At 31.1% G+C, this 57,671-nt stretch carries 55 protein-coding genes (1 of these 55 running past the window's edge); 30 read left to right on the top strand and 25 right to left on the bottom strand.

Features of this window, described 5'->3' with window-relative positions; all coding sequences use genetic code 11:
- The 3 genes from ACIQ06_RS00275 to ACIQ06_RS00265 form a co-directional block, all read left to right on the top strand.
- Nucleotides 1-313: the 3' portion of a GNAT family N-acetyltransferase gene (locus ACIQ06_RS00275; RefSeq protein WP_396142806.1), read on the top strand. It extends 137 nt beyond the left edge of the window; only the last 313 of its 450 coding nucleotides appear in the window; its start codon lies off the left edge, out of view; it ends in the stop codon at nucleotides 311-313.
- A gap of 30 nt (nucleotides 314-343) precedes the next feature.
- Nucleotides 344-1,687: a deoxyguanosinetriphosphate triphosphohydrolase gene (locus ACIQ06_RS00270; RefSeq protein WP_396143142.1), complete on the top strand. Its 1,344-nt coding sequence runs from the start codon at nucleotides 344-346 to the stop codon at nucleotides 1,685-1,687.
- A gap of 268 nt (nucleotides 1,688-1,955) precedes the next feature.
- Complete coding sequence (locus ACIQ06_RS00265; protein ID WP_396142803.1) at nucleotides 1,956-4,628, top strand: T9SS-dependent M36 family metallopeptidase; 2,673 nt, start codon at nucleotides 1,956-1,958, stop codon at nucleotides 4,626-4,628.
- 53 nt (nucleotides 4,629-4,681) lie between these two features.
- On the opposite strand, the gene ACIQ06_RS00260 is transcribed toward ACIQ06_RS00265, so the two are convergent.
- Complete coding sequence (locus ACIQ06_RS00260; RefSeq protein WP_396142801.1) at nucleotides 4,682-5,632, bottom strand: DUF3078 domain-containing protein; 951 nt, start codon at nucleotides 5,630-5,632, stop codon at nucleotides 4,682-4,684.
- Between the two features lie 38 nt (nucleotides 5,633-5,670).
- Nucleotides 5,671-7,452, bottom strand: a complete 1,782-nt coding sequence (locus tag ACIQ06_RS00255) for a 1-deoxy-D-xylulose-5-phosphate synthase (protein WP_396142799.1) — start codon at nucleotides 7,450-7,452, stop codon at nucleotides 5,671-5,673.
- A 37-nt stretch (nucleotides 7,453-7,489) separates the two neighbouring features.
- Between ACIQ06_RS00255 and ACIQ06_RS00250 the strand changes: the two genes are divergently transcribed.
- The 3 genes from ACIQ06_RS00250 to pbpC all read left to right on the top strand — a co-directional run bounded on the left by ACIQ06_RS00250 (nucleotide 7,490) and on the right by pbpC (nucleotide 16,275).
- Entirely contained in the window at nucleotides 7,490-7,933 is a 444-nt protein-coding gene (locus ACIQ06_RS00250) for a nucleoside deaminase (RefSeq protein ID WP_290833905.1), read from the top strand.
- Between the two features lie 153 nt (nucleotides 7,934-8,086).
- The gene (locus tag ACIQ06_RS00245) at nucleotides 8,087-13,780 is read left to right on the top strand and encodes an alpha-2-macroglobulin family protein (RefSeq protein ID WP_396142795.1); all 5,694 of its coding nucleotides are present in this window, start codon (nucleotides 8,087-8,089) and stop codon (nucleotides 13,778-13,780) included.
- A 119-nt stretch (nucleotides 13,781-13,899) separates the two neighbouring features.
- Complete coding sequence (pbpC, locus tag ACIQ06_RS00240) at nucleotides 13,900-16,275, top strand: penicillin-binding protein 1C (protein WP_396142792.1); 2,376 nt, start codon at nucleotides 13,900-13,902, stop codon at nucleotides 16,273-16,275.
- 165 nt (nucleotides 16,276-16,440) lie between these two features.
- Here pbpC and ACIQ06_RS00235 read toward each other — a convergent pair whose 3' ends face one another.
- Together ACIQ06_RS00235 and ACIQ06_RS00230 are read right to left on the bottom strand one after the other, a co-directional pair.
- Nucleotides 16,441-17,985: a ribonuclease E/G gene (locus ACIQ06_RS00235; protein WP_298118363.1), complete on the bottom strand. Its 1,545-nt coding sequence runs from the start codon at nucleotides 17,983-17,985 to the stop codon at nucleotides 16,441-16,443.
- 391 nt (nucleotides 17,986-18,376) lie between these two features.
- A complete protein-coding gene (locus ACIQ06_RS00230) occupies nucleotides 18,377-18,670 on the bottom strand; it encodes an HU family DNA-binding protein (protein ID WP_035127849.1) in 294 nt (97 codons plus the stop codon).
- A 134-nt stretch (nucleotides 18,671-18,804) separates the two neighbouring features.
- On the opposite strand from ACIQ06_RS00230, the gene mutY reads away from it, so the two are divergent.
- The 5 genes from mutY (at nucleotide 18,805) to ACIQ06_RS00205 (ending at nucleotide 22,906) form a co-directional block, all read left to right on the top strand.
- Nucleotides 18,805-19,842 (top strand): A/G-specific adenine glycosylase, encoded by a 1,038-nt coding sequence (gene mutY, locus ACIQ06_RS00225; RefSeq protein WP_396142787.1) that lies wholly within the window; start codon nucleotides 18,805-18,807, stop codon nucleotides 19,840-19,842.
- Between the two features lie 33 nt (nucleotides 19,843-19,875).
- Nucleotides 19,876-20,310: a single-stranded DNA-binding protein gene (locus tag ACIQ06_RS00220; protein WP_298304305.1), complete on the top strand. Its 435-nt coding sequence runs from the start codon at nucleotides 19,876-19,878 to the stop codon at nucleotides 20,308-20,310.
- 25 nt (nucleotides 20,311-20,335) lie between these two features.
- Complete coding sequence (locus tag ACIQ06_RS00215; RefSeq protein WP_396142784.1) at nucleotides 20,336-21,634, top strand: gliding motility-associated protein GldE; 1,299 nt, start codon at nucleotides 20,336-20,338, stop codon at nucleotides 21,632-21,634.
- A complete protein-coding gene (gene gldD, locus ACIQ06_RS00210) occupies nucleotides 21,627-22,196 on the top strand; it encodes a gliding motility lipoprotein GldD (RefSeq protein ID WP_396142782.1) in 570 nt (189 codons plus the stop codon). The genes ACIQ06_RS00215 and gldD overlap by 8 nt, the downstream gene beginning before the upstream one ends.
- A 119-nt stretch (nucleotides 22,197-22,315) precedes the next feature.
- Nucleotides 22,316-22,906, top strand: a complete 591-nt coding sequence (locus tag ACIQ06_RS00205; protein WP_396142779.1) for a fasciclin domain-containing protein — start codon at nucleotides 22,316-22,318, stop codon at nucleotides 22,904-22,906.
- Between the two features lie 73 nt (nucleotides 22,907-22,979).
- On the opposite strand, the gene ACIQ06_RS00200 is transcribed toward ACIQ06_RS00205, so the two are convergent.
- Nucleotides 22,980-23,360, bottom strand: a complete 381-nt coding sequence (locus ACIQ06_RS00200; RefSeq protein WP_396142776.1) for a heavy-metal-associated domain-containing protein — start codon at nucleotides 23,358-23,360, stop codon at nucleotides 22,980-22,982.
- Between the two features lie 109 nt (nucleotides 23,361-23,469).
- Between ACIQ06_RS00200 and ACIQ06_RS00195 the strand changes: the two genes are divergently transcribed.
- The gene (locus tag ACIQ06_RS00195; protein WP_396142773.1) at nucleotides 23,470-24,336 is read left to right on the top strand and encodes a DMT family transporter; all 867 of its coding nucleotides are present in this window, start codon (nucleotides 23,470-23,472) and stop codon (nucleotides 24,334-24,336) included.
- Between the two features lie 76 nt (nucleotides 24,337-24,412).
- On the opposite strand, the gene ACIQ06_RS00190 is transcribed toward ACIQ06_RS00195, so the two are convergent.
- A complete protein-coding gene (locus ACIQ06_RS00190) occupies nucleotides 24,413-26,467 on the bottom strand; it encodes an insulinase family protein (protein WP_396142770.1) in 2,055 nt (684 codons plus the stop codon).
- A 12-nt stretch (nucleotides 26,468-26,479) separates the two neighbouring features.
- Entirely contained in the window at nucleotides 26,480-27,808 is a 1,329-nt protein-coding gene (locus ACIQ06_RS00185) for a M16 family metallopeptidase (protein WP_396142767.1), read from the bottom strand.
- 225 nt (nucleotides 27,809-28,033) lie between these two features.
- Between ACIQ06_RS00185 and rplU the strand changes: the two genes are divergently transcribed.
- Together rplU and rpmA are read left to right on the top strand one after the other, a co-directional pair.
- Nucleotides 28,034-28,729, top strand: a complete 696-nt coding sequence (rplU, locus tag ACIQ06_RS00180) for a 50S ribosomal protein L21 (RefSeq protein ID WP_344815649.1) — start codon at nucleotides 28,034-28,036, stop codon at nucleotides 28,727-28,729.
- 32 nt (nucleotides 28,730-28,761) lie between these two features.
- Nucleotides 28,762-29,022 (top strand): 50S ribosomal protein L27, encoded by a 261-nt coding sequence (rpmA, locus tag ACIQ06_RS00175; RefSeq protein ID WP_345095202.1) that lies wholly within the window; start codon nucleotides 28,762-28,764, stop codon nucleotides 29,020-29,022.
- A 128-nt stretch (nucleotides 29,023-29,150) separates the two neighbouring features.
- Here the strand turns inward: rpmA and accC are convergent, their stop codons facing one another.
- From accC to pdxA, 6 genes are all read right to left on the bottom strand, one after another.
- Nucleotides 29,151-30,497 (bottom strand): acetyl-CoA carboxylase biotin carboxylase subunit, encoded by a 1,347-nt coding sequence (accC, locus tag ACIQ06_RS00170; RefSeq protein ID WP_396142763.1) that lies wholly within the window; start codon nucleotides 30,495-30,497, stop codon nucleotides 29,151-29,153.
- A gap of 98 nt (nucleotides 30,498-30,595) precedes the next feature.
- Complete coding sequence (gene accB, locus ACIQ06_RS00165; protein ID WP_396142761.1) at nucleotides 30,596-31,084, bottom strand: acetyl-CoA carboxylase biotin carboxyl carrier protein; 489 nt, start codon at nucleotides 31,082-31,084, stop codon at nucleotides 30,596-30,598.
- 25 nt (nucleotides 31,085-31,109) lie between these two features.
- The gene (locus ACIQ06_RS00160; RefSeq protein ID WP_396142759.1) at nucleotides 31,110-32,108 is read right to left on the bottom strand and encodes a beta-ketoacyl-ACP synthase III; all 999 of its coding nucleotides are present in this window, start codon (nucleotides 32,106-32,108) and stop codon (nucleotides 31,110-31,112) included.
- Nucleotides 32,109-32,249: 141 nt separating this feature from the next.
- Nucleotides 32,250-32,444 carry a 50S ribosomal protein L32 gene (gene rpmF, locus ACIQ06_RS00155; RefSeq protein ID WP_298305572.1) on the bottom strand — a complete coding sequence of 65 codons (195 nt, stop codon included), beginning with the start codon at nucleotides 32,442-32,444 and terminating at the stop codon, nucleotides 32,250-32,252.
- Between the two features lie 9 nt (nucleotides 32,445-32,453).
- A complete protein-coding gene (locus ACIQ06_RS00150; RefSeq protein WP_298305583.1) occupies nucleotides 32,454-32,996 on the bottom strand; it encodes a DUF177 domain-containing protein in 543 nt (180 codons plus the stop codon).
- 77 nt (nucleotides 32,997-33,073) lie between these two features.
- A complete protein-coding gene (gene pdxA, locus ACIQ06_RS00145) occupies nucleotides 33,074-34,138 on the bottom strand; it encodes a 4-hydroxythreonine-4-phosphate dehydrogenase PdxA (protein ID WP_344815650.1) in 1,065 nt (354 codons plus the stop codon).
- Nucleotides 34,139-34,199: 61 nt separating this feature from the next.
- Between pdxA and ACIQ06_RS00140 the strand changes: the two genes are divergently transcribed.
- Nucleotides 34,200-34,787, top strand: a complete 588-nt coding sequence (locus ACIQ06_RS00140; RefSeq protein WP_396142754.1) for a riboflavin synthase — start codon at nucleotides 34,200-34,202, stop codon at nucleotides 34,785-34,787.
- Between the two features lie 31 nt (nucleotides 34,788-34,818).
- On the opposite strand, the gene ACIQ06_RS00135 is transcribed toward ACIQ06_RS00140, so the two are convergent.
- Nucleotides 34,819-35,022, bottom strand: coding sequence for a hypothetical protein (locus tag ACIQ06_RS00135; protein ID WP_298305566.1), 204 nt, complete (start codon nucleotides 35,020-35,022; stop codon nucleotides 34,819-34,821).
- Nucleotides 35,023-35,446: 424 nt separating this feature from the next.
- On the opposite strand from ACIQ06_RS00135, the gene ACIQ06_RS00130 reads away from it, so the two are divergent.
- A complete protein-coding gene (locus tag ACIQ06_RS00130) occupies nucleotides 35,447-36,664 on the top strand; it encodes a phage integrase SAM-like domain-containing protein (RefSeq protein WP_396142751.1) in 1,218 nt (405 codons plus the stop codon).
- Nucleotides 36,665-36,789: 125 nt separating this feature from the next.
- Here the strand turns inward: ACIQ06_RS00130 and ACIQ06_RS00125 are convergent, their stop codons facing one another.
- Nucleotides 36,790-37,179, bottom strand: coding sequence for a hypothetical protein (locus ACIQ06_RS00125; protein ID WP_396142749.1), 390 nt, complete (start codon nucleotides 37,177-37,179; stop codon nucleotides 36,790-36,792).
- A gap of 216 nt (nucleotides 37,180-37,395) precedes the next feature.
- Between ACIQ06_RS00125 and ACIQ06_RS00120 the strand changes: the two genes are divergently transcribed.
- The 9 genes from ACIQ06_RS00120 to ACIQ06_RS00080 all read left to right on the top strand — a co-directional run bounded on the left by ACIQ06_RS00120 (nucleotide 37,396) and on the right by ACIQ06_RS00080 (nucleotide 43,189).
- Nucleotides 37,396-38,019, top strand: coding sequence for an alpha-ketoglutarate-dependent dioxygenase AlkB (locus ACIQ06_RS00120; protein ID WP_396142747.1), 624 nt, complete (start codon nucleotides 37,396-37,398; stop codon nucleotides 38,017-38,019).
- 166 nt (nucleotides 38,020-38,185) lie between these two features.
- A complete protein-coding gene (locus ACIQ06_RS00115; RefSeq protein ID WP_396142745.1) occupies nucleotides 38,186-38,962 on the top strand; it encodes a LytR/AlgR family response regulator transcription factor in 777 nt (258 codons plus the stop codon).
- Between the two features lie 131 nt (nucleotides 38,963-39,093).
- The gene (locus ACIQ06_RS00110) at nucleotides 39,094-39,585 is read left to right on the top strand and encodes a hypothetical protein (RefSeq protein ID WP_396142742.1); all 492 of its coding nucleotides are present in this window, start codon (nucleotides 39,094-39,096) and stop codon (nucleotides 39,583-39,585) included.
- Nucleotides 39,586-39,595: 10 nt separating this feature from the next.
- The gene (locus tag ACIQ06_RS00105; RefSeq protein ID WP_396142740.1) at nucleotides 39,596-40,291 is read left to right on the top strand and encodes a tetratricopeptide repeat protein; all 696 of its coding nucleotides are present in this window, start codon (nucleotides 39,596-39,598) and stop codon (nucleotides 40,289-40,291) included.
- 2 nt (nucleotides 40,292-40,293) lie between these two features.
- A complete protein-coding gene (locus tag ACIQ06_RS00100) occupies nucleotides 40,294-40,725 on the top strand; it encodes a hypothetical protein (RefSeq protein WP_396142737.1) in 432 nt (143 codons plus the stop codon).
- Between the two features lie 5 nt (nucleotides 40,726-40,730).
- Nucleotides 40,731-41,120: a hypothetical protein gene (locus ACIQ06_RS00095; protein WP_396142735.1), complete on the top strand. Its 390-nt coding sequence runs from the start codon at nucleotides 40,731-40,733 to the stop codon at nucleotides 41,118-41,120.
- A 17-nt stretch (nucleotides 41,121-41,137) separates the two neighbouring features.
- Nucleotides 41,138-41,560 (top strand): hypothetical protein, encoded by a 423-nt coding sequence (locus tag ACIQ06_RS00090; RefSeq protein WP_396142733.1) that lies wholly within the window; start codon nucleotides 41,138-41,140, stop codon nucleotides 41,558-41,560.
- Between the two features lie 9 nt (nucleotides 41,561-41,569).
- A complete protein-coding gene (locus ACIQ06_RS00085; protein ID WP_396142730.1) occupies nucleotides 41,570-42,346 on the top strand; it encodes a WG repeat-containing protein in 777 nt (258 codons plus the stop codon).
- A 24-nt stretch (nucleotides 42,347-42,370) separates the two neighbouring features.
- Nucleotides 42,371-43,189: a hypothetical protein gene (locus tag ACIQ06_RS00080; protein ID WP_396142727.1), complete on the top strand. Its 819-nt coding sequence runs from the start codon at nucleotides 42,371-42,373 to the stop codon at nucleotides 43,187-43,189.
- Between the two features lie 288 nt (nucleotides 43,190-43,477).
- Here ACIQ06_RS00080 and ACIQ06_RS00075 read toward each other — a convergent pair whose 3' ends face one another.
- Together ACIQ06_RS00075 and ACIQ06_RS00070 are read right to left on the bottom strand one after the other, a co-directional pair.
- The gene (locus ACIQ06_RS00075; RefSeq protein ID WP_396142724.1) at nucleotides 43,478-43,786 is read right to left on the bottom strand and encodes a hypothetical protein; all 309 of its coding nucleotides are present in this window, start codon (nucleotides 43,784-43,786) and stop codon (nucleotides 43,478-43,480) included.
- A gap of 472 nt (nucleotides 43,787-44,258) precedes the next feature.
- A complete protein-coding gene (locus tag ACIQ06_RS00070; protein WP_396142720.1) occupies nucleotides 44,259-44,378 on the bottom strand; it encodes a type II toxin-antitoxin system RelE/ParE family toxin in 120 nt (39 codons plus the stop codon).
- A 631-nt stretch (nucleotides 44,379-45,009) separates the two neighbouring features.
- On the opposite strand from ACIQ06_RS00070, the gene ACIQ06_RS00065 reads away from it, so the two are divergent.
- Nucleotides 45,010-46,191, top strand: a complete 1,182-nt coding sequence (locus ACIQ06_RS00065) for an NUMOD4 domain-containing protein (RefSeq protein ID WP_396142718.1) — start codon at nucleotides 45,010-45,012, stop codon at nucleotides 46,189-46,191.
- A 291-nt stretch (nucleotides 46,192-46,482) separates the two neighbouring features.
- On the opposite strand, the gene ACIQ06_RS00060 is transcribed toward ACIQ06_RS00065, so the two are convergent.
- The 5 genes from ACIQ06_RS00060 to ACIQ06_RS00040 form a co-directional block, all read right to left on the bottom strand.
- Nucleotides 46,483-47,187 (bottom strand): hypothetical protein, encoded by a 705-nt coding sequence (locus tag ACIQ06_RS00060; protein WP_396142715.1) that lies wholly within the window; start codon nucleotides 47,185-47,187, stop codon nucleotides 46,483-46,485.
- 23 nt (nucleotides 47,188-47,210) lie between these two features.
- Complete coding sequence (locus ACIQ06_RS00055) at nucleotides 47,211-47,654, bottom strand: hypothetical protein (protein WP_396142713.1); 444 nt, start codon at nucleotides 47,652-47,654, stop codon at nucleotides 47,211-47,213.
- The gene (locus ACIQ06_RS00050; RefSeq protein WP_396142711.1) at nucleotides 47,620-48,798 is read right to left on the bottom strand and encodes a cyclic GMP-AMP synthase DncV-like nucleotidyltransferase; all 1,179 of its coding nucleotides are present in this window, start codon (nucleotides 48,796-48,798) and stop codon (nucleotides 47,620-47,622) included. The genes ACIQ06_RS00055 and ACIQ06_RS00050 overlap by 35 nt, the downstream gene beginning before the upstream one ends.
- The gene (locus ACIQ06_RS00045; RefSeq protein ID WP_396142708.1) at nucleotides 48,798-49,553 is read right to left on the bottom strand and encodes a hypothetical protein; all 756 of its coding nucleotides are present in this window, start codon (nucleotides 49,551-49,553) and stop codon (nucleotides 48,798-48,800) included. Before ACIQ06_RS00045 ends, ACIQ06_RS00050 begins: the two co-directional genes overlap by 1 nt.
- A gap of 278 nt (nucleotides 49,554-49,831) precedes the next feature.
- The gene (locus tag ACIQ06_RS00040) at nucleotides 49,832-50,005 is read right to left on the bottom strand and encodes a hypothetical protein (protein ID WP_396142705.1); all 174 of its coding nucleotides are present in this window, start codon (nucleotides 50,003-50,005) and stop codon (nucleotides 49,832-49,834) included.
- A gap of 178 nt (nucleotides 50,006-50,183) precedes the next feature.
- On the opposite strand from ACIQ06_RS00040, the gene ACIQ06_RS00035 reads away from it, so the two are divergent.
- The 3 genes from ACIQ06_RS00035 to ACIQ06_RS00025 are packed head-to-tail and all read left to right on the top strand — an operon-like array spanning nucleotide 50,184 to nucleotide 51,988.
- Nucleotides 50,184-50,870: an RNA polymerase subunit sigma gene (locus ACIQ06_RS00035; RefSeq protein WP_396142702.1), complete on the top strand. Its 687-nt coding sequence runs from the start codon at nucleotides 50,184-50,186 to the stop codon at nucleotides 50,868-50,870.
- A complete protein-coding gene (locus ACIQ06_RS00030) occupies nucleotides 50,857-51,207 on the top strand; it encodes a hypothetical protein (protein ID WP_396142699.1) in 351 nt (116 codons plus the stop codon). The genes ACIQ06_RS00035 and ACIQ06_RS00030 overlap by 14 nt, the downstream gene beginning before the upstream one ends.
- Nucleotides 51,194-51,988: an ImmA/IrrE family metallo-endopeptidase gene (locus ACIQ06_RS00025; RefSeq protein WP_396142696.1), complete on the top strand. Its 795-nt coding sequence runs from the start codon at nucleotides 51,194-51,196 to the stop codon at nucleotides 51,986-51,988. The genes ACIQ06_RS00030 and ACIQ06_RS00025 overlap by 14 nt, the downstream gene beginning before the upstream one ends.
- Before the next feature lie 31 nt (nucleotides 51,989-52,019).
- Here ACIQ06_RS00025 and ACIQ06_RS00020 read toward each other — a convergent pair whose 3' ends face one another.
- Nucleotides 52,020-52,475: a DUF1569 domain-containing protein gene (locus tag ACIQ06_RS00020; protein ID WP_396142694.1), complete on the bottom strand. Its 456-nt coding sequence runs from the start codon at nucleotides 52,473-52,475 to the stop codon at nucleotides 52,020-52,022.
- A 171-nt stretch (nucleotides 52,476-52,646) separates the two neighbouring features.
- Here ACIQ06_RS00020 and ACIQ06_RS00015 point away from each other — a divergent pair, with 171 nt between their 5' ends.
- Complete coding sequence (locus ACIQ06_RS00015) at nucleotides 52,647-53,330, top strand: fibrobacter succinogenes major paralogous domain-containing protein (protein ID WP_396142692.1); 684 nt, start codon at nucleotides 52,647-52,649, stop codon at nucleotides 53,328-53,330.
- An 8-nt stretch (nucleotides 53,331-53,338) separates the two neighbouring features.
- Here the strand turns inward: ACIQ06_RS00015 and ACIQ06_RS00010 are convergent, their stop codons facing one another.
- Together ACIQ06_RS00010 and ACIQ06_RS00005 are read right to left on the bottom strand one after the other, a co-directional pair.
- Entirely contained in the window at nucleotides 53,339-56,800 is a 3,462-nt protein-coding gene (locus ACIQ06_RS00010) for a T9SS type B sorting domain-containing protein (RefSeq protein WP_396142690.1), read from the bottom strand.
- Nucleotides 56,801-57,443: 643 nt separating this feature from the next.
- On the bottom strand, nucleotides 57,444-57,671 hold a 228-nt coding region (locus ACIQ06_RS00005; protein WP_396142687.1), incomplete at its 5' end, for a hypothetical protein.

Genomic DNA, 57,671 nt, shown 5'->3' with positions numbered 1-57,671 from the left:
AAATGCATTGATTGTCTATGAAAATGAAATTTCAATTGCAATTGGTGCTTACAAAGAATATGATGCTGAAACTGCCGAAATGAAAAGAATGTTTACTTTACCTGAACATCGTGGAAAAGGAATTGCAACTAAAGTTTTAACAGAATTAGAATCTTGGGCAAAAGAAGAAAATTATAAAAATGCATTATTAGAAACAGGTCACATGCAAAAAGACGCTATCTATTTATATCAAAAACTTGGTTACAAAATCATTGAAAACTTCGGGCAATATCAAGGTGTTGAGACTAGCATTTGCATGAAAAAAAATATCTAATATCTAAAATCATAAATCTAATATTATATGATGAACTGGGAACAACTTTTATCTTTAAAACGTCAAGGCGACAAAGGAAAACGACTACGAATAGAACAAGACGACACACGTTTGGGCTTTGAAGTTGACTACGATAGAATTATCTTTTCATCAGCTTTTAGAAGTTTACAAGATAAAACGCAAGTCATTCCGCTATCGAAAACCGATTTTGTTCATACCCGATTGACGCACAGTTTAGAAGTTTCAGTAGTTGGACGTTCTATAGGACGATTAGTTGGGAAGAAAATCATTGAAAAATATCCTCATTTACAAGAAATTCATGGTTATCAAGCTAATGATTTTGGAGCCATTGTTGCTGCAGCTTCCCTAGCACATGATATTGGAAATCCACCTTTTGGGCATTCAGGTGAAAAAGCTATCGGTGAATATTTTTCTATAGGAAAAGGTCAAAAATTTAAAGAACAACTTACCGATAAAGAATGGCAAGATTTAATAGATTTTGAAGGAAATGCTAATGGATTTTCTGTTTTAACAAGCTCACGACCTGGAATAGAAGGAAGCATTCGATTGACTTATGCGGTTTTAGGAGCATTTATGAAATATCCTAAGGAAAGTTTACCTAAAAAACCAACTTCCAATATTGCGGATAAAAAATATGGTTTCTTTCAAACTGACAAAGAATTTTTCAAAGAAGTGGCCGATGAATTAGGATTAATTCCAAACAAATCGGGAAATGATATTGGTTATGAAAGACATCCTCTCGCCTATCTAGTGGAAGCCGCAGATGATATTTGTTATACTATAATTGATTTTGAAGACGGAATAAATCTCGGATTAGTTTCAGAAGATTATGCATTAGAATATTTAATCAAATTAGTAAAAGATACTATTGATACTAATAAATATCAAACGCTTACTACTAAGGAAGACAGAATAAGTTATTTGCGTGCTTTAGCTATTGGAAATCTAATTAATGATGCCGTTCGTATATTTATAGAAAATGAAGAAGCAATTCTGAAAGGTGAATTCCCATATGCATTAACAGATAAAAGTAAATACAAAGCACAAATTGATGATATCATTAAATTAAGTGTGAAAAACATTTATCAAAGTCGCGAAGTAATTGAGAAAGAACTATCAGGTTATCAGATGATTAATAATTTGTTAGACAAATTCATAACGGCTTACAATAATAATTATGAAGGAAAAGCTACCAATTATGATAAGCTATTATTAAAGATTTTACCCGAAAAACATCACATTGAAAAAGAAACATTATACGAACGATTATTACACATTTGCCATTTCATTTCGATGTTAACCGATGGAAATGCAGTATTATTCAATCAAATAATAGCCTCTAACAATAGTTAAAATTTTGATTTTCAATCAAAATAGTTGATTTTAGATGAAAATAAAATTAGATTTGTTTCACAAAAAACTACAAACTTTAATTATGAAATCGCCATAAACTCGAGTTTGCGAATCCAAACACCCATAAAAATAGTGATACATATGCACTAATAAAACTATTAATATTTAAATATGAAATCCCTACTAACAACAAGTTTGTTGAAAACAAACACCAATGAGTAAAAAAGGCGATACCATATGTTACCTCTAAAAAATAAAATTTAATCATATGAAAAGAATTACATCACTATTGATGATTTTGTTTACAATTTTGAGTTTTTCACAAGAAAACAGAGTGAAAATTCAAAGCTATTTAGACAGAAATAAAGCAAAATTTAATCTTACATCACAAGACATAAGTGATTGGACAATTGAAAGTATAGGTAATTCAGAATCAACCAAGATTGATACTTATTGGATTAAACAAAGACATCAAGGAATTGAAATCTTCAACTCTGTTTCAAACATTTGGATTAAGAATGATGAAGTAATCAACTCTACTGGAGTGTTTATTTCAAATGTTGTGCAAAAAGTTAACACAACTTCACCTTCATTATCTGTATTAAATGCCCTTAACAAAGCATTTGAATCAGTTAATCAATCAAATTCAAATAATCAAATCATTGAAACTATTAGCAACAATGAATTCAAAATTTATAATGGAAACTTAACAGAAGATCATATAACTGCTAAACTTGTTTATCAACCAATGGGCGAAACTTTAAGATTAGCTTGGGACTTTTCATTTTACACTCAAGATTACAAACATCTTTGGAATATGAGAATTGATGCTGTTACAGGAACTATTCTTCAGAAAAACGACTTAGTTATTTCATGTAATTTTGAAAACCACAAAGGACACAAACATGGTTCTTCTGATTTTTCATTTTACAAAAATTTATTTAAAGATGAAAGTTTAGCTAATCCTCTTCAAGTACAAGGTGGTTCTTACAGAGTTATTCCTTTCAACTTTGAAAGTCCAAACCATACTGCAAGACAATTAGTTACAAATCCAGAAAATGCAACTGCTTCTCCAAAAGGATGGCATGATACAAATACTATTACTGGAAACACGGCAAGTTTAAAATACACATACACTAGAGGTAACAATACATGGGCTAGAGCAGATTTTACAAGTGTAAACCCAACATCACACAATACAAATCCGGCAAATAGTGGTTTTGCACCTGATGGTGGTGCCGCATTAAGTTTTGATTTTCCTTATCCAGGAACAACTGTAAGCGCAGACACTTATATTAGCGCAGCAACTACCAATTTGTTTTATATGATAAATGTTTTACATGACGTTTGGTATCAATATGGATTTAATGAGCCGAATGGAAACTTCCAACAAACAAACTACATTAGTGGTGGATCTGCTTCAGATGCAGTTTGGGGTGATGCACAAGATGGCTCACAAGTAGCTACACCAGCTACAAATAATGCTAATTTTTCAACTCCTGTTGATGGCTCTAGACCAAGAATGCAAATGTTCTTATGGAACTATGGCCCAAAATCATTATTTGTTCTGTCTCCATCTTCAATTGCAGGAGATTATTATTCGGCTGATAATGGTTTCGATCCGGGAAATATTCCTGTTCCCTCAGCTCCAGACTTTATACAAACAGAGGTTGCTTTATATCTAGATGCCGATCCCTCTACATCAATAGCTTGCACTCCAGCATCGAATGCAGCAGCTCTTGATGGTAAAATAGTGATATTAAGAAGAGGAGATTGCACATTTGTATCAAAAGTGCTTAATGCTCAAAATGCCGGTGCTATTGCTGTAATTGTTATAAACAATGTTTCAAATCAACTTGTTACAATGAGTGGAGCGGATATTAACATTACAATTCCAGCTGTTTTTGTAACACAAGAAGTTGGAGAAACTATTATTGCTGAAATGCAAAATGGTCCTGTTACAATTAAATTACAAAAGCAAGCTTTCGTAAACTCTGATGGCGATTTTGATAATGGTATCATTAGTCATGAATTTGGTCATGGTATATCTAATAGGTTAGCAGGTGGTAGATTAAACTCAAGTTGTCTTCAAAATTATGACCAAATGGGAGAAGGGTGGTCAGATTGGTTTGCAATGATGATGCAAATTAAACCAGGTGATGTAGGTACTACACCAAAAGGATTAGCAACTTTCGTATTGAGTGAACCAACTACTGGTAATGGTTTAAGATCATATCCATATTCTACTGATATGTCTATAAACCCATTAACGTATGCAGATTCAAATTCTCCGATACCATCAGACCCTGCCAATACTTCATACAGATATGTAAATGGTGATTTTTGGGCAACAGTTCTTTGGGATTTAAACTGGGCTTATATTCAAAAATATGGATATGATGATAATAAATATACTGGAACAGGTGGTAATAATAAAGTAATGAGATTAGTTCTTGATGGACTTAAATTACAACCATGTAGCCCAACAGTTATTTCAGCAAGAGACGCTTTATTTGCAGCTGATCAAGCGACAACTGGAGGACAAGATTATTGCTTAATTGCCGAAGTTTTCAGAAGAAGAGGTGTTGGTTTAAATGCGTCTGCTGGAAGTAATCAAAATTGTAATGATCAAGTTGAAGATTTTACAGCTTTTGCGCCAGGCCCAAACTGTACTTTAAGCGTTGATTATTTTGAAAACAACGAATTATTCAGAATTTATCCAAATCCAACAAATGGATTACTTAATGTAAGAATCAACAACTACGTTGGAAAAGTAAACATTCAGGTTATTGATATCAATGGTAGAATAGTAAGTGAATATAAAAATGAAGATTTCAATACTGAGAAATCATTAAACTTAAACAATTTACAATCTGGAATGTACATTTTAAAAGTGAATGGTGACAATGTTAACTTCACTCAAAAAATTATTAAAAACTAAATAATAGTTATAAATAAAAAAAAGGCTTTCATTAATTTGAAAGCCTTTTTTATTTATATAAAATTATAAATTATTCCTATTCCCAACATTTGTTTTAATTGAACTTTTGGACCGACTGTAACTTGAACATTATCTATTTCTTCTTTTGCTTTGATATCATCATCATATATTAAATGCGCTCCAATATTAGCCCTAACATACTTATTTACGACTAAATCAAATTGCATTTGCCAATCCACGTCAATATTACCAAACCTGTTTATATAATCTGAATATAAATTCAATCTGTTTTCAACTATTATGTTCTTAAAAACTTCTTTTTTGTAACCGCTTGTAACTAAAAATCCTAGTTCTGTTCTAGATTTTTTGCCTTGACTAATCAAATTTCCATTTCCATCATAAATAGCTTTGTTTACTCCAAAAGCACCTTGATCGGCCAATTCTTGAGCTAAAACTAAAGTCGTTTTTTGAGTTAATGGGGAAATATATACATTAATCTTTTTTTCTTTATTGGAATACTCAGCTCCAATTCCTAGAAAAATATAAGCCGGCGCAAAAGGTTTTGAAATAGCTTTATCAGTATTAGGATAAGAATATCCATTGGTAAACTGTGTATTGAAATTAAACTTTGCAGAATGATACCAATTTGAAATAGTGTCATATCTATAACCAAAAGTAGAATTTAATTGAAAAGCATCATCTGTTTTTCTGAGTTCTACACCATCTTGTTTATTCACACCATATCTAAAAATCATCTCATTAACCCATCTAACATTGTCTGTATTGTATTTTCTAATAAAATTACCTTTCAACAAACCAGAAACCGAACTATTTCCTCCAGCATTCCAATTCATAAAAGCAATTTGACTAATATCCAAACCAACCACATTTTTCTTTTCCCAATGAGAAATAGTATCTGGTAACTTAGTTTGAATTTCCTGAGAAAAAGTGATTTGTGTAAGTAGCAAAAGTAAAACTACAGAAGATTTGAGGAAGAATCTCATGATATGAAAAAGTTAAAAGTTGTGCAAAAATCGTAAAATCAAATAGTAGAAAAAAGCTTTTCTAAACTTTTAACGTCAATTTTACAAATTTGTTGCAACTCTTCCACTGTTCCATATTCGATAAAATCATCAGGAATTCCGATCGTTTTTATGGTGTTTTTATAATTATTTTCAGATGCAAATTCGATAATTCCAGAACCAAATCCACCTTTGATTGCTCCATCTTCAATAGTTATTATGATGTCAAATGAATTGAAAATTTCATGCAACAACTTTTCGTCCAATGGTTTTACAAATCCAAAATCATAGTGAGCAATTTGATCAGAATTTGAAACTTTATCTAAAGCCAAATCCACATTATTCCCAATAAATCCTGTTGATAAAACTGCAATTTTAGTTCCGCTTTTCAGCAAATGTGCCTTCCCAATTTCAATGTTCTGAAATTTATCATCTGAAATCTGCTTTCTGAAATCTGCAAACTTCCCTCTTCCTCTCGGATAACGAATAGCAATCGGATGATTTAGACCTAATGAAGCAGTATACAATATGTTTCGCAAATCAATTTCATCTTTTGGAGCATAAATAATCATATTCGGAATACATCGCAAATATGCCAAATCAAAAACTCCGTGATGCGTTGCGCCATCTTCACCCACTAATCCTGCTCTGTCTAAACAAAATATTACAGGTAAATTCTGCAAAGCCACATCATGAATCACTTGGTCATAAGCGCGTTGCAAAAAAGTAGAATAGATATTACAAAAAACAACCATTCCTTGCGTTGCCATTCCGGCTGCAAGAGTCACAGCATGTTGTTCTGCAATTCCAACGTCAAAAGCTCTGTCAGGAAAAGCATCCATCATGAACTTTAATGAACTTCCACTTGGCATTGCAGGTGTAATTCCAATAATATTTGGATTATTTGTAGCCAATTCAACTAAAGTTAAACCAAAAACATCTTGAAATTTTGGAGGCAAATGTTCTTCCGATTTTGGATGAATTTCTCCAGTAGTTTTATCAAATTTTCCAGGTGCATGATATTTCACTTGATCTTCTTCGGCTTGTTGCAAACCTTTACCTTTGGTAGTAATTATATGCAAAAACTTTGGCCCTTTTACTTTTTTCAATCGTTCCAATTCCGAAATTAAAGCCTCAAAATCATGTCCGTCAATTGGTCCAGAATAATCAAAATTCAACGATTTAATCATATTATTCTGCTTCGGATTTTTTCCTTCTTTAACCGAAGTCAAATAGTTTTTCAAAGCACCAACGCTTGGGTCAATTCCAATAGCATTATCATTCAAAATTACTAGCAAATTTGCATCAGTAACTCCAGCATGATTTAATCCTTCAAAAGCCATTCCGCTTGCAATTGAGGCGTCACCAATCACAGCAATATGATGTTTATTTTCACCTTTCAATTGAGAAGCAATCGCCATTCCCAAAGCCGCAGAAATCGATGTTGAGGAATGTCCAACACCAAAAGTATCATAAACACTTTCGCTACGTTTTGGAAATCCAGAAATGCCACCAAGTTGACGATTGGTATGAAAAATACCTTTTCTTTCCGTTAGAATTTTATGTCCATAAGCTTGATGACCAACATCCCAAACTAGCAAATCATTTGGCGTGTCAAAAACATAATGCAAAGCAATTGTCAATTCAATCACACCAAGACTTGCGCCAAGATGACCTTCTTTTACTGAAACCACATCAATAATAAAATCACGCAATTCTCTAGCCAATTGAGGCAATTGCGGTGGTTCCAATTTTTTTAAATCGGATGGATTATTAATGTTTTGAAGTAAATTTTCTGACATGTAGCAAATGTACGAATTGAATTCCTATTTTTGTTCTATGGAAAACATTTTCACCGACGAATACTTCATGAAAAAAGCTTTGCAAGAAGCCGAAACTGCTTTTGAAAAAGGTGAAATTCCTGTTGGTGCCATAATTGTAATTGACAACAAAGTCATTGCTCGAAGTCATAATCTCACCGAATTACTAAACGATGTCACGGCTCACGCCGAAATGCAATCGATAACTGCTGCTGCCAATTTCCTTGGCGGAAAATACTTAAAAGATTGTACTTTATATGTTACACTCGAACCGTGTCAAATGTGTGCCGGTGCTTTGTATTGGAGTCAGATTTCTAAAATTGTTTTTGGCGCTCGCGATGAACAACGCGGATTTCAAACTTTAGGAACAAAATTACATCCAAAAACTCAAGTAAATCAAGGAGTTTTGGCTCAAGAATGTGGCGACTTGATGAAACGTTTTTTTGCCGAAAAAAGAAAGTAGAAAAATTACTTTTTTTACAAGAAAAATAGTCCAAAAATTTATTTTACTTTTACTACAATAATTAAAATTTATTTCTGTTATAGCATTAATTGAAAGTGTGAAAAAAGCATTTTTTCAAGACAAAAAGTTCTAACCAATAATTCCATTACTTTTATGAAAACCAGCAAGTTAATCGGTTTGTTTCTTGCAATCTTTGTATTGCATTCTTGTTCTAAAAAATCGGCTGCCGATTTTGATTCCGACTTCACTTTATACAAGGATTATATATCGAGTTTTTCTTCTGGTTTTGTATCGGTCAGTTCCGATATTCGCGTGCAATTAGCTTTTAATAAAAGTGATTGGAAACCCAACCAAGAATTAGACGAAGATTTGTTCGACATTTCTCCAAGTGTTTCAGGAAAAGTAGTAGCACTTTCTAATAATACCATTGCCTTTATTCCGAAAGACAAATTGGAACAAAATACTTTGTATCAAATTACGCTTCATCTTTCGCAAATCAATGATAAGACGCCAAAAGAATTGGAGAATTTTAATTTTTCAATAAAAACCATCAAGCAAGATTTCATTGTCAATACTTTAGACTTACAATCCTATGATAGAGACACTTATTATTTAAACGGAACTATTAAAACCGCTGATAATTTATCTTTTGAAGATGCTCAAAAATTGTTGAAATCAACTCAAAATGGTGATGATTTAAAAATAATTTTTGATAAAGCAACAAGTACTTCAACGGAATTCAAATTCACTATTGATAAAATAAAACGCTTCGATGATGACAGCGAAATAACCATTGCTTGGGATGGAGATGATGCAGATATTGAGCAAGAAGGTGAAGTAAAATATCCAATTCCAGGGAAAAATCAATTCAAAGTTTTAGATATTAAAATTGGTGACGAAAACAACCAATCTTTATTGATAAACTTCTCCGATCCATTAAAAAGAGATCAAGATTTTAAAGGATTAATCGCAATTGAAAACACTAACAATTTGAAATTTGCCACAATGGGCAACGTTTTGAAAGTGTTTTTCAGCAATGAGGCCAAAAATTCTGAAGTAGATAAAGGAAATTCAACTGAAACTATCACAGAAAGTGTAACTGCTGCTGTTGATTCGGTCGCTGTTGCTGTTGACACTGCTGCTGTTGCAGTTGATTCGGCTGTAGCTTATGTTGTACCAGTAGTTGAAGCTGTAGAAGAAGAATCTAATGTTCAATCATTTGCCGGAACAAAATTAGTCGAAGTTTTTCAAGGAATTGAAAGCGAATACGGCTACAAAATGAAGCAAAATTATTCCGAAAAATTACAATTTGAACAAATAAAACCAGCCGTTCGATTATTAAAAAGCGGAACTATTTTACCAAGTTCAAACAATTTAAAAATCAATTTTCAAGCGGCCAATTTGAATGCTGTTGATGTAAAAGTGTATAAAATTTACAAAAACAACATCATGCAATTCTTGCAAAATAACGAAATAAATGGAACACGAAATCTGAAACAAGTAGGACAATCAGTCGCCAAAAAAACCATCGAATTAAAACAAAATAATCTTTTAGATTATACCAAATGGAATACCTATGCTTTAGATATTTCTAAAATTTTAACTCCAGAACCTGGTGCGATTTATCGTGTAGAATTTTCATTCAAAAAGAAATATTCGCTTTACAAATGCGGAAATGAAACGTCAAATAACGAAGAAGAAAATCAAGATTCTGAAGAAGAAAACGAGGACGACGTAAATTATAGTGGCAACAATTACGACTATTACTACTACGAAGAAGATTATGATTATAGAGAAAGTCTTGATCCTTGCACCGACTATTATTATTACAACAACACAACCATTGGAACCAATATTTTAGCAACCGATTTAGGTGTAATTGCTAAACGTGGAACAGATAAATCAGTGACAATTGCAGTTAGTGATATCGTTTCTACTGATCCAATTTCTGGTGCAACTGTAACATTATACAATTACCAACAACAAAAAATTGCCGATTCAAGTACGGATGGTGATGGAATGGCATCGTTCCAATTAGAAAAAATTGCCTATTTCGCAATTGTAACCAAAGGCGACCAAAGTACTTACGTTAAATTGGACGACGAATTGTCTTTATCTGTAAGTGATTTTGATGTTTCAGGCGAAACTTTGCAAAAAGGTTTGAAAGGCTATTTATATGGAGAACGTGGTGTTTGGCGTCCAGGCGATACGTTGTATTTGTCGTTTATTTTAAACGATAACGCCAATAAATTACCAGAAAATCATCCGATAAAAATTAGAGTAAACGATCCAAGTGGAAAAACAGTGTATCAATCAGTTCAAAAAGGAACGGCTTTAAGTCATTATAAATTCATTGTTCCAACGCAATCAAGTGCGCCTACAGGAAATTGGGAAGCTGTTGTAAGTGTTGGCGGTGCTCGTTTTTACAAAAGTTTGAAAATTGAAACCATTAAACCTAATCGTTTAAAAATCAAAAATAGTTTCAATGATGCTGTGCTTTCTACAAGCAAAAACAATGTCAATAACATTCAAGTACTTTGGCTTCACGGTGCTGTTGCAAAAGATTTAAAAACCGAAGTTCAAGCCAAATTCTCGCAACAAGTTACAACGTTCAAAGGATTTGACAAATATGTTTTTGATGATCCAACAAGAAGTTTTTCAACCGAAGAAATCAACATTTTTTCAGGAAAAGTTGATGGAAATGGTCGTGCATCCATTCCAATAAAACCAACATTGCAAGGTCAAGCACCAGGAATGTTGAAAGCAGCATTCATAACAAAAGTTTACGAACAAGGTGGAGATGTTTCTACTGATGTCGCTTCTACAACGTATTCACCATATCAAACTTATATTGGTGTAAAAGCTCCTGAACCAAACAAATATGGTTTATTAGAAACAGGAAAAGCCAACCGATTTGATATTGTAGCTGTAAACGAAAACGGAAAACCAAAATCAGTTCAGAATTTGGATGTTCGTATTTACAAATTAGAATCGCGTTGGTGGTGGGATGCTTCTAACGATAATTTGTCGAATTATAGTTCGTCTACTTCAACAATTGCTTACAAAAACTTTAGAGTTTCAACTGATTATTCAGGAAAAGCAAGTATTTCATTTGTGGTTCCAGAAAACGATTGGGGTAATTATTTAGTTCGTGTTTCCGATCCAAATGATGGTCACGCCACAGGAACAAGAGTTTATATTGACTCTCCATATTGGTCAGCTCGTTCTAAAAACGAAGATGGAAAAGCCGCGACAATGTTACGTTTTTCAACCGATAAAGAGAAATATGCTGTTGGTGAAACTGCTAAAATATTCTTCCCATCAAGTGAAGGCGGAAGAGCATTAATTTCTGTAGAAAACGGAACTAAAGTGGTGAAAACGCTTTGGGCAAAAACCAAAAAAGGTGAAACTTCTGTCGAATTACCAATTACTGGTGAAATGGCACCAAATGTTTACATCAATGTAACGCTTTTACAGCCGCACGCATCTACCAAAAACGATTCGCCAATAAGAATGTACGGAATTGTTCCGATTGAAGTTGTTGATAAAAACACGGTTTTGGAACCACAAATTTCAATGCCAGATGTACTTCGTCCTGAGCAAACAGTGAATGTAAAAGTATCTGAAAAACAAGGAAAATCAATGACTTATACCATTGCTGTTGTTGATGAAGGTTTGTTGGATTTAACTCGTTTCAAAACTCCAAATGCTTGGGATAATTTCTACACTCGTGAAGCATTAGGCGTTAGAACTTGGGATATTTATGACGATGTAATTGGTGCTTATGGCGGAAAAGTAAATCAGGTTTTCGCCATTGGTGGTGATGCCGATTTAGGTGGCGGAAAAGCTAAAAAAGCGAATCGTTTCAAACCGGTTGTGATGTATTTCGGACCCTTTGAATTAGGAAAAGGTGATTCTAAAACGCATCAAATTAAACTTCCAAAATACATTGGTTCGGTTCGTACGATGGTTGTGGCTGCCAATAAAGAAAATAGTGCATACGGAATGGCTGAAAAAGCTACACAAGTAAAAAGTCCGTTGATGGTTTTGGCTTCGTTGCCACGAAAAATTTCTCCTTCAGAAAATGTTACGATTCCTGTGACACTTTTTGCAACAGAGAAAAATATTAAAAATGTAACACTTCAAATTAAAACAAATAATGCTGTTAGAGTTCTTGGAAAAGCAAGTCAAATTGTAAAATTCACAGAGCCAGACGAAAAAATGGCGTATTTCAATTTAAGTGTTGGAAATATTACAGGAATTGGAAAAGTGCAAATCATCGCCACATCAGGAAAAGAGAAATCTACTTATGATGTTGAAATTGATGTGATGAATCCAAATCCAATAACCACAACATACACTGATATTATTATTGAACCAAATAGTTCTAAAAAAATATCTTGGGATTTATTTGGAGTAACCGGAAGCAATAAATCTAAAATGGAAGTTTCATCGGTTCCAACGGTAGATTTTAGCCGAAGATTAGATTATTTGATTCAATATCCGCATGGTTGTGTGGAACAAACTACATCATCGGTTTTCCCACAATTGTATTTGAATGATGTAATGGATTTAGACGCAACTTACAAACAAAGAATTCAGAAAAATTTAACAGCAGGAATCCAAAAATTAGGAAATTTCCAAGTGGCGAATGGTGGATTTGCTTATTGGCCAGGAAATGCCGAAGCAGACGATTGGGGAACTTCTTATGCAGGACATTTCTTAATTGAAGCGGAGAAAAAAGGCTATGTTTTACCAATTTCTTTCAAAAATAAATGGATTTCCTATCAAAAGAAAATGGCGAAACAATGGCGTTTTGAAAAACAATATCACAATGATTTTGCTCAAGCCTATCGTCTTTACACATTAGCTATTGCAGGTTCAGCCGATTTAGCTTCGATGAACAGACTTCGTGAAACGGTTGGAATTTCTAACGAAAGTAAATTGCGTTTGGCTGCAACTTATGCTATTATCAAACAAAATTCGGCAGGATTGGCCTTATTGAGCAAATCAATGATTGACGAACAGAATGAAGACGGTTATTACTATTATTATGGTTCGAACGAAAGAAATCGTGCGATGGCTTTAGAAACTTTAGTGTTGTTAGGTCAAAAACAAAAAGCATTTGCAATGGCAACCAAATTGGCAAAAAATCTTTCTAGCAACCAATGGATGAGCACACAAACAACCGCTTACGGATTGTATGCTATGTCAAAATTTGCACAAAGTAATGGTAGCAAAGGCGTATCTGTTCAATATACGAATGGCGGAAAATCAGTTGTAATTAATACGAATAAAACAGTTGCTCAACGAAATTTATCTTTAGTTTCAGGTACTAATTCAGTTACGATTAAGAACAACAAGAATAATACAATATTTGTTCGTGTCTTAAATAGTGGAATTCTTCCTGTTGGAAAAGAAAATGTTGTTCAAAACAATTTATCTGCCAATGTGGTTTTCAAAGACCGAAAAGGAAAAGCAATTTCAGTAACCAAAATCGCTCAAGGAACAGAATTTATTGCAGAAGTTACGCTAACCAATCGTAAAAATGAAAGAGTAGAAAATATTGCGCTTTCGCAAATTCTACCTTCAGGATTCGAAATTGCAAATACAAGATACACTGAATTTGGAGAATCAACTTCCAATGTTGCAGACTATATCGACATTCGTGATGATAGAGCGAACTACTATTTCAGTCTTCGTGGTGGCGAAACAAGAACTTTCAAAATCTTATTAAACGCATCGTATTTAGGTAAATATTATTTACCAGGATTGCAATGTGAAGCTATGTATGACAATGAATTCTTGGCCCGAACTAAAGGTCAATGGGTTGAAGTGGTAAAGTAATTTTTTAAACACAAAAGACACAAAGAAAGCAAAAGAAATTTCTAACTTTCTTTGTGTCTTCTATAATTCTAAATCTGAAAAGTTAAAATCTTTTGTGCCTTTTGTGGTTTAAAACAAAAATGAAACAAAAACTCCAAGCGTTTCTTCAACGCATTTTAAAATACATTAAAGCAAACAAAAAGAAATCTGCTATTGCATTTGTTCTTCTTGTGGTTTACTATTTTTCTTTGCCGCGAACACTTTTTGAAGAACCTTATTCCACAGTAATCGAAAGTAACGATGGCGAATTATTAGCAGCCAAAATTGCTCGCGATGGACAATGGCGTTTTCCTTCAAAGGATAGTATTCCTGATAAATTTAAGAAATGTATTATTTATTTTGAAGATGAGCATTTCAATCACCATTGGGGTTTTAATCTAGTGGCGATGGTCAAAGCTATTCAACAAAATCGAAGCGCAGGAAAAGTAGTTCGTGGCGGAAGTACTTTGACGCAACAAGTCATTCGTTTGTCTCGCAAAAATAAAAAACGTACTTACTTTGAAAAAGTAGTTGAAATCATTCTTGCAACCCGATTGGAGTTTCGTCATTCTAAAGAAAAAATTTTAGAATTATACTCGGCACATGCACCTTATGGCGGAAATGTTGTTGGACTCGAAATGGCTTCTTGGCGTTATTTTGGAGTGCAATCGCATCAACTTTCTTGGGCAGAAACGGCTACTTTGGCAGTTTTACCCAATGCTCCAAGTTTAATTTATCCTGGTAAAAACCAACAAAAATTACTTAAAAAACGTAATTCACTTTTATTAAAATTATATAAAGAAAATATCATTGATAAAATGACGTATCAATTATCAATCGAAGAACCATTGCCTCAAAAACCATATAATGTTCCGCAGATTGCACCTCATTTATTACAACGAATTGCAAAATCAGACGAAGGAAAACGCATCAAAACTACAGTCGATATTTCGTTGCAAAATCGTGTGAATCAAATTGCTGCTTATTATTACAATCAATACAAGCAAAACGAAGTTCACAACTTGGCGATAATGGTCATTGATATTCAAAATCGTAACGTTATTAGTTATGTTGGAAATGCTCCAACAGACAAAGATCACGACAAAGATGTTGATATTATTTCGGCGCCACGAAGCACAGGAAGTATTTTAAAACCTTTACTTTATGCGTCGATGTTAGATTCAGGCGAACTTCTTCCTAATACTTTAGTTGCTGATATTCCAACGCAAATTTCGGGTTATGCACCACAGAATTTTAATCTGACTTTTGATGGCGCAGTTCCGGCACAACGAGCTTTGTCGCGTTCGCTGAATATTCCTGCAGTTTTGATGTTGCAAGATCACGGCGTTAATAATTTTTATGAATTACTTCAAAAATTCCAACTGAAAAACATCAATAAACGTCCAGATCATTATGGATTATCTTTAATTCTTGGCGGCGCTGAAAGTAATCTTTGGGATTTGTGTCGAACCTATGCTAATCTTTCTTCAACCGTAAATTATTTCAATAAAACAAAAGGAAAATATAGAAATAAAGAATTTGCCGAACTGAATTACGTGAACGGATTTGAGCAAGAATATGGAGATGAAACCAATCAAAAACCCATACTTGGCGCAGGTTCTATTTACTTGACTTACAATGCCATGAAAGAAGTTAATCGTCCAGAAGGCGATGAAGCTTGGCGATTCTATGATTCCTCCTTAGACATTGCCTGGAAAACAGGAACTAGTTTTGGAAATCGTGATGCTTGGGCAATTGGAACCAATTCTAGATATGTCGTTGGCGTTTGGGTTGGCAATGCTTCTGGCGAAGGACGACCACAATTGACAGGAGTTGATAGTGCAGCTCCAATATTGTTTGATGTTTTTAATTTATTACCACGAAAAGCCTTTTTCAGTCCGCCATTGAATGATTTAGAATATGCCGATGTTTGTAACAAAAGTGGTCATTTAGCCCAAGATGATTGTCCAAAAACCAATCAGCTGATTCCTAAAAACGGTAAAAAAACAAGTATTTGCCCGTATCATAAATTGGTTCATTTGGATGCTTCACTACAATATCGAGTAAACAGCAGTTGCGAAAATGTAGATAATATCGTCACCAAAAAATGGTTTGTTTTGCCACCAGTTATGGAATGGTATTACAAAAGTCAGCACATAGATTATATGCCTTTGCCACCATTTCGAGCCGATTGCCAGCAAACGCAACAAGCGTCGATGGATTTTATCTATCCAAAAACGAATAGTAAAATATACCTCACCAAAAACTTTCAAAGTAAGGTGCAACCTGTAATTTTAAAAGTGGCACATTCCAACAAGGAAGCCAAACTTTTTTGGTATGTTGACAACGTTTACAAAGGCGAAACCCAAACGTTTCACGAAATGCAAATTGAAGCCAACACTGGTTTTCATTACATCACGGTTGTAGATGAATTTGGAAATGAGATTAATAGAAAAGTGGAGTTTGTGAGAGATTAAATCCTTGTTTAAGAAATAGCCCTAGCCCAGATAGTAGTGGAAATCCTTTTACTTTGTTGCCTGAGGCTCTCGAAGGCAACAAAGTAAAAGATTGCAACGGATAGCTGGAATTAGCTTCAAAAAAAGCATAAAAAAAACCGCCAATCTCACGAAAGGCGGTTTTTCTTATTTAATTTCTTTTCCTTGATTATCAAAAAAATGATATTCTAGGTACGTGTAAGCGTCACGAGGTATGATTTTCACCCATTTTTTATGTTCAAAGAACCACTTTGAACGTATTGATGGAAAACCTTTTTTAAGGTATGCTGCCACGAAAGGATGAACATTAAGTTTTACTTTCTTGTGGTCTTTCATAATTTTTTCAAGTGAAAAAGTAATCTTGTCTATAATTTGGATTGGCGCATCGACATCGCTACTCAAATTATTAGGATTTTCTTCCCTTGTTTCAATATTTACTTCTGGTCTTACTCTTTGTCTGGTAATTTGAACTAATCCAAATTTACTTGGTGGTAAGATCTTGTGTTTGGCTTTATCATCTTCCATTTCTTCTTTCAAGAAATTGTATAGCACTTGACGGTTTTCAGGATTTTGCATATCGATAAAATCGACTACAATAATTCCACCCATGTCGCGAAGTCTTAACTGACGCGCAATTTCTGCTGCGGCAATCATGTTCACTTCTAGAGCAGTATCTTCCTGATTCGTTGCTTTGTTAGAACGGTTTCCGCTGTTTACGTCGATAACGTGAAGCGCTTCTGTATGTTCTATAATCAAATAAGCTCCTTTACTCATGGAAACTGTTCGTCCGAATGAGGTTTTTATTTGACGCTCTATATGATATTTCTCAAAAATAGGAAGATCTTTATTTTGATAAAGCTTCACCATGTTTTGTTTTGAAGGTGCTATTTCGGCTATATAGTCCTTCGTTTCTTGGTACAACTCTTCATCATCTACTTGAATACCTGTGAAAGTATCGTTGAAAATATCTCTAAGCATTGAAGAAACTTTGTTAAGTTCTCCTAACACTTTAGAAGGATGATGAGCAGTTGGTAATTTCTTACACATTGCAAGCCACCTATCGTTTAGGTTTTGCAAATCTTTTTCTAGTTCGGCTGTTTTTTTGCCTTCTGCTACTGTTCTCACAATAACACCAAATCCTTTTGGTTTGACGGCTTGTACCAATTTTTTCAATCGGTCTTTTTCGGCTTTGTCTTCTATTTTTTGTGAAACAGAAACTCGGTCAGAAAAAGGGACAAGAACTAAATATCTACCGGCAAAAGAAAGCTCAGAGCTAATTCTTGGACCTTTGGTAGAAATTGGTTCCTTAACCACTTGCACTAAAACAGATTGATTGGCGCTCAGAATATCTGAAATGGCACCATCTTTATCAATCTCTTTTTCAAACTGAAAGTTTTTTAGGGAGAAATCTTTTATTTTACCTGCGCTTACAAGTTTAATGAATTTCAAATAAGAAGCTAATTGCGGACCCAAATCGTGATAATGTAAAAAGGCATCTTTTTCGTAGCCAACATTTACAAAAGCAGCATTTAATCCAGCAACAGGTTTCCTGATTTTGGCAATAAAGATATCACCTACAGCAAAACTGTTCTTTTTTTCTTCTTCTTTGTGTAATTCAATTAGTTTTCCATCTTTTAATAAGGCAAAATCTACAGCATTGTCATCCTTGCGAATGATTAATTCTTTATTCATGTTGTAAATTTTTATCCAAACTTTTTGGTTTCGGGTTTCGGGTTTCGGGTTTCGGGTTTTTCAACTCGCAACTTTCAACTTTCAACTCGCAACTGAAATGTTAGGATGGATTAAACATTTTTTACAGGTTTTTACCCGGTGGAATTGATATTAGATTGATGATATTAAATATTAGATTTATGCAGCAACATTATATCTAATATCTAAAATTTGAAATCTAAAATTCCTTTTCAATGAACGTTTAAAAAGAAAAAAGTAGTTTAAAACTACTTTTTCTTTTTGTGTCGGTTAGCTCTCGCTCTTTTTTTACGTTTGTGCGTCGCTACCTTATGTCTTTTTCTTTTTTTACCGCTTGGCATAGGTTGATTTTTTGTGATTAATAAATAAGTTTTTAAACTGCTACTTCAGTTTTAGTTTTTACTCCTTCTACAAATACTTTTGCAGGTTTGAATGCAGGAATATTGTGAGCAGGAATTTTAATTGTAGTATTTTTTGAAATGTTTCTACCAGTTTTTTCAGCTCTAGTTTTGATGATAAAACTACCGAAACCTCTTAAATAAACGTTATCTCCATTTTCTAAAGAAGTTTTTACTTCTTCCATTAATGCTTCAACCGTTGATTGAACATCACCTTTTTCAAGTCCTAATTTTTCTGAAATTTTCGCTACGATGTCTGCTTTCGTCATTTTCTTTCGTATTTAATAATTATGTGTATTTTTTTTGAGAGTGCAAATATAGGAATTAAAAAAACAATATTTCAAGGATAATTGATTAAAATTTAATTACATAAAGTTATACTTTTGTTAATCTTAAAATTTATATGGAATTTTCTAACTCATTATTGCATTGGTATTTACAAAATAAACGCGATTTACCATGGCGAAACACCAACAACCCTTATCCTATTTGGCTGTCTGAAATTATGTTACAACAAACGCGTGTAGCACAAGGAATGCCTTATTTCTTATCGTTTATGGAAGATTTTCCTACTGTTTTTGATTTGGCGAAAGCCGATGAAGAGCAAGTTTTAAAACTTTGGCAAGGATTAGGATACTATTCAAGAGCAAGAAATATGCACAAAACGGCACAAATTATAGCTTTTGACCTCAACGGAAATTTCCCAAACAATTATAATAACTTATTAAAACTGAAAGGAATTGGTGAATATACTGCTGCTGCAATAGCATCGTTTGCCTTCAACGAAGTTGTTCCAGTAGTTGATGGAAATGTTTATAGGGTTTTAGCAAGATATTTTGATGTTGAAACCGATATTGCATCAAGTTCGGCTAGAAAAGAATTTACTGCTTTGGCAAATGAGTTGATTCCGAATGATAATCCTGCGCTGTTTAATCAAGCGATTATGGAATTTGGTGCTTTGCAATGCGTTCCAAAAAATCCGAATTGTGACGTTTGTATCTTTAATGATAGTTGTGCTGCTTTACAAAAGAAAAAAGTTGCCGAACTTCCTGTGAAATTGAAGAAAACTAAAGTTACCGATAAGTTTTTTAACTATTTGATTTTCTTAGATGATTCCGAGACGACTCTAATTAATAAAAGAACTGAAAAAGGAATTTGGCACAACTTATATGAATTTCCGATAATTGAAACCGAGAATGAAATGGATTTTGATGTTTTGTCTAAGTTAGTTCATGAAAACTATTCAGATTTAGAAATTAAAGCTATTTCAATTTATAATGAGAATCAGATTATTCACAAATTATCACATCAAAAACTGCATATTAATTTTTATAAAGTTGAAGTTTCAAATAAATTAATGAATGGAATTAGCTTGAATTCCTTAAGAAATTATCCTTTTCCGATAGTAATTTATAATTTTATTGAGAAATATTCTATTTAATTTGTAATTTTGAATTTCTCAAATTATTGAATTATGAACGGAACATTGAATAAAGTTATGCTAATTGGTCATTTAGGTGACGATATTAAGATGCATTATTTTGAAGGAGGAAACTGCATTGGGCGTTTTCCATTGGCGACTAATGAAGTTTATATCAATAAATCTACCAACGAAAAAATCACTTCTACGGAGTGGCACAATCTTGTAGTTAGAAATAAAGCTGCCGAAATTTGTGAAAAATACCTTACGAAAGGTGATAAAATATATGTTGAAGGTAGAATTAAATCGCGCCAATGGCAAGCAGAAGATGGTTCTACTAAATATACTACAGAAATTCAAGTTACAGAATTTACCTTTTTGAATGTGAAAAAAGACACTGAAGGTAACAAACAAATTTCAGGATCTGAACCTAAAAGCGGTAACTTTGACGCACCTAATTCGGCTATCGAAAATGATATGCCTTATTAATTATGTTTAACTAATTTAATTTAATTTGGACCCAGAGCCCAGTTTTACATTATTTTCTACCGTTGACACCAACATGCTTTTTGGCATCATTGGAATTATAATTTTGCTTTTTTGTTGTTCGATGGTTGCTGCATCTGAAGTAGCACTTTTTTCGCTTACACCTAAAAACATTTCCGATTTAGAACAAAAAAATCCTTCAAAAGCAATTGTTGTCAATCAAATGCTTTCGAAACCCAAAAAACTGTTGGCAACTATTTTGGTCGCTAATAATTTTCTTCACATTTCCATTGTAATTTTATTTTCCTTTTCATTAGATGAAGTTTTTTCAACTATTGCTTCACCTCTTTTGAAATTTATTGTTGAAGTGGTTTTAGTCACGTTTCTAATTTTACTTTTCGGAGAAGTTTTGCCTAAAGTTTATGCCAGTAGAAATAATATAAAATTTGCTTCGTTTATAGCTTATCCGCTTTCTCTATTAGACAAATTGCTTTCGCCAATTAGTTTGCCCATGAGAGCTTTTACTAATTTTATTCAAGAGAAATTAGGCAAACAAAAAACCAATTTTTCGGTTGATCAACTTTCGCAAGCTTTAGAATTAACTTCAACAGACGACACATCGCAAGAAGAACAAAAACTATTGGAAGGCATCGTTTCCTTTGGAAATACTGATACTAAACAAGTCATGAGTCCGAGGATTGATTTATTTGCTTTAGACATTGAAGAAACGTTTGCAGAAATATTTCCAAAGATTGTTGAAAAAGGATATTCGCGAATTCCAGTTTATAGAGACAATATTGACCACATAGAAGGCGTTTTGTTTATTAAGGATTTGATTCCTCACATTAATAAGAAAGAATTTGATTGGAAAACATTACTTCGTGAGCCGTTTTTTGTTCCTGAGAATAAAAAACTTGATGATTTATTGAAAGATTTTCAAGGCATGAAAAGTCATTTGGCCATTGTGGTTGATGAATATGGTGGAACGTCAGGAATTGTATCTTTAGAAGATGTTATCGAGGAAATTGTAGGTGATATCAGCGACGAATTTGACGATGAGAATATTAATTTTTCTCAAATTGATGATAGAAATTATCTATTTGAAGGCAAAATTAACCTTAAAGATTTCTACAGAATTATTGATGTTGATGAAAGTTTATTTGAAATAAGAAAAGGAGAAGCTGAAACTTTAGCCGGATTTATTTTAGAAATATTAGGGAATTTTCCAAAAAAAGGACAAAAAATACATTTTGAAAACTGCTTATTTACCATAGAAGTAGTTGATAAAAAAAGAGTTAAACAAATAAAAGTTACCATTGATGCGTAAACCATTTCATTATATAGTAGGATTAACATTGGTTTTTACAGGAATATTATTTACAAGTTGTAAAGACGATGTTTTGCCAAAACCCTCAAGCCAATTGCGATTAGATTATCCTGTGGCAGAATATGCTGCTTTTGAAAATCATTGTCCGTTTACGTTCAATATCAATTCGGAAGCTGTGATAAAAGAAAAAACTGATTGTGGTTTCACGATAACTTATCCGAAGATGAAAGCAACGATTTATTTAACTTATAAATCTGTAAATGGTAACATTGACAAACTGCTGCGTGATGCTCAAAAACTAACTTACGAACATGTTATTAAAGCCGACGACATCTTGGAACAACCTTTTATAAATACCGAAAAGAAAGTATATGGAATGTTTTATCGCGTTGGAGGAAATGCTGCAACTAACTCACAATTTTACCTAACCGATAGTACAAAACATTTCTTGACAGGTTCTGTTTATTTCTATGCCAAACCTAATTACGATTCGATAATGCCAGCTGCAGATTACATCAAAAACGATATGCAAAATTTGATGGAATCGTTAAAGTGGAAGTGATTTTTTAATTGTTTGGTTTTCAGTTTGTTTTCTATATTAAACTTTGTTTAATATATTGTTAAAAAGGTTGAACAAAAAAAGATTAACTTATCTTTACAACTAACATAAAAAAAACAAAAATGAACTTAGTAAAAAAAATTAGTACAATCGTAGTAATTGCTGCGATTTTTATTTCGTGTGATGGTAAGAAAAAAGAAGGAGAAACTACTGATGTTGCAACAGACACAACTGAAGTTGTAGCTGACACAACTAAAGTTGAAACTGCTTCAACAATTGTAGATGTGGCTTCAGGAAATCCTGATTTTTCAACATTGGTTGCTGCTGTTAAAGCTGCAGGTCTTGTAGAAACTTTAAGTAGTGAAGGTCCTTTTACAGTATTTGCTCCAACAAATGCCGCTTTTGATAAATTACCTGCAGGAACTGTTGATGGTTTATTGAAACCAGAGAATTTAGAAAAATTAAAAGGTTTGTTGACGTATCATGTGGTTGCAGGAAAATTTGATGCTGCTGCGGTTACAGAAGCTATAACTAAAGGAAAAGGGAAATTTACAGTTACAACAGTACAAGGCGGAAAAATTGATTTAGGTTTAAAAGATGGTAAAGTTACTTTAACAGATGCAAATGGTAAAACTTCAACAGTTGTTATTGCTGATGTTGCAGCTTCAAATGGTGTTATTCACGCTATTGATAGCGTAGTTATGCCAAAATAATTATTAATTCAGCATTAAAAAACCGCTACAACTTTAATTGTAGCGGTTTTTTTTGTGATAATGCAATTTAAATTTAAGCTTTATTCCCAAGTTTTACATCAGAAACTTTATACGTTTTTCCGTCAGCGCAAGATTCTGCTGCTTTTACTAAATCTTCTGATTTTAATTTGTCTAAATCAAAATTTACAGTAGCCGTTTTTGTTTCAAAATCTACTTTTGCGTTTTGAACACCTTCCATTTCGGCTAGTTTTTCTTCGATTGTTTTAGCACATCCAACTGCGCAAGTCATTCCTTCAATATGAAATGTTGCAGTTTCAGGTTTTGTTGCTGTAGCAATTTCCTTTTTTGCTGTAGCTTCTTCTTTAACTTCTGTTGGTTTGCTGTCTGAATTTTTACATCCTACAAAAAGCACTGATGCCAATGCTAAACCAACGATTCCTTTTGAAATTCTCATTGTATATATGTTTTTAAATTTTTGATTCTTATTAGTTTTACAAAATTACAACTTTTTTTATGCGACAATTCATAAAATTATGTCAATTTTGTGGTGCTAAAAAAATGCTATGCAAACAAATACATTGAAATGGTTGTTTTTAACTGTTCTTGCCTTGATTTGGGGAAGTTCCTTTATCTTAATCAAGAAAGGATTGGTTGGTTTATCGCCGATGCAATTGGGTTCGTTACGAATTATTTTCTCTGCTATATTCCTAATCATAATTGGATTTAAAAGCATTACAGAAATAAAACAACATCAGTGGAAGTATATTGCATTAACTTCTTTGTTTGGGACATTTATTCCTGCATTTCTTTTTGCAATTGCTCAAACGCAGATTAGTAGTTCGGTGAGTTCTATATTGAATTCATTAACACCTCTAAACACTTTAATTATTGGTGGATTAGCATTTGGTTTAAGCTTCAAACGAACACAAGTTTTTGGAGTAATCATTGGTTTAATTGGAACGCTTTTGTTGATTGTAAATGGAGCAATGAATCATCCTAATCAGAATTATTGGTACACTGTTTTGGTTCTTATCGCTTCTATTTGTTATGCAACGAATGTGAATTTGTTAAAGAAACATTTATCCGATGTTAAACCCTTAAGTATTTCTACAGGAAACTTTTTAGTGATGTTAGTTCCAGCTTTGATTGTATTATTCTCAACCGACTTTTTATCTATTGTAGAAAATGCAGAAGTTCAAAATTCGATGATTTACATCATTATTCTTGGCGTGGTTGGAACTGGAATTGCGAATATTATTTTCTTTAAATTGATTCAAATGTCATCTCCAGTTTTTGCTACTTCAGTAACTTATTTAATTCCGGTTGTGGCTTTCTTTTGGGGATTATTAGACAATGAAATGCTTACACCAATACAATTTATTGGAGCTTTTATTATTTTGATTGGAGTTTATTTGTCGAGTAAGAAGTAGATTATAGCTTTTAAAAATAAAAAGACCGTTTCATTAATTTGAAACGGTCTTTTACTATTAAATTATTTGTATCTAATTATTGAAAATCAGCATCGGTAACACCTTCGTTGATTTTTACTTCAGAAATTTTGATGTCTATATCTCTACCTTGAGACATGATGATATTGTGAGGTACTTTAATTCCTTTAACATCTTTATAGTCATTGAAAGTAATTGTAGAAGTCATTTTTTGACCATTTCTTTCAGATGTTGTTGATGATAAAAGTTTTAAACCTGTTTTTACATCATAGTAAATAGTTGTTTTACCATTTTTGACAGCATAAGCATCAACTCCATTTATTGATTCTATTCCGTCTACAACAACGTCAGCTTTTTTAGCTAATGCTAATTCTTCGAATGTTGTTGCTAAAGGTTTTTTCTCAGCAAATTCTTCTGGAGTTAAATCTTTCTTTTGACCTTGAGAAGAATTATATCCGCTTGTATCACCAATAACTTGCTTAGAAAGTTCCATCATTCCAACTAATTCTAGTTTAGATAATGTTTTTCCTTTTACGTCTTTTTTCACAACATAAGATAATGGCGCTGGTGCACCTTCAATTTCTGAAGAACCAGTTAAGAAAATAGTTTTCACAGCAGCAACAGCTTTATCTCCACCAATAGCTTTGATATAATTATCCATAACTGTTTTCACAGTAACTCCAGCAGGAGTAGGCTTTTTCATAGCTGGTTTCTCAGTTGGATTTCCAAATTTATCAAAATAGAACATCGGTATTTTCAATCGTTCTAAACCAGGAATAACCTCTGAACCTTTACCTGTAACAATAATTCTTAAATTATCTTCAAGAACATATTTATTCATAACTCTTGTAACATCGTCAGCAGTTACCGCTTGAATGTTTTTGATATAGTTTTCATAAAAATCTGCAGGCAAACCTTCAGTTTCAATGTTTAATGCATAACGAGCTACTGTTTGAGGTTTTTCAACTTGCATTACAAATCTTCCAACATATCCAGCTTTTACATCATTTAATGTTTGCTCTGAAACTTTTTCTGTTCTAATTCTTTTAATTTCTTTTAAGAATTCAACAACAGCACTATCAGTAACAGCGTTTCTCACTTGTGAGTTAGCTTTAAATTTACTAGCCATGTATTTACTTGAACCTACACTTGAACGAGCGCCATAAGTCCAACCATGAGCTTCACGTAAGTTCATGTTTAAATAACTATTAAAATCTCCACCTAGAACTTGATTTGCAACAATAACTGGAAAGAAATCAGGGTCAGATAATTTTAAATTTACAGTATTCACTAAAGAAATTTCAGATTGAACTGCATTTGGCATATCCACAAAGTTAATTTGTGTGTATTGAACGTTACTTGGAGTGTTGTAAGTAATTTGAGGCGCTTTAGCTTTAACCCAAGAACCAAAAAGTTTTTCAACTAATTTCTTAGTGTCTTTAAATTTAACATCACCAATAACTACTAAATAAGCCTTTTCAGGAACAAAATAAGTGCTATAATTAGTTTTTACATCTGATAAAGAAACATTATTAATTGTTTGCTCTGTTAGATATTCTCCAGCTGGATTGTTTTTTCCGTAAACCAATACGTTTTCAACTCTTCCGGCAACAGCAGGAACACTTTTTTCTTGTGTTTTTAAACCCTCAATAAGTTTTTCTTTTTCTTTATCGAATTCTTCTTGAGTAAAGTTTGGATTTAATGCACCATCAGCCATTAATTCTAAAATTCTTTTTGAATATTTAGATAATCCGCTTGCGAATGCACCATTTGTACTAAAATTAATATCAGCACCTAAGAAATCTACTTCTTCATTGAAAGCATCTTTGGTGATGGTTTTAGAACCATTTCCAATTAATGAACCTGTTAATTCATCTACACCTTTTTTATCGCCTTCTGCATAAGGAGCATTGTCGATAGAAAGGTTGAATGAAACTCTAGGTAATTTATGATCTTCAACAACCAAAACTTTCAATCCGTTTGGTAAAACAAATGAAACTGGTTTTTTAATATTAATAGTAGGAGCTGGTCCTGGTTTCGGCTGTGATCTGTCTTGTGCTTGCATAGTGATAGTTAAAAACAAGCTTGATAATATGATTAGTGATTTTCTCATTTTCGTATAAGTTTATTTATTTTCAGCTTTGTCTTTTGCAGGAACATAATCTAAAATCAATCTTTGATTTGGATTCAAATATTTCTTAGCAATATCTCTAATTTCTTCACGAGTTATAGAACGATAAATTTCGATTTCTGTATTGATTAAATTAATATCGCCATACAACATATAATATGTAGCTAAATTTTCAGCAACACCTTCAACACTTGAATTTCCGTTTACGTAGTTGTTTTCGTATTTGTTTTTCAATTTCAACAAATCATTTTCAGAAATCAACTCGGTTTGAAGTTTTACAATTTCTTCATCAGCTTCTTTAATTAAATCAGCAGATGTAAACTCACCTTGAGGAATTCCGATAATCATATAAGAACTATAATCCTCTTGGCTATAATTGAATGAACTTAATTGAAGAGCCATTTTCTTTTCATCAACGATTTTTTTGTACAATCTTGAACTTTTTCCATCGCTCAATAAAGTTGAAATCATATCTAAAACTCTAGCATCTCTAGTTTTCATTGATGGTGTTCTATAAGCAGCAACAACCATTGGTTTTTGAATATTAGGATCTTCATATCTAGCATTTAATTGTTGTGTGATTGGTTCTTCAACAAATGTTTGCTTAACCGGTTTTTCACCAGCAGGAATTGGTCCAAAATATTTTTGAATCCATTCTTTAGTTTTTGCAATATCTAATTGACCCGCAACTACTAATACTGCATTTTTAGGAGAATAGAATTTTTTATTAAAAGCTTGAAATTCTTCTAAAGTTGCTGCATCTAAATGTTCCATAGAACCAATAGTTGCCCAACGATAAGGATGGTTTTTGAATAAATTCTTTTTTACTTGAGCAATCCAACTACCATAAGGTTGGTTGTCAACTCTAAGACGTTTTTCTTCTTTAACAACTTCATTTTGGGTATCAACACCAATTTGGTTGATAACAGGATGCATTAATCGCTCTGATTCCATCCATAATCCCAATTCTAAATTGTTTGATGGGAAAACTTCAAAGTAGTAAGTTCTATCATCAGAAGTGTTGGCGTTGTTTGTTCCACCATTTCCTGTAACAATTTTGAACCACTCACCTCTTTTGATGTTTTCAGTTCCTTCAAATAATAAATGTTCAAAAAAGTGGGCAAAACCTGTTCTTTCAGGGTTTTCATCTTTTGAACCTACGTGATACATAACCGAAGTTATAACAACAGGTGCGGATTGATCGTTGTGTAAAACAACATGCATTCCATTGGCTAAGTCATATTCCTCAAAAGCAACCTTTTGGGCATGAGCTGTTCCTCCAAGCATAAGCACTGAACTTAAAGCGATTAAAGATTTTTTCATAAAAACTATTATAAATTTTAGTTGATAGTACAATTAGTATAGTAATTGCAATTTCTGTTACACAAAAATAGATTTTTTTATGGCTACTTAAAAAAGTATTTAACTTTAAATTTGAAAATATATAATCAATTGATTTATAAGTGAAAACTTTTTTAAAAATGGGTTGTATGAGAAATATTTATTTGTATATTTGCAACCTTAAAAAAATTAACTAAACAATTTGTTATGTACGCAATCGTAGAGATAGCAGGGCAACAATTTAAAGTAAGCAAAGACTTAAAGGTTTATGTTCACCGTTTGGCTAGTGAAGAAGGTTCAAAAGTTTCTTTTGACAAAGTTCTTTTATTAGACGATAATGGAAATGTAACTTTAGGCGCCCCAGCTATAGAAGGTGCTTCTGTTGAAGCAAAAGTGTTACAACACTTAAAAGGTGATAAAGTAATTATCTTCAAAAAGAAAAGAAGAAAAGGTTACAAGAAAAGAAATGGTCACCGTCAGTATTTAACTCAAATCCTTATTGAAGGAATTGTTGCAACAGGTGCTAAAAAAGCGGCTCCAAAAGCAGAAAAAGTTGAAGCTCCAAAAGCTGAGAAAGCTCCAAAAGCAGAAAAACTTGTAGAAGCTGTTGAAGAAAAAGCTCCAAAAGCTCCAAAAGCAAAAAAATCAGGTGATGATTTAGTAATCATTGAAGGAATTGGTCCAAAAGCTGCTGAAGCATTAGTTGCTGCTGGAATCGATACATTTGCAAAATTAGCTGCTGCTTCTGCTGAAGAAGTTAAAGCAATTTTAGATGCATCTACTTCAAAAGTACAACATTTAGATCCAACTACTTGGGCTCAACAAGCACAATTAGCTGCTGATGGTAAAATGGATGAATTAAAAAAATTACAAGATGAATTAAACGGTGGTAAAGCTGTTTAATTTTAGTATTAACTTATAAAAACCAATACATCATGGCTCACAAGAAAGGTGTCGGTAGTTCGAAGAATGGTAGAGAATCACATTCAAAACGTTTAGGCGTTAAGATATATGGTGGTCAAGCTGCAATTGCTGGAAACATTATCGTAAGACAAAGAGGTTCTAAACACAATCCAGGTGAAAATGTTTACATGGGTAACGATCATACTTTACATGCTAAAGTTGATGGTATTGTGAAATTTCAGAAAAAAGCAGACGATAAGTCTTTTGTTTCTGTAATTCCTTTTGAAGCATAATCTAAATTTAGTTTAGATAAGCAAAACCCGTTCAGTGATGAGCGGGTTTTTTTGTGGATTGAATTTTGAACAAAAAAAACCACCCGAATTAACGAATGGTTTTTTATCTGAACTTATATAAAATTCTATTATTCTATTTCTTTCATTTTGAATGATTCCATAAATGCTGTGGTGTAATTTCCTGCAACATAATCTGGTTCATCCATCAACTGTCTATGAAATGGAATGGTTGTTTTAATTCCTTCAATATAAAACTCATCTAAAGCACGTTTCATCTTATTGATAGCTTCTTCACGTGTTTGCGCTGTTGTAATCAACTTTGCAATCATAGAGTCATAATTTGGCGGAATTGTATATCCAGCATAAACGTGAGTATCTAAACGCACTCCATGTCCGCCTGGTGAATGCAATACTGTGATTTTTCCTGGTGAAGGACGGAAATCATTATATGGATCTTCGGCGTTAATACGACATTCTATTGAATGTAATTGTGGTAAATAATTTTTACCAGAAATTGGCACTCCTGCAGCAACAAGTATTTGCTCACGAATCAAATCGTAATCAATAACTTGTTCCGTTATTGGGTGTTCTACTTGGATACGAGTATTCATTTCCATGAAGTAGAAATTTCTATGTTTATCTACAAGAAACTCAACTGTTCCTGCGCCTTCATATTTAATATATTCAGCAGCTTTTACCGCAGCTTCTCCCATTTTATGACGTAATTCATCTGTCATGAATGGTGAAGGAGTTTCTTCGGTTAATTTTTGGTGACGTCTTTGTACAGAACAATCTCTTTCTGAAAGATGGCAAGCTTTTCCATAAGAATCTCCAACAACTTGAATTTCGATATGACGTGGTTCTTCAATAAGTTTCTCCATATACATACCGTCATTTCCGAATGCTGCTGCAGCTTCTTGACGAGCACTTTCCCATGCTTTTAGTAAATCTTCTTCTTTCCAAATAGCACGCATTCCTTTTCCACCACCACCAGCAGTTGCTTTCATCATAACTGGGTAACCAATTTCTTTAGCAACTTTTTGAGCATCTTCAAAAGAATCTAAAATTCCCTCAGAACCAGGTACACATGGAACTCCTGCCTCAATCATAGTAGATTTTGCAGTAGCTTTATCTCCCATCTTGTCAATCATTTCTGGCGAAGCACCGATGAATTTAATTCCATGTTCTTGACAGATTTTAGAAAATTTAGCATTTTCAGACAAGAAACCATATCCTGGGTGAATTGCATCTGCATTAGTAATTTCGGCAGCTGCGATGATATTTGACATTTTCAAGTAAGATAAATTACTTGGTGGCGGACCAATACAAACAGCTTCGTCTGCAAATTTCACGTGTAAACTTTCAGCATCAGCTGTTGAATAAACGGCTACGGTCTTTATGCCCATTTCTCTACAGGTTCTAATTACACGAAGTGCAATCTCTCCTCTATTGGCAATTAATATTTTTTTAAACATCTTCTTTTAATTTAGATTATTAGACAATACGATTATTGGATTTTTGGATAATTAGAAATCTATGCTGTTCTAAAAATCTGAAAATCTAAAAATCTAAATTAAGATGGATCAACTAAGAATAATGGTTGGTCAAATTCTACTGGAGACATATCATCAACAAGAATTTTTACAATTTTTCCAGTGATTTCAGCTTCAATTTCATTGAACAATTTCATTGCCTCTACAACACACAACACATCACCTTTTCCTATTGTTGATCCAACTTCTACAAAAGTTGGTTTGTCTGGAGCTGGTTTTCTGTAGAATGTACCAATCATTGGTGACTTAATTGTAACATATTTAGCATTTTCATCTACTGCAGGAGTAGCAGGTGCAGCAGGAGCCGCTGGTGCTGCAACTTGTTGAACTGGAGCCGATTGTTGCACAGCTTGTTGCATTGGCGCTTGTTGCACATAAGTTATATCAGGAGTATTTCCTTCTAAAGTAGTTCTGATGGTAATTTTAATATCACCAGTTTCTAATTTTACTTCCGCAACGCCTGAATTAGATACAAATTTGATTAGGTTTTGAATTTCTTTTAAATCCATAATTGATTTGTTTAAGTTATAGTTTTTATTGTTTGTTGTATGCCCACTTAAGGTAAATTGAACCCCAAGTAAATCCGCCACCAAAAGCAGCAAAAATAAGGTTATCTCCTTTTTTAAATTTATGTTCAAAATCACTCAACAACAAAGGTAATGTTGCTGAAGTTGTGTTTCCATATTTATGAATATTTACTAAGACTTTTTCTTCGTCAAGTTCAATTCTTGATGCAGTTGCATCGATAATTCTTTTATTAGCTTGATGTGCAATTAACCAATTTATATCCTCTTTGGTCAAATTATTACGTTGCATTATTTTATCACTAACATCAGCCATTCCAGAGACAGCATATTTGAAAACGGTTTTCCCATCTTGAAAAACAAAATGTTGACTATTTTCTACCGTTTGCTTAGAAGCTGGTAAAATAGAACCACCAGCATCAATTTTCAAATATTCTCTACCAATTCCGTCAGAACGTAAAAATTCATCTTGTAGTCCAAGACCTTCATTGTTAGGTTCAAATAAAACGGCTCCTCCACCATCCCCAAAGATGATACAAGTTGCTCTATCGGTATAATCGATAATTGAAGACATTTTATCTGCTCCAATTAACAATACTTTTTTATATCTTCCAGATTCTATGTAGGCAGCAGCAGTTGACATTCCATAAAGGAAACTTGAACATGCAGCAGACAAATCAAAAGCAAAGGCATTAACAGCTCCAATTTGTGTAGCAACGTAAACTCCAGTTGTAGCAACTGGCATATCTGGCGTAGCAGTTGCCATAATTACCAAATCAATTTCAGCTGGATTAATATTTCCTCTTTTAAACAAATCTTGGGCAGCTTTAATAGCTAAATAAGAAGTTCCTTTCCCTTGTTCTTTCAACAATCTTCTTTCTTTAATGCCAGTTCTAGTAGTAATCCATTCGTCGTTGGTATCTACAAGAGTTTCTAATACTTGGTTAGATAGAACATAATCTGGAACATATCCACCAACAGCGGTAATTGCGGCTGTAATTTTACTCATATAGTTTATTTATAACCTCTTTATAAATCAAATTTTAAAAGAGGTGGAATTTACAAAAAAATATTTAGTTATAATCAAATTTTATAAAAAACAAAAAACTCTCACAGGTCGTGAGAGTTTAAATGTAATTTTAAAAATATATTAAGCAGCAACTACTGATTTATCAATAACTACTTGACCTCTGTAATACATTTTACCTTCATGCCAGTAAGCTCTGTGGTATAAATGTGCTTCTCCAGTTACTGGACAAGTTGCAATTGTAGCTGCAGTAGCTTTGTAATGTGTTCTTCTCTTATCTCTTCTTGTTTTGGAGATTTTTCTCTTAGGATGTGCCATTTTACTATATTATTTATCCGTTAATAGTTGCTTTAATTTGTCCCATCTAGGGTCCGTATTTTCTTCTTTTTTACTCTCTTTTTTCTGTTCTTTTAAAGATAGTTTTGTTAATTTTTCGAGTGTTTCTGTTTGTAAAGTTCCTTCTTTTATACCAGGATGAACTCTTTTTAACGGAACCGAAAGCACAATCATTTCATAAATATATTGTGATATATCTATTTGATGCTCACCATGAGGCAAAATCAATAACTCTTCGTTATCGTTGTTAAACTCTTCTCCAAAATTAACTACTAATCTTATTTTCCCTTTTATTGGAAGGTCAAACATTTCGTTAGTTAAATCACAAGGCACATGAATTGTTCCTTTGTGTTTGAAAGAAAGCTCTAACATGGTGCTTTTTTTCTCTAAAACTACATTTACTTTGATATCACAATCTTCATATTCGTGATAATCAAAACTATCAAAGAACTTTTTCTTTATTTGAAATTCAAATTGATGTTTTCCTAACTTTAATCCAATAAACGGAATTAAAAATTCATTTGTAACTTTCATCATTTCATCAATTTGTCCCATCCGAAGATTCGGGTTTGGGAGTGCAAAGATATAAATTTATTGTAAATCCAAAAGCGTTAAGCACCTTTTTTTGTTTCTAATTGTTTTTCTTTTATTTTTAAAGGGTTTTTTGACAACTCTAAATACTCATTTCTTGAGTGATAGATGTCAATCGCAAGATAAACAGCCTCTTTGAATGAGGATGCATCTGCTAAACCTTTTCCTGCAATTTCATATGCTGTTCCGTGATCTGGAGACGTTCTTATCTTATTTAGACCTGCTGTGTAGTTCACACCATTACCAAAAGCCAACGTTTTGAACGGAATTAATCCTTGGTCGTGATAAGTTGCAATTACAGCATCAAACTTTTCATATTGTCCACTCCCAAAAAAACCATCTGCAGAATAAGGGCCAAATGCCAAAATTCCTTTATCAAATAATTTTTTAATTGCGGGTTTTAAAATTTCGTCATCTTCTTTACCAATAACTCCATTATCACCAGCATGAGGATTCAAAGCTAAAACCGCAATTTTAGGTTTAGTAATGCTAAAATCCTGTTTCAAAGTCAAGTTAATAGTTTCGATTTTTTGAAAAATTAATTTTTCTGTCAAATGCTTAGCAACATCATTTACTGGAACATGATCGGTTAATAATCCAACTCTTAGATTATCTTGAACCATCAACATTAATGCATTACCTTCCAATTCCTTATCTAAATAATCTGTATGCCCAGGAAATTTAAATTCTTCCGATTGAATATTATATTTATTAATTGGAGCAGTAACCAAAACATCTATTAATCCTTCTTTTAAAGCATCGGTAGCAGCAACAAATGATTTTATAGCATATTTTCCTACGTTTTCATCATTTTGACCAAAATTAATATCTACTCCTTCTCTCCAAACATTAAGTACATTAATTTTTCCTTTTACTAATTGTTCCAACTTATCAATTCCATGAAGTGCAACTTCAGAATTTAGGTTTCTTTTAATAAAGGATAAAATCTTAACATTAGCAAAAATTACAGGTGTACACAACTCTAACATTCGAGTATCTTCAAATGTTTTTAATATTACTTCGCTTCCAATACCGTTTAAATCTCCAATTGAAATTCCAACGATTATATTTTCTGCTTTTTTCATAGTGACTTCTTCTTATTTATTGCTAATTTTGAAGTGCAAATTTAGTAAAATAAAACGACAAATGTTTACAGGAATAATAGAAACCCTTGGAATAGTAAAAGACATTGTAAAAGAAGAAGAAAACCTACATCTTACAATTACCTCATCCATAACTAACGAACTAAAAATCGACCAAAGTGTCGCTCATAATGGCGTGTGCCTAACTGTGGTTGGAATAGAAAATGACAACTACACTGTAACCGCGATAAAAGAAACAATTGACAAAACAAACGTTGGTGATTGGAAAATAAACGACATTGTAAACTTAGAACGCGCAATGAAGCTTGGAGACAGACTTGATGGACACATTGTTCAAGGCCATGTTGACCAAGTTGGTTTATGTAAATCTGTTGAAGAAACTGATGGAAGCTGGAAATTTACTTTCGAATATGATGCTGCATTAAACAACATCACTATTGAAAAAGGATCGATTACAGTTAATGGCGTTAGTCTAACTGTTGTAGATTCTAAAATCAATGAATTTAGTGTTGCCATAATACCTTACACTTTTGAGCATACTAATTTCAAAAATTTTGAAGTTGGAACAAAAATTAATTTAGAATTTGATGTAATTGGGAAATATGTAGCAAAATTGAATGCTATTAAATGAATATAAACTTATTAAAACAAAAAAGCTTCAATTATCTTGAAGCTTTTTTTATTGTATATATTTTGTAAAATGCAAAAATCAATGACGCAAAAAATAAGACCATTATCCCTCCATCTACCGGTAAACCTGGTGGTGGTGGTGGAATTGGCGCTGGCGGATCTGGTGCTGCAAATGTAAAATTTACACTAAGCAACCCGACGATTAATACTATTATCTTATTTGGGACAATTTTCATAGGGCGTAAAAGTAAAAAAAAAATCTCTTTATCAAAATTTTTTGTCTTATATTTTAATTATTGTAGTAAACAATTGACAATTTATTTACAAACAACCATTATTTTCAATATTAACGTAAAAAAAAAGCTTTTGGTTTACGCATAATAAAAAAGACCTCTTTTAATCGAGGTCTTTTACTTGTGGTCCCACCTGGGCTCGAACCAGGGACCACCTGATTATGAGGCATTGTAATAACACCTTGTTTTGACTCACAATAAACCTATCTGTTTATGTGTCAAATTATTAACAACCAAAAAGCAATATTTCAAAGCAAAATAATCCAATGACTACTTGCAAATTATGTGCAAATATATCTAATTTTCTTCAATTTTATTGAGGTTTTTATGTTTATTATTATTACCTTAGACTTTAAAATATATTCGTATGAATACGTCATTAGTCCTTACTCTTGATATGCGAAGAGCAAAAAAGGATGGCTCTTTTCCAGTAATTATCCGTATTAGTCATTATAATCGATCTACCTCCTATTCTACTGGAATTTCGGTATTAGAAAAAGATTGGGACTTTGACAAAAAAATAATTCGAAAATCCTACACAGGGACTTCATCTGTAACTCGCTTAAACAACTTCCTAATCAAACAGAAAGTTACTGCGACAGACATCATAAATCTATTAAAAGAAGAAGACAAACTCAGATTTATGAGTATTACCCAACTTAAAAACGAACTAACAAAAAAAAATCAATCTCATTCATTTTACGTATTTACGGATAAATTAATAGCAGATTTTAAAGAAACCGAACGTTTTGGGAACGCAAAAGCATATTCGACTCTGTTAGGAGTAATAAAAGGGTTTCACACAAGTAAGGATTTAACTTTCGAAGAGCTAAATTACGATTTTTTAAATCGTTTTGAAAACTATCATCTTGCCAAAGACAACACTTACAATGGTCTTGCTGTATATATGCGAACAATTCGCGCAATTTACAATAAGGCAATTAAAACAGAACTTATTGATAAAAAGCACTATCCTTTTGATAAATACAAAATCAAAACAACTCCAACAGAAAAAAGAGCTTTGAGTTCAAAAGATATAAAAAAGATTCTAAAATTTTCTTTGAATGAAAACAACCAACTTTATCACACAAGAAATTATTTTCTTGCTTCATATCTTATGTGCGGCATGTCATTTATTGATATGGCTTTTTTAACTATCGATAAAATTAAAAATGGAAGGGTTCGATACAGAAGGTTAAAAACATCCAAAATCTATGATTTTGTAATTTCTAATCAGCTTGAACAAATACTTGAGTATTATGTCAGTGATAAAAAAAATAGTGATTTTGTTTTTCCTATAATTAAACGAGAGGAACTTGAATTGCAATACAAGGATGTTGAATGGGCACGAAAAACTTATAATAAGAATCTAATTAAATTAGCAGAAAAATGTAAAATTAATTCTAGGCTTACCTCTTATGTTTCTAGACATAGTTTTGCAACTGAAGCACTTTTAAATGACATCCCACTTAGTGCAATTTCTCAAATGCTCGGACATAGTAGCTTAACTACAACTCAAATTTATCTTAAATCACTCCCAAACAACATTATGGATGAGTATATGAACAAGATGCAAATTAAATAAATTTTTTCATCAGCTTTAAAACTTTTCCCATAATTTATATCCCATACTCCAATCAAACTATTGTAAAAGAATATAATAGAAACTATTTAAAAACCCCTGTTAGAATTCAAACAGGAGCATTTTCATTACTTAATTAAGCAAAAAATACGAAGATAAGTTTGAACGGTTTGCAAAGTGATTCCATCTACTACATTGTAATTTTTAATCATCTCACATAAACAGATAAAGAACCTATTTCGATTAAATAGTTTTTTACCTTCTTGTTTTTCCAATTCAAGAGCTATAGTTTCTAAATCAGATTCTTTCCAAAGTAATACTTTTTTTAATTGAACTGTATTTTGATCTTCTTTCATCAAAAGGTCTATAAATACAGATTCACTTTCTTTAGAAACGGCTATGAGCGTTACGCTTTCATTAGATGGGATACTCATCATTAGATTCTGTGTAGCCTCTTTTTCGCTTTGAGCATGTATAACCCCATACTCATACTTAACAAAATTAAATTTTTTACTCATTTTTTTATTATTAAAGATTATGGTTATGAGTATAACAATCATGGAGGTTATAGCAACAATATTTTTTACCTCTAGCCTACTCTTAAAATCCTTAAAAAAAATTATTTATGTTTGCTTTCATATTGAAGTAAAAGAGTTTTAGCAATAATCAGCTTTATTTTTTAGCACTAATGACTAAAATAAAATGAAAAATGTTTAATGCTAAATTATGAAATCATGAACAACAATTTATTTGAAAATTCAAAAACGGATGCAGAGTTAGTTTTACAATACGCATCTAAAATTAATGGATTAGAAATTCATTTTGACTATATTTCAGAAGAGGAAGAAAATAATCTTCTTTCAAACATAGATAAAAACAATTGGCTAACTGACTTAACAAGGAGAGTGCAACACTATGGATACAAGTATGATTATAAAGCCAGTCGTATTGATCCGAGTTTTTTTATCGGAGAAATACCATCATGGATAAACAATATATCAGAACGTTTAAAATCAGAAAAACTAATTGATTTTAATCCAGACCAAGCCATTATAAATGAGTATATTGAAAATCAAGGTATAGCGGCTCACATTGATTGCAAGCCTTGTTTCAATGATACAATAGTATCTCTATCGTTATCTGGAAGTTGTGTTATGGATTTTATAAAAGATAAAAACTCTGATAATCCAACAAAAGTATCATTACTTATACCTCCAAGAACCCTAATTATAATGAAAGGGGAGTCAAGATACAATTGGCATCATGCAATCCCTTCAAGGAAAAAAGACGTTTTTAATAGTACCGTTTATAACAGGTCTAAAAGAGTTTCTGTTACACTCAGAAAAGTGATTGTTTAAATTATCATTAAGTTGTTAATTAATCTAAATTTTACTAGCTATTTTAGGTGGTTTATCGCTTTATTTAACTTGTTTAGTAAATAACTCGAAATTAACTTATCATTGGCTCTGATTTGCTTGACTTAGAAACTATTTTTTATGAAGTTAGCTTCCTAAATTGAGGCAAATGAATTATAGTTTTATAGTTATAGATGATAAAGAAAAAGATGTTGAGCAGTTATTAAAAAACCTAAACGGGTTTGTAAATTATGTTTGTAAAGGGGTGGCTAACTCTGTAGAGGATGGCATTTCACTTACTTTAGAAGAACAACCTAATGTCATTTTTTTAAACTCAGAATTAAAGAATGAGTCGGGTTTTGAAATAATTAAACATGCCTTCCCTTTTTTCAATCAACCTCCATTTGTGATTCTAGTTAGCGAAGGGGAAAAAGATATAAAAAAAGCAATCAATCACGATGTTCTTTTTTGCTTAGATAAGCCCATCGAATCTAAACAGCTCGTTATTGCACTCACTAAATTTAAAAAGCATTTCTCTGCTACAAGACATCACTTAACCATTAAAGATAAAATAGCTCACAGGATAATACGTCACCAAGATATTCTTTACATCCAAAGTGATAGTTCTTACTGCCATATACATAGAATCAACGATAAAATTGTTACTGTAACCAAAACTTTAAAAGAAATAGAAAGTTTATTGCCCAATTCTTTTTTGAGAATACATCGCTCGTATATTATTAATACTGCTTATGCAGAAATTATAAATACTACACTCAAAACCATAACACTTCATTACCGAACAAGCCTCTTTGAAGTAACTGAACAGAGTAAAATAAGACTTGATGAATCTTTTACTTTAAAGAGTGTTGTTTTGGAACTTCCAATTGGAGATATATTTTTGGAAAGAGTAAAACAAGCTTTACTAACCTTTAAATTGGAGTAATTACAAAATTAGTCTTACTCGCTACTTTACCTTGTTTATAAGCTCAAAATACCTGTTTACTAAATAACTCCAAACCGTCTAAATTAGACGGTTTTTTTGTTTTAAAATTGCTGAATTAAACATTAAAAATTATGAGAAAACAAATTTTAGCAACACTATTACTACTAAATACAACTTTCTCTTTTGCTCAAGAGAAATATGTATTTGAAAAGCCAGAATTCAAAATCAAGATTAATTTAAATCAGCCGTTTAAAATTGATGATTTTACTAATCAAAATCAATCAGGTTTTTTTGGACAAACTAACGAATCTTTATTTAGTGCTGATATCTGTAACAAACCTGAATGTTGGTACATTGAAGTTACCAAAGGATATGAAAATTTTACAGTTTTCAGTAACAGAGTTGAAGATATTAAAAAGAATAGTACTGAAAATCTAAAAAATTATATTGTAAAAAAGGATAATAACGTCTATGAGATTGTTCTGAATCAGTATGGACTAATGTACACCAAAGTTTTTAAATATAATGGTAATACAGTTCTAGTATATATGAGGTGTTATCAGTGTAATGATGATTTGGAATTGGTCAAAAAAACTTTCAATGAAAGATTTATTAACGAATAACTTTAAAAAAATGAAAACGAATTTTTTAATTATTGCCTTACTTATATGCTTCTCTTCTTTTTCACAAGACTATTATAATAAAGGCAAAAAGTTTTATAATGGCGAAGGTGTTGAAAAAAATTACGATTCGGCATTTGTATATTTCAAGAAAGCCTATGAAATAAATGGAAATTCAGATGGACTTGCAGGCATAGCGGGATTGTATAAAAATGGCTTTGGTGTTGAGAAAAGTGTAGAAAAAGCTTTTACATACTATTTTAAAGCAGCTTATTTAGGAAATAGATTTTCTATGAAAAAAGTAGCCCAAATGTATGATAAAGGAGAAGGTACAACAAAAAATGAAACAGAGGCATTTAATTGGTATCTAAAACTTGCGGATTATGGTGATGCAGAATCTCAAATGATAGTAGGAAATAGATATGGAAAAGGAATTGGGGTTAAAGAAAATTTTAAAAAAGCAGTTTATTACACAAAAAAAGCAGCACTTCAAGAAAATCTCTTAGCAATAAACAACTTAGGTTATTACTATGAATATGGCAAATCCAATTTAAAAATTAACTACGACTATGCCTATTCTTTATACTTATATGCTTGTAAAAAAGAAAGTGAACTTGGTTGCAAAAATTTAGAAAAATTCAATAGGTGGTTAGAAGTAAAAAAGATAAAAGTAAAAGAGATTTCAATTAATAAAATATTAGAAAATTAATTATGAAAAAGTATATAATACTACTAATTCTCAAATTTAATCTTTCCCTTGCTCAAGGGTTTTATGAAGATAAATTGATCGGATTTAAAATATACTTCACTCAGGAATATAAAAAAGAGAAACACAAAAAAATAGATGAAATTTTTACTGATGGTTATACTCTCAAATCTTATGAAGAAAAATGGGATGTATCAATTAAAAAATTTGACAAGGATGAATTTAATATTTTGTGTAAAAAGCTCCAAGATGAAGATAATAGTATCATTATAAAGAAGAAAAAAAACGATTTAGAAATTGTTGCCCCATTTTTATATGTTGACACTTATTTTAAAATCTTCAAATATAAAGACAATTTAATTTTTATTATTTATGATTGTTTTGAATGTGAAAGGAAAGAATTAATTAATAATTTTAAAAGAATGATAATGTTATGAAAAGAATGATTTACCTAATTACACTTTTGCTATTTTACAACGTTTCTTGTTTTTCACAAGATTATGATCAAATAGCCAATAGACTAGCCCGAAAGGGAATTGAAAAACTTTTCAAAAAATCGTATGATAAAGGAGAAGTATCAAAAAGAGAATCAGACTTGTCAATAATTGTTACAGGTGCGGCTTTAAAAGCTAATGGACGTTTTGAAATTAATATCGAAGTGGTTTGGACGGGCGGAGTTTTTAATTACAGATATAACCTAAAAGGAAATTTGTATATGGACCCTGATGGTTGTAATACAAAATGGCGACCAAAAGAATGGAATGGAACTTTCATGGCTACAACAAAAATTACAAATCAAGACCTTGAGTGTATTGATAGTGAAGAAGACTAACAATAAATAATATTAAAATGAAAAAAATTATCTATTTAGCAATAGTATTTGCTACTACTCTAAACTATTCTCAAGAAAGATTGCCAGGATTTAATAATGGTAATTCAGAAAATTCTAATAAAATAAATTTTAACTCCAATCCAGAATTAAAAAATGACATTTCTACAATTGGCTTAACTATAGCTAATCAACTAATGAAATGTTGTAGTTCATGGGGTGGTACAAATATTTATTCGAATATAGACTTTGAAAATTGTACAAAAAGTTCATCGGGTATTTATACAATTCCTATGCAAGTTGGCTGGCAAGGTTCTTTATCAGGTACACAATATTGGATTCAAGGAAAACTTATCATTGATAGTAACGGGAATAAACAATGGCTAAAAATAAAAGATAGTGGGGGGTTTTATGCAGGCTGTTCAAATAACTGTATCAATTAATTATTTAAAATGAAAAGTATATTTATATTCCTATTGATACAATTTTCATTTTCCCAAACCAAAACCAATTTTGATCATATTTATGATTTTTCAGGAGATATAGCAATGGTCACTAAAAATTTTAAATATGGCTTTATAAATAGAAGTGGCAGCATCGTTGTACCAATCCAGTATGATGAAGCCAATAGTTTTTCGTTTGGTTACAGTTTGGTTCGAAAAAATAAAAGCTATTTTTCTATAGACAGTTCTGGAAAAATTATTGCAAAATTAGAATATGATTATGTGAATGGGCCTTATAATGGTTTTCTCATTGCACAGGCTAATAATAAAACAATTCTAATTGACAACAAAGGTAATCCTAAATCAAAGTATTATAATACTATTTCATTTGTATCGGAAGGATTATTTGCGGTAGAGTCCAATGGCAAGTGGGGTTTTATAGATGTTAATGGTAATGAAAAAATAGATTCTCAATTTGATAGCGTTTTTTCTTTCAGTGAGGGTTATGCGGCTGTTTTATCTAACGGTAAATGGGGTTTTATAGATACAACTGGTAAGATAGTAATACCAACGATATATGATAATGCTTTTAACTTCAAAGAGAATTTAGCTGTTGTGATTAAAAACAGCATAGGTTATGTTATTGATAAAAAAGGGGAGATTGTATCAACTATAAATTATAAAATCTATTCATTGGGCTTTAAAGATGGATTATTAGAAGTTGAGTCAAATGAAAAAACACTATACATCGATAAATATGGGGATTGTCAGATAAATTGTAACTAATAAAATTTTATAAAGACTGTATAAATGAAAAAAGCAATCCTTCTTCTAATTTTAGTGTTTTGTTGTGAAAATGCTATTGCACAAAAAAAGTTTATTCCCAGTTGGAAACATGTAGAATATAAAACCAAAGATCTTTCTCTTGAAAAAAGGCCAAAATTTTTTAGTAACTTAAAACTTACTCATAAAGATGGCTCCAATTGGGCAATTAATGATGTTGTTTATTTTAAACTTTGTGGCTTATACGGAGAACTTATAAACTATGACAAAGGAAAATCAATAAAGTACAAAGGAAATTATAAAATGATTTCTTTCAACCAAAAAATGAAAGAAGATTTAGATGTTGTTTCCAAAAACTTTTTAATACACATTTTTGCTGGATATGGTATTTTAAATGGTGGGAATTATAGTGAAGCAATTTTTGACAATGACAGTAACAGGAATAAAGAATTTACTGCCACTATATCTGCAATAATTGAAAATAAAAGCCATCGAGACTCTCTATGGAACTGGATTAAACATCCACTTAAAAAAATAATTAGAAAAATGCCTTCAAGATATAAATCTATTATTGCTGAAACATTTGAATACATTACAACTTATTTTGGTAATGATTATGATATTAGTAGAGCAAACAAATGGTTTTTAGAAGATAACGTAACAATGAAATTTTCATCAACTGATTATAAGAATCAACAACATCCTGCACGTAAATTAACCGCTTTTGCAGAACGTCTAATGTTTAAACATAAAATTATTAGTTTGTCAGAAATTAGAGAGGAGATTAATAGAATAAATATTTTTTTAAAAAGTAATCATATTGAGAATAAAAGAAACAAGATTTAAATGATTTATTTAATAGCAAGTGATTAAGAAGTAATTTATATCCATTATTTAAATTTCAAATGAGTCAAAGTCCGTTTTAAACATTAAATTTCTCTTAAAGGATTTATTTCATCAATGACAAGCCATTTTAACGCTAAAAAAAGAATTATTTAGCATTTCTTAAAACAAATAAGTTTATATTTGTCTTCTATATCAAAATAAGACAGTTAGTTTAAACCCTTTCATTCTATCCAATAGAATTTGAAGGGGTTTATCTTTTAAAAAACAAAGTAGGAATTCCTACTTTGTTTAATATTCACTTGCTAGTAATAATGTACAATAATTATCCTCAGACTTATATTGACCAGATTCTATCATTTCTGTGTTAAGTTGGTCAATAAAAAATAATTTTTGACCAGTATCTTTATTAATAAAGACCTGAAGGTAATCTAATCCTTTTTTGTTTGCTACTAGTGATTTGATAAACAAATAAATTTCAAAAATTTCTTGTTGAGACAAAGTTTGCTGAATTCCAATTGTCACAAAGAAACTTCCTGAAAATTTATAAGTGCCATCCGTTTCTTGTGGTTGATACAACCAATTTTCTAATGTTTCCATTTATATACTTTTACAATTATTGTATAAGCATAACAAAGAGAGTATAGATATCAAGTAAAAAATACTTGTTTCTATTTGCTAGAAAAAGGAAAATATCTAATGATTAATAACATTTAAACAAATTCCAAATTGATTTCATTAATAATCATTGTTCAATCGATTATATTAAAAACTCGTGGCTCTTAGAAAATCCCCCATCAAAAAACAATCAAGTTTGCACAAGTATCATTGTGCTGGGTAAGAATTGTAGCTTTATACCTAGTGTTTTATAAAGATAATATTTTGTTGTGCTAAGTAAACTTTATAAGAATTTATATTCGAAAATAATATTTTTTACTATTAATCATTTTCTTTAAAAGTTTTCATTCTATAAGATATTTGATAACCTTGTTGGCTAAAAAACTGCATATTTAAGTCATTTTAGCACTACCCTTCCAGCTAAACAGAATAAAAATCTTGAGTATTACCGTTCTTAATGACTATCATAAATTTCTTTTCTGTGACCAATTCTAATAACTTCTATTCTAAGTTCGTTGTTTTTGATGGAGTAAATGATTCTATAATTGCCTACTCTGATTCTGTATAATGACAATCATTCAAATCATGTAATATTGAAATTTTTAAGCTTTTTATGTCAATTTGGATATGGATTTTCAACCAACATTTCAATTTGTGAAATAATCCTATTAATGATTCAAAAAGGAAGCCTTTTCAATTCTCTCTGAGCTTTTTTATTAAATGTAATGCTATACAATCACATTAAGCATTTCATTTTTTAGATAAAAGTTGTTGCTTGACTCTATCAAGAGACACTGTAGGTTCATTAACTCTCTCAATTGCTGTCAGACTATCGAAAAAGTCTTCCATAAGTTGTTGAACTCAAGAGTCGTTAAGGTTAAATACAACTGCCGTTTTAAGTCCTTTTTCATTTGTTAGAAAATTTATTCACTTTCTGATAGAGGCTGTAGGAAGTGCTATAGAAGACATTATAAATGGAGTAAATTATAAATTACTAATAGTATATTTTTTTTGAATCAGATTATCAAGAGATAATTATTTGGTTAGATTAATTTGATGCATATTTATATTAGCAATTTAATACTTTCATATATTTGCTATACTAAGTCTTTTTAATGATAATGATTGTTTGAGGCTATGCAATTAAGCGTTTTAATGTATTAGAAAGCAATATTTTAAACACAAACAATTGAATTGAATATGAAATGAAGTTACCAAATGAGATAGAAAACCAATATGCCAAGGAAGTTCTTTGTAATACTTCTTTGGAAGACCTTTCTTATGAAAAGTGGGAGCAAATAGAAAATTTTGAAAACTATGCCATCTCAAATTATGGGAGAATAAAGAGTTTAGAGCGCTCTACTCTTTCGTTTAAAGGAGGTGAGAGAATTCAGCCAGAGCTGATAATGAAGCTTATTTTTGTAAAACAGTATAACAAATATCTTGATTGTTATTTTTATAGTACTCAATGTTCATTTTCATTAGAAGGTAAAAAATACCGAAAGTCTGTGGCTCGTTTGATGTATTATCATTTCATTGAAAAGTTTGATATGGAAGACCGAAAAATAGTCATTTCTTTTAAAGATTATAATAGTCTTCATTTGCATATCAATAATTTAGAAAAGCTCACAGCAAGTGAAAAACGTTTAAAAACCTTTGAGAATGATAAAGCAAGAAACCGAAATGTTGACTATTTAAAGCCTGTGAGTCAGTATACTATTGATGGTGATTTGGTGGCTGATTTTGAAAGTATCTATGAGGCTCAAAAAGCAGTAGGTGTTGGTTGTGAGAGCATTCAAGATGTAATAAATAGAGAGTTTCTGACTGCTGGTGGATATAGATGGTTCTTGCAAAGTGAACCTCCAAAAAAAGAAGATTTTATTATCACTCCAAAGCAAAACACCTCAGAAGTAGTGTTTAACGAATCTCTTTGGCAAAAATTAGGCAAGCCACCAATAGAATTGAATAATCCGCCTGCTTGTATGAATTTATCACTTTTAGAGCTTCCCGGCGAAGTATGGAAACCAATACCGGGTTTTGAAGATTCTCACCTTGTTTCTAACAAAGGAAGAGTAAAACATTTAAGTGGCTGGACTACTAATGGAAGAAAAATCTTTTTGCAGGATCGGATACTTTGCCAAACGGTTGCAATTAATAAAAATAAAGCCTATTATCTTTACACTACTCTACTTCATAAAGGGAAAACTACTCGTATAACTACTCCCAGATTGCTTTATTATTGCTTTGTAGAGAAATTTGATATATACAATAAAACCATGGTAGTAGTTAATGATAGTGAATCACCATGGAATATGGATATCTCAAAACTATCATTACAATCAATTCATTCTGTTCTAAAAAGAAACTATAATAAAGTATCTTATTAAATCCTTTCAAATTGTCAGTGAATCATATTATTATCAAAACCTTCTATAAAGTAGAGATATCCAATGCATGATTTTTGTTCTAGCAGCTTAATCGATATTTTGAATCATCAAAAAGTAAGAAAGATTCTATGAATTAATAATCTGTTTTCTCTATTTTTATGATTGAAATTCCGTTAATTCCAGTTTATTTTGCTACTCCTAAACTAAAAGAGACCATTTCTATAATCTTTTTTAAGATAAACGAGTACTTAAATTAAGGGTAGGTTGTCAATTGCATTGAAGATAAAGTCATTACTTTTCAGCCTCGTACATCAATAAAATGTTGTTTAATACAAAAATATAATCTTGTAAATTTTCCTTTTCAGACTTTCTATCAAACAAATGTGCATTCTTAATAAAATAATACGATACAACAATTATAATTGGTATTAAATATAAACTAGCGAAGAATTTCAAACTAAGTACAAGATTCTTCATTAGATTATCTTCTAACGTAGCCATAAAAAAACCTAAAAGAAAATTAAAAAAACTAGAACCAAAAAATCCTACTACTTTTTCAAAAACCACAAATGGGTCGTTAAAATTATAATTCAATCTATTATTACCAATTTCAATCAATTGAGAAATAGTTGAACCATCGGTCTTAACATATACTTCGTGAATTTTTTTTATTCGTTTTATTTCTAATTCTTTACTTTTCCATTTGTAAATCTCCTTTGGAATTGGTAATCCCTTTTTTAATAAATACTTTCTTGATCTATTGGCATCATACCATAAATAAATAAAATAAATTATTGAAAATAATAAAAGATAGTGTGCTTTATCTTTCCAACAATAAATAACAAGCAGAGTAATTATAACTGAAAAAACTATCAGAATTTTGACTGCTTTTACTTCATTCTTTTTTCTGCTTTCACTAATCATACCCTCTAAAAAAAGCTCTTCATAACTCAACTCTTTTTTAAAATACTCAAAATCTTCTACAAATGTTTTCATGTTTTTTATTTATTTGATTTTATTTATATATGTTTAATTTCATCTCCAAGCCATACACCATACTTTTTCCATTGTTCATAAAAAATAACCCATTCTGTTATCCAAGGAATCATTTTATAGAGTGGAATAGTATTTAGTTTTGGCTTATCAAAAATTGGGTGGTATAAGCATAGTGATTTATCTCCATATAAATGAATTTCATTATTAAATTCTATAGTTTTATCATTAATATAAATCCTGTCATATCTAGATGTATTGAACGGAGAATAGCAGAGTAAAACTTCGTAGTCTTTGCCCTCAACATTCAATGTCCCTTTTCCGATTAATGACTTACTTTGATTGTCTATTATTAAACCAATCCAATTAAAATGTTTTTCAACTAATAATTTTTCGATTAATAAAAATGACAACCAATTTTTTTTATGGTCTATTCTAATATTGTCCTCCAAAATTGCGATGAGGCTCATTTTTTACTCCTTGATTTTGATTAATACTTCCTGCCGAATTAGTTAATGCATTACCACCAACAATTAATCCACTAGACTTTGCATATCCATCGGTGGTAGATTTCGAGAATGTTTTAAATTGTTCATTTAAAGATTGTTTATAAACACCTTCTCCAAACAGTTTAATGTAATCCTCTTTCCCTGTCTCAAATGATGTTTTTAGATTTTGCCATTTGGTGTAAAAATCTGTGATAAACTCATAGAAACTTTTATAATGTTCATTAGTCCAAGAATCTGTGAAATCTTCTGCTGTATTTACAGGATTTAGCACCTTAAATTTCTCTCTTTTATTTACAGACTCTAAATAATTTTCTTTTATTCTTCTTGCAACATTATCAATTGTTTCAAAAATCGAATTTTCACGTTGATATAATGATGCAACCAAAGTTGTTATTACTATACTTGAAACAGGATAATCTTTATCTTGAAAATAAATATCTCGGTATCTTTTAAACAACTGAACAGCTCTTTGCAAAGGTGTTTTGAAATATAGTTCTTCAGGAAGTGGCTCTGTTTCAACTTTTGCTTCAAGTAAAACAGTTGAAAATTCTCGAAGCATCGGTTTTTCAACAGAATTTGCAATAGTTAAAAACCAATTTGCATGACCCTTTGGATTTCCAGAAGACCAATCTTTTAATGCTTTTTCAGGAATTTTAATATTTTCTTTGTCAAAACTATTTGGCATACATGCTGGTAAAATATCCATGTGAAAATCACTTTTGTAGTTTAATCTTACACATCTTTTTTTCTTTTCCATGATAGTTTTATAATACTCATCTTTTTCTAATGCTTTAACCAAAGCATTATATACTTTTTCAGGTGAATAGTTATAGTATATATCGAAAACGTGAAGTACCGTATCTAAATCAAAATCTTCATTATTTATTGGTTTTACAGTAGTTCCTGTTCTTTTAGAACCTTGTGCATAAACCTCAATTTCCAAATCATTGAAAAAATCATCATCTTTTTTTAATACTTCTGCAACAGCATTATATGCAGTTTCCATTCGTTCTAATCTTGTTTTATCAAGTTGTAATTCTTGAGCAATTCTTGCCAAAAGTTCTTCTCGTTGGAGAATATAGTCTTTAAAAATATCTATCATCATTAAAAGGTTTTATTTATTATTAATTTTGTGTGTTGTCCGATTCGTGCAACTTGTTTTTCATTTTCCATATACCGTAGTTGTTCAATATTATCGCATTCAACAATTGCGTAATCATTATTTAGATTTGTTCCTTTTTTTCCTAAATCAATTAAAAATTGCTTTTGAACTTCATTTGGAATTAGCTCAAAAACATCAAAAATTAAAATTTCATAACAGCTGAAAAAATCACTCCATGCTAAGTTTTTAGAAAACCTTTTTATGTGTTTATGCCTTATACTTTGAAAAATATTTTTATCTAAAATATTGGTATCCAACAATTCTTCTTTAAATTCTCTGTAGGGATCAGTTTCTCTTTCTTTCATGGTTTCAAACCAATTCATTACTTCAATTACATATTTTCCTTTTACCATAAATCGTAAATCAGAATTACTTTTTTCATCTACATTTAATCCGTTTTTATTGTTATCAGGTTTATACTCCCACTTGTTAAAAAGTGAGTCATCTCCATATCTTTTGTATGCACCTCCTACAGGCTGTAATTGATTTTCTATTCTTCTATTCTTTACAAGTAAATATTTGTTAGAATTTGGAATTTGAATTTTAAATAAATAGCTAATTGAAAAACGAATATCTTTGTTTTTGTATGCTCCAATTTTTGTTTTAAAATAAGTGGCTAAATGATTTCTGTTTTCCCAAGCTATAGTAACACCTTTAGTTAATATTGGTTTTAAAAATGTGGTTAATAGTTCTGCCATTAGTTAAATAATTATTGTTAAAATTGGGGCGTTTCACCCCAAATCGTTTTAATTTGATTTTGATAATGCTGATATGCCTATAAGCAGTAACATTGCAAAAGCCCCAACCGCTATCAAATTGGCATTTGAGCCTTTTGCATGAATACAGCTATTTTTATAGCATAAACTGACAGTATCTTTTGAGATTGATAAATTGTTTATCATTTCTAATAGAATTTAATTATGCTTTTCACTTAAGGTTGAAAAACTTGACCTAAAACTTTCTTTAAAGTTTTTGTTTACTTTTCTTTAGTAATTCCTTTAAAAGGTTCTGGACTTGATGTTTTGACATCCATAAATCTACCTGTATCAGAATCTCTCTTTGTCCAAAGTCCAGTTTTTGGATTTTGTACTTGAGTTCTGTCTTTTACAGCACCTTTTCTTGAATTGTCTTTTGGTGGGTTTGTTGCCATCGCTTTACAATTTTTTTAGTTTAACATATTCCTTTAACATCAAGGCATAAAGGATTTGCCTAAAATTTGTAACTATTTCATTTATATACTAATTCCGTTAGAAACTTTTTTTTAACTTTGGAAAAATTAGTACTCCTACTCATATACTAATTCCATTAGTAACGCTTTTTGTATATAAATGAAAGTTGAATTAAAAGATACAGATATTAACTTTGAAATTTTGTCAAGTGATGAACTAATTGAGTATATCTCATTTAAAGAAGAATTTCCAAATGAAGCTGAAAAAGCGTTTGTGGTTTTTTGTAATAGATTTCAAAATGATGTTATTAAAACCGCAGAAATTTATTCTAACAAATATGGACATAGTGAAGTTACTGCACTTGATGTAGCAAATTGTACTTTTGCTAAAGTGTGGAAATATCATTCATTTAATAAAAGTAAATCAAAAATTAAAGATGTTGATAAAGCAATCAAGATTTGGCTTCACGCAATTGTTTTTAATGAATTAATGAAATATGGTGTTCAAGACACTTGTACAGAACCTGATGAAAATGATTTATCAATAGTTGAGAGTATTGATGAATTAATTGTTTTAACTGTTGGAGATGACTCTGAAAAGAAAAAAGATTTAAGAATAAAATTGGAAATTATTGAAAGAGCAATGCTTGGATTATCTGAAAAACACAAAATAGTGTTTTTGACTTATAAAGCTTATGAAAATAATGGTAAAAAAAACCTTCCTAGAATTGTCGGAAAAAAATTAAGAGAAAATCTAAATTTGGTGCAAAGTTCTATTCAAGTATATAAAAAAGAAGCAACGGATCATATTAGTAATTATTTGAAAAGTTTAAATGGCAATAGATAAAAAATATATAGGTAAGATTTCTGATGATAATTTAGATGATTGGTTACATTCTACTGGTTTTTTATATCCTACAAATGAAAATCAATTAGACAGGTTTAATAAATTATTTGAGGATTATGATTTTAAACTAAATAATGCTGTTATAGATGTAACATCTATTATAAACGGTACATTATGTAATAAAACTAAAATTATTCCTTTAAATATAAGTTTAGATATTATTTCCGAAATCGAAAATTTAAAGATGGTTGCACGAAAAGGGCAAACTAATAATCTTCCAAAACATATTATTGATAAGATGAGAAATAAGCATCGAGATTCAGATGATAAAGAGTAGTTCAAAATCAAAAATCAAAAAACTTGCAGAGTTTATCGCAATACAATATGATGAAAAAGTTACACCTTTAGAAAAAATTGTTAAGGCAGAAGGATTACGGGTTTATTTTGATAATTATGACAAAGGTACTTTTGATGGAATGACTATTTATGAAAAAGAAAATTTTTACATTCACATTAATATTGATAATGGAAATAGAGTAGATTCATCAAGAGGAAGATTTACATTAGCACACGAATTAGGTCATTATATTATAGATACTCATAGAATAGGATTAATGATGGGTTTACTTGAACCACATCATTCAACTACAAATCAAAAACAGTTCTATGAAATTGAAAGAGAAGCCGATTATTTTGCTTCTTGTTTACTTATGCCCGAAGAACGATTTCAGAAAGATATTTATAGAAAAAAGTTTTGCTTTGATTTAATTAATTCTTTGAGTAAAGAATATAATGTAAGTATTACTGCATGTGCTTTTCGATTTGCCCAAATTGGTTCACATCCAATAATGATTATTTATGCAGAATCGGGAATAATTAAATGGGTTTATAATAGTGATGATTTTCCGTACAAATATCTTTTAAACAATAAAAAAATATCTGATTCATTTGTAATGGGAGAATATTTTAATAATACTGCAACTGAAATTTCAAAGACGGCTCAAATTTGGGCAATAGATTGCTTTGATTATGTCAAAAGTGAGGATTCAAATAAAAAATTCTACGAACATTGCATTACTCATAAAAACTCTGCCTTAAGTATTGTTTGGGAAGATTAAGTCAATTTCAAGTTCTATCTTTTTTTTATAATTATACGCCAAATTGTTTCAAATGATGATCAATATGCTTGCTAAATAAAATATTCCATTCTTTTGCAGAGAGCTTGCCAAATGAGAGATTTTCTCTTTGTTCGAAGAATTCTTCACCCAATCTTTGAGCAAGAAAAATATTGTTTATTAAATTTCGCTTCTCATTCTCAAAATCTCTGTAATCAGAGATGACAAATTCAGGAGCTGTTCTCGAGTTTTTAGGATATGCCTTTTCACTCACTACAAATTTTTTGACAAACTTTTTAAGAAGAAAGCGTTTTAAAGAATTTGGCTTATCAAAATTTTCAGGTTCAAAAGCAAATTGATACGCTACATTACAATGTGCTAACATTTGTGCTGAACTCATTTTACCCCAAAACGATAATGTGTTTGATTTAAGATTGTTAATTCTATCTACTATATTCTGTGCGCACTCCTCAGAGAACATGTCAATCATTTAAATAAAATTTTAGTTAAAATGCAAATTTAAACTTTTTAATTGATTCCTAAATAATAAAGGATTAAGTGTACTCAATAAATGATTACAATTATGATTTGGTTAATTTTTTTCATAATTATTTGTTTTTGTATGTTCTTTACACTTAATTTGTTTGTAAATTTTCTAGTTATGATAAGATTACTGTATGTTTTAATGATACTTTTTACCTTGCAGAGTTGTTCCAAATCAGAGGATAATTCGTTGCAAATTTCTACTTTAAGTGATATTGATGGCAATCAATATAATGCGGTAAAGATTGGTTCTCAAATATGGATGCAACAGAATTTGAATGTATCACATTATAGAAATGGTGACCCAATACCAAATGTTCAGGATCCTGTTCAATGGTATAATTTGACTACAGGTGCATGGTGTTATTATGAAAATCAAACTTCAAACGGTACAGTATATGGCAAACTATATAATTGGCATGCAATTAATGACCCTAGAGGGTTTACGCCTGAAGGATGGCATATCCCTACAAAAAATGAGGTAGACATTTTAAGAAGCTTTTTAGATAATGGAGAAAATGCGGGATATAAAATGAAATCAACTACAAATGATTGGTTAAGCCCTAGTACAGGTTCAGATAACTCATCAGGTTTTACAGGTTTACCAGCAGGTTATAGAAGCAATGATGGAGGTTTTTATTCTAGTAAGGGTTCAGTTGCAATATTTTGGGGTGAAAATCCTGATTCTCAAACTTCTCAGGATAAGTATAACTATACTTTGCTTTCAAACTTCACGAATCTTTATAATTCAAGTAGTATAAAAGAAATGGGGTATTCGGTTAGATGTGTTAAAAATTATTAATTAAATTTTTATCTTTTCATAGCGAAATGCCCTTTACATTGTTTACCATTACTTCTTGTTACTACAAACCAGTAGTCATCTGATGTCAGCAAATTACCATTGTAAGTTCCATCCCATACCGAGTTTATATTATCAAGTTCTTTAATAAACTTTCCAAATCGGTCATATATTTTTGTTTTCAGATTTGGTTCCATTTCAGAAAACTTAATCCTCCAAAAGTCATTATACCCATCTCCATTCGGAGTGAAAAATTTGGGATACATCAATAAAAAAACTTCATCCGTTGCTGTTCCACATCCTTTTTTATCACGAACGTAAACATTGTACTGCCCACTCCAAAGTCCAATAAATTGATTACTACTTTGAAAATTAATATTGTCTAATGAATATTCATAGTCTCCATCACCAGTTACATTAATGGTAATTATATTTTCATTATCAGTCCAATCTGTTGTAGTAATATTTGTTATAGTTGCGATATTTGAATTATAAACTGTGAAATTTTTAATAGTGTTACAAATTATGTTTCCATAGTCTTTAGTAACTACTAAACTATAGCTTCCATCTTGTGTTAAGGTCGTAGCCTGACTAGTAGCACCATTTGACCATGTATATGTTGTGAATCCGCTTGGAGCAGTTACTACAATGAAACTTCCTTGGCATATTGAGTAAACATCATTCATATTCAATATTGGTTTTGCTCTAACAATTAATTGAAATGAAGTTGTGCTGTAACAAGAAGGTGCGTTTTTGTTCTCAATTCTAACATATATAGTTTGAGGATTACTCATGTTTTGATAATTTGGTGGCAACGGATTTGAATTAGAATTGGCATCATTTTGATTTAAATGATAGGATATGTTAAAATCTGTTGCCAATTGACTTCCTAAAACTGTTGAATTATTAGAAGATAAATTAAATAATTCAAACGTATCATTTGTATCATCATCACATGATTCCATGTTTAAAACAGAATTTGCAATTGGCATTTTATTTACTCCTATTTGAAAAGAGGTAGTAGCAAAACATGTTGTATTTTGATTGTTTTCTACTCTTACATAAATCATTTGTGGATTGCTACTATTTTGGTAATTAAGTGGCAATTGATTCAAATTATTGTTAGCGTCGCTCTGATTAAGATGATATGAAATAGTAAAGGTTGAAGCAGATTGATTAGCCAAAATTGTACTATTTTGATTTGATAAATTGAAGACTGCTAAACCATCATTAGATAAATCGTCACATAAAAAAAATGGATTAGGTGTGTTAGCAATAGGTAATCTATTAACAACTAATTTAAAATCTCCAACTGATTTACAATTTGGATTTCCAATATTTGAAATTGAATAATATATTGTTTGATTACTTGAGTTGTAATTTATAGATGTATTAATTGGGCTAATCTCATTTAATGCATTTGCATAGTTAGAATAATATTTTACTAGAAAGATAGTGCTTGATTGTCCATTTAATATTTCGCTTGTTTTTGTATTCAAATCGAATGAAGCAATACCATCATTTAAATTATCATCACAAACTTTATAATCTGTTACTGTGTTTACTGTTGGTTGTTGTATTACTTTTATTAATAATGTTGTAGTAGCAAAACAATTTTGATTTAAGTTGTTTTCGATTCTAACATACAGCGTTTCTTGCTGTAATGTATTAGTATATAGAAAGGGTAATTGTGCAATGTCATTATCCGCATCTGATTGAGAAGTATGATAAGAAATTGTAAAATTTGAAGATGATTGTGTACCTAAAATTTGAGAATTCTTGGTTGCTAAATTGAATTGTTCAATAGTATTATATGGTAAATTTTCACATATGAGATAGTCTGTTAAAGTATTTGCAATTGGTTGTTGATTAAGGGTAATTGAGAAACTTGTTATTGCATAACATGAATTATTGGCAAGATTATAAGTTTTGGCATAAAAAGTAGTAGTCCCTAATGGCAAATTTTGCAAATTATTTAAAACCGAGCTATGGTTTTGAGCATTTGTCAATGAAGAAAAATAGGCTACCCCATAAGTGCTAGTAGATTGCGAACCTAAAATAGTATTATTGAACTGTGATAAATCATAATTTTGATTGACGTTGCCACAAATAGATTGATTACTTACTGTGTGGGCTATAACTGGAACTCCCGAAATTGTTATTTGTCCATTTTTATTGGTTGTTCCACTAGTTGAAGCGACAGTAACGGTTACTGTATAAGAGCCAGCACTAGAATATTGATGAGTTGGATTAATATCTGTTGATGTAAACCCATCACCAAAATCCCATAAAACCGAGGTTGGAGCGGATGAAGCATTTAATGTGAATTGTGTAGTTGATCCTAAACAAAAGTTTTGAGCAGTAAACGAAGCATTGAAATAAGATTGGATGAATTGTGGAAGACCAAGTATACATATGCCAGAACCCAGAGAAATAGCATTCAATTGAAAGTTACAACCTAATCCTAATATATTTGGATTATTGATTCTGTTGACATAATTTGAATATGTAATAGGAATATAAATTTTACCATCTGGAGCTAATTGTAAAGCACCTATATTTTGGTTAATATCATTAAAAGAATATAGCAGAATCGCTGTACTAGGAATATTTGTTGCTGTCAAATCATATTGAATTAGCTCACAAGTATTAAGATCTCCAGTTGATATGTAGGCAATATCTCCCGAAGGAGAAAACTCTACACCATAATTACCAAATTTATTGGTAATCAATCTTGGATTTGATATTATTCCAGTATTATTATCAAAATCGAATAACTCTACTAGATCTTGATAATTGCAACTAATCAACTTTGTTCCATCAGGTGAAAATTTTAAATAACCCAAAGTTTCAAAAACAACATCTATTAAAGACCCAACATTACTTATTACAGGAATTGGGTTTAAACCTGAAGATGTTATGCTATAAGCTAAAAAAGTATTATTGCCATAACCATGAATAACTACCCAATAATCAGTATCATTCCCTTTTTTAACAACTGTTAACTTCTCACATGCAGGTGCTGCAAATAATTGGACATTTTTATCCGTTGTTACAGCTCCATAAGTACCGTTCAAACTTAAATCAACTATCGAGTATGTAACACCATTAGGCGATGCTTCAGCAGAAACTGTAATAATATAATAGATTGTATTAGAGCCTGGTTTTGGTACAATAATTGCGGATTGTGAACTAGATGAATCTCCTAACAATCCCGTGCCATTAGTCATAACAGTATGGCTTCTATCCCAAACCGTTATTCCATCAGTATAAAACAATAATTGTCCATTTGAGTTGCTTATTGTAGCACATCCTTCAATTGTACTTATTTGTCCATCTGTTAATGCCACAGGGTTTCCATTATTAAAATCCAATCCTGCATGGTCACCAAAATACCAAATGTTGGCTTCGCCTTGAGAATAACTCAAGGCGATAAAAAATAGTGCTAATAATAGCGAAAATTTTTTCTTCATATTTTAATTAAATGTCGTTCAAATATCTAACTTTTTATTTTAACAATAAAATGTTTTTTTTAATTACTCTGCAAAAGTTTTAGGTATTTGCTTTCCGACAGTTGTACGTTTACAAGCTTTCGCGAGGGAATTATTAAAGCATAAAAGTAGACAACATCTACTTGATTCTTTATGATACATTTATGGCTTCGTGATTAGTAGACCTACACTTTTCGAATAACTGATTTATATTATTTACTATGAAGTCAGGAGACATCGCAGAGCGAATGCGTTTTATTTAGAACACTACGTAGAGCTGGTAATCTGTCGAAAACCACTTGCATAATTTCCATTAAATTTTTTGATATAGTGCACCTTAAACATCATTCCAGCTTCAACGGAGACTTCGCCTTGAGAAAAGGAAAAAGAAAAAATCAACAAAAACAAAAAAACAAACCTTTTTTATAATAATCTATTATTTTGATCAAATAATTTTATTCTTTTAAACAAGATCAAGATCAACCATTATTTAACAAAAAAAATATTAAAACATATTAAAAAAAATCTTTAATTTTAAATTTTTTAATATACTTAATTTGTAAAAGAAATCTATTATACTAATTTTTTGAGCTATGATTGTTTAAAGTAATTATTTATTAATACTTTATTTTAATATCGAAAAATTTGTTGAGTCTATGTAGACTTCTCTTATTTTGGAAGTAATATAAACTACTTTCTCTCTTGTAAGATTGTTTAAAAGAATAATTACTTTTCCTTTATACTTAATCATAATTGATTTATTGTCAGGATTAGTTGAACTAATTAGTTGAAAAAAAATCTGACCAAAAAGAGGTATTTTATTTATTTTTTTTAAAACAAAAGAGTCATCCAC

The sequence above is a fragment of the Flavobacterium sp. genome (assembly GCF_044341265.1).
GTDB lineage: Bacteria > Bacteroidota > Bacteroidia > Flavobacteriales > Flavobacteriaceae > Flavobacterium.
This window is presented reverse-complemented; position numbering and strand designations above follow the sequence as displayed.

Coding starts and splice junctions, on each gene's coding strand:
- ACIQ06_RS00270 (WP_396143142.1), top strand. CDS start 344: ATGAACTGGGAACAACTTTTATCTTTAAAACGTCAAGGCGACAAAGGA.
- ACIQ06_RS00265 (WP_396142803.1), top strand. CDS start 1,956: ATGAAAAGAATTACATCACTATTGATGATTTTGTTTACAATTTTGAGT.
- ACIQ06_RS00260 (WP_396142801.1), bottom strand. CDS start 5,632: ATGAGATTCTTCCTCAAATCTTCTGTAGTTTTACTTTTGCTACTTACA.
- ACIQ06_RS00255 (WP_396142799.1), bottom strand. CDS start 7,452: ATGTCAGAAAATTTACTTCAAAACATTAATAATCCATCCGATTTAAAA.
- ACIQ06_RS00250 (WP_290833905.1), top strand. CDS start 7,490: ATGGAAAACATTTTCACCGACGAATACTTCATGAAAAAAGCTTTGCAA.
- ACIQ06_RS00245 (WP_396142795.1), top strand. CDS start 8,087: ATGAAAACCAGCAAGTTAATCGGTTTGTTTCTTGCAATCTTTGTATTG.
- pbpC (WP_396142792.1), top strand. CDS start 13,900: ATGAAACAAAAACTCCAAGCGTTTCTTCAACGCATTTTAAAATACATT.
- ACIQ06_RS00235 (WP_298118363.1), bottom strand. CDS start 17,985: ATGAATAAAGAATTAATCATTCGCAAGGATGACAATGCTGTAGATTTT.
- ACIQ06_RS00230 (WP_035127849.1), bottom strand. CDS start 18,670: ATGACGAAAGCAGACATCGTAGCGAAAATTTCAGAAAAATTAGGACTT.
- mutY (WP_396142787.1), top strand. CDS start 18,805: ATGGAATTTTCTAACTCATTATTGCATTGGTATTTACAAAATAAACGC.
- ACIQ06_RS00220 (WP_298304305.1), top strand. CDS start 19,876: ATGAACGGAACATTGAATAAAGTTATGCTAATTGGTCATTTAGGTGAC.
- gldD (WP_396142782.1), top strand. CDS start 21,627: ATGCGTAAACCATTTCATTATATAGTAGGATTAACATTGGTTTTTACA.
- ACIQ06_RS00205 (WP_396142779.1), top strand. CDS start 22,316: ATGAACTTAGTAAAAAAAATTAGTACAATCGTAGTAATTGCTGCGATT.
- ACIQ06_RS00200 (WP_396142776.1), bottom strand. CDS start 23,360: ATGAGAATTTCAAAAGGAATCGTTGGTTTAGCATTGGCATCAGTGCTT.
- ACIQ06_RS00195 (WP_396142773.1), top strand. CDS start 23,470: ATGCAAACAAATACATTGAAATGGTTGTTTTTAACTGTTCTTGCCTTG.
- ACIQ06_RS00190 (WP_396142770.1), bottom strand. CDS start 26,467: ATGAGAAAATCACTAATCATATTATCAAGCTTGTTTTTAACTATCACT.
- ACIQ06_RS00185 (WP_396142767.1), bottom strand. CDS start 27,808: ATGAAAAAATCTTTAATCGCTTTAAGTTCAGTGCTTATGCTTGGAGGA.
- rplU (WP_344815649.1), top strand. CDS start 28,034: ATGTACGCAATCGTAGAGATAGCAGGGCAACAATTTAAAGTAAGCAAA.
- rpmA (WP_345095202.1), top strand. CDS start 28,762: ATGGCTCACAAGAAAGGTGTCGGTAGTTCGAAGAATGGTAGAGAATCA.
- accC (WP_396142763.1), bottom strand. CDS start 30,497: ATGTTTAAAAAAATATTAATTGCCAATAGAGGAGAGATTGCACTTCGT.
- accB (WP_396142761.1), bottom strand. CDS start 31,084: ATGGATTTAAAAGAAATTCAAAACCTAATCAAATTTGTATCTAATTCA.
- ACIQ06_RS00160 (WP_396142759.1), bottom strand. CDS start 32,108: ATGAGTAAAATTACAGCCGCAATTACCGCTGTTGGTGGATATGTTCCA.
- rpmF (WP_298305572.1), bottom strand. CDS start 32,444: ATGGCACATCCTAAGAGAAAAATCTCCAAAACAAGAAGAGATAAGAGA.
- ACIQ06_RS00150 (WP_298305583.1), bottom strand. CDS start 32,996: ATGAAAGTTACAAATGAATTTTTAATTCCGTTTATTGGATTAAAGTTA.
- pdxA (WP_344815650.1), bottom strand. CDS start 34,138: ATGAAAAAAGCAGAAAATATAATCGTTGGAATTTCAATTGGAGATTTA.
- ACIQ06_RS00140 (WP_396142754.1), top strand. CDS start 34,200: ATGTTTACAGGAATAATAGAAACCCTTGGAATAGTAAAAGACATTGTA.
- ACIQ06_RS00135 (WP_298305566.1), bottom strand. CDS start 35,022: ATGAAAATTGTCCCAAATAAGATAATAGTATTAATCGTCGGGTTGCTT.
- ACIQ06_RS00130 (WP_396142751.1), top strand. CDS start 35,447: ATGAATACGTCATTAGTCCTTACTCTTGATATGCGAAGAGCAAAAAAG.
- ACIQ06_RS00125 (WP_396142749.1), bottom strand. CDS start 37,179: ATGAGTAAAAAATTTAATTTTGTTAAGTATGAGTATGGGGTTATACAT.
- ACIQ06_RS00120 (WP_396142747.1), top strand. CDS start 37,396: ATGAACAACAATTTATTTGAAAATTCAAAAACGGATGCAGAGTTAGTT.
- ACIQ06_RS00115 (WP_396142745.1), top strand. CDS start 38,186: ATGAATTATAGTTTTATAGTTATAGATGATAAAGAAAAAGATGTTGAG.
- ACIQ06_RS00110 (WP_396142742.1), top strand. CDS start 39,094: ATGAGAAAACAAATTTTAGCAACACTATTACTACTAAATACAACTTTC.
- ACIQ06_RS00105 (WP_396142740.1), top strand. CDS start 39,596: ATGAAAACGAATTTTTTAATTATTGCCTTACTTATATGCTTCTCTTCT.
- ACIQ06_RS00100 (WP_396142737.1), top strand. CDS start 40,294: ATGAAAAAGTATATAATACTACTAATTCTCAAATTTAATCTTTCCCTT.
- ACIQ06_RS00095 (WP_396142735.1), top strand. CDS start 40,731: ATGATTTACCTAATTACACTTTTGCTATTTTACAACGTTTCTTGTTTT.
- ACIQ06_RS00090 (WP_396142733.1), top strand. CDS start 41,138: ATGAAAAAAATTATCTATTTAGCAATAGTATTTGCTACTACTCTAAAC.
- ACIQ06_RS00085 (WP_396142730.1), top strand. CDS start 41,570: ATGAAAAGTATATTTATATTCCTATTGATACAATTTTCATTTTCCCAA.
- ACIQ06_RS00080 (WP_396142727.1), top strand. CDS start 42,371: ATGAAAAAAGCAATCCTTCTTCTAATTTTAGTGTTTTGTTGTGAAAAT.
- ACIQ06_RS00075 (WP_396142724.1), bottom strand. CDS start 43,786: ATGGAAACATTAGAAAATTGGTTGTATCAACCACAAGAAACGGATGGC.
- ACIQ06_RS00065 (WP_396142718.1), top strand. CDS start 45,010: ATGAAGTTACCAAATGAGATAGAAAACCAATATGCCAAGGAAGTTCTT.
- ACIQ06_RS00060 (WP_396142715.1), bottom strand. CDS start 47,187: ATGAAAACATTTGTAGAAGATTTTGAGTATTTTAAAAAAGAGTTGAGT.
- ACIQ06_RS00055 (WP_396142713.1), bottom strand. CDS start 47,654: ATGAGCCTCATCGCAATTTTGGAGGACAATATTAGAATAGACCATAAA.
- ACIQ06_RS00050 (WP_396142711.1), bottom strand. CDS start 48,798: ATGATGATAGATATTTTTAAAGACTATATTCTCCAACGAGAAGAACTT.
- ACIQ06_RS00045 (WP_396142708.1), bottom strand. CDS start 49,553: ATGGCAGAACTATTAACCACATTTTTAAAACCAATATTAACTAAAGGT.
- ACIQ06_RS00040 (WP_396142705.1), bottom strand. CDS start 50,005: ATGGCAACAAACCCACCAAAAGACAATTCAAGAAAAGGTGCTGTAAAA.
- ACIQ06_RS00035 (WP_396142702.1), top strand. CDS start 50,184: ATGAAAGTTGAATTAAAAGATACAGATATTAACTTTGAAATTTTGTCA.
- ACIQ06_RS00030 (WP_396142699.1), top strand. CDS start 50,857: ATGGCAATAGATAAAAAATATATAGGTAAGATTTCTGATGATAATTTA.
- ACIQ06_RS00025 (WP_396142696.1), top strand. CDS start 51,194: ATGATAAAGAGTAGTTCAAAATCAAAAATCAAAAAACTTGCAGAGTTT.
- ACIQ06_RS00020 (WP_396142694.1), bottom strand. CDS start 52,475: ATGATTGACATGTTCTCTGAGGAGTGCGCACAGAATATAGTAGATAGA.
- ACIQ06_RS00015 (WP_396142692.1), top strand. CDS start 52,647: ATGATAAGATTACTGTATGTTTTAATGATACTTTTTACCTTGCAGAGT.
- ACIQ06_RS00010 (WP_396142690.1), bottom strand. CDS start 56,800: ATGAAGAAAAAATTTTCGCTATTATTAGCACTATTTTTTATCGCCTTG.